This is a genomic window from Ferruginibacter profundus (assembly GCF_054783275.1).
Genome location: NZ_BAAGQW010000003.1, coordinates 1,405,459 through 1,463,129, shown reverse-complemented (window position 1 = coordinate 1,463,129; position 57,671 = coordinate 1,405,459). Strand labels below are relative to the sequence as shown.

The 57,671-nt window shown below is 38.2% G+C and carries 53 protein-coding genes, 2 tRNA genes and 1 pseudogene (2 of these 56 only partly in view); 39 read left to right on the top strand and 17 right to left on the bottom strand.

The genetic code is table 11. The features are described from left to right. From ACYVM0_RS25970 to ACYVM0_RS25935, 8 genes and pseudogenes are all read left to right on the top strand, one after another. A protein-coding gene (locus ACYVM0_RS25970) for a peptidylprolyl isomerase (protein ID WP_460562205.1) crosses the window boundary here: on the top strand, positions 1-702 show its 3' portion. The gene continues 681 nt to the left of window position 1, outside the view; 702 of the gene's 1,383 nt are visible here — the last part of the coding sequence; its start codon lies off the left edge, out of view; the stop codon is at positions 700-702. 209 nt (positions 703-911) lie between these two features. After that, positions 912-2,105: an HflX GTPase family protein gene (gene hflX / locus ACYVM0_RS25965; protein ID WP_460562203.1), complete on the top strand. Its 1,194-nt coding sequence runs from the start codon at positions 912-914 to the stop codon at positions 2,103-2,105. A 113-nt stretch (positions 2,106-2,218) separates the two neighbouring features. Further along, positions 2,219-2,581: a Rieske (2Fe-2S) protein gene (locus tag ACYVM0_RS25960; RefSeq protein ID WP_460562201.1), complete on the top strand. Its 363-nt coding sequence runs from the start codon at positions 2,219-2,221 to the stop codon at positions 2,579-2,581. 63 nt (positions 2,582-2,644) lie between these two features. Next, positions 2,645-2,718: transfer RNA gene (locus ACYVM0_RS25955), tRNA-Asn, on the top strand. A gap of 165 nt (positions 2,719-2,883) precedes the next feature. Then, positions 2,884-3,637 (top strand): annotated as a pseudogene (locus tag ACYVM0_RS25950) (SOS response-associated peptidase). Then, the gene (locus ACYVM0_RS25945; protein WP_460562200.1) at positions 3,634-3,918 is read left to right on the top strand and encodes a hypothetical protein; all 285 of its coding nucleotides are present in this window, start codon (positions 3,634-3,636) and stop codon (positions 3,916-3,918) included. Before ACYVM0_RS25950 ends, ACYVM0_RS25945 begins: the two are co-directional and overlap by 4 nt. A gap of 177 nt (positions 3,919-4,095) precedes the next feature. After that, positions 4,096-4,572 carry a Panacea domain-containing protein gene (locus ACYVM0_RS25940; RefSeq protein WP_460562198.1) on the top strand — a complete coding sequence of 159 codons (477 nt, stop codon included), beginning with the start codon at positions 4,096-4,098 and terminating at the stop codon, positions 4,570-4,572. Further along, the gene (locus tag ACYVM0_RS25935; RefSeq protein WP_460562196.1) at positions 4,556-5,017 is read left to right on the top strand and encodes a hypothetical protein; all 462 of its coding nucleotides are present in this window, start codon (positions 4,556-4,558) and stop codon (positions 5,015-5,017) included. The genes ACYVM0_RS25940 and ACYVM0_RS25935 overlap by 17 nt, the downstream gene beginning before the upstream one ends. A gap of 196 nt (positions 5,018-5,213) precedes the next feature. Here ACYVM0_RS25935 and ACYVM0_RS25930 read toward each other — a convergent pair whose 3' ends face one another. The 7 genes from ACYVM0_RS25930 to ACYVM0_RS25900 all read right to left on the bottom strand — a co-directional run bounded on the left by ACYVM0_RS25930 (position 5,214) and on the right by ACYVM0_RS25900 (position 14,561). Continuing rightward, the gene (locus ACYVM0_RS25930) at positions 5,214-8,438 is read right to left on the bottom strand and encodes a type ISP restriction/modification enzyme (protein WP_460562194.1); all 3,225 of its coding nucleotides are present in this window, start codon (positions 8,436-8,438) and stop codon (positions 5,214-5,216) included. A gap of 232 nt (positions 8,439-8,670) precedes the next feature. Further along, complete coding sequence (locus tag ACYVM0_RS25925) at positions 8,671-9,330, bottom strand: hypothetical protein (RefSeq protein WP_460562192.1); 660 nt, start codon at positions 9,328-9,330, stop codon at positions 8,671-8,673. After that, positions 9,315-10,244, bottom strand: a complete 930-nt coding sequence (locus tag ACYVM0_RS25920) for a BT4734/BF3469 family protein (RefSeq protein ID WP_460562190.1) — start codon at positions 10,242-10,244, stop codon at positions 9,315-9,317. The genes ACYVM0_RS25925 and ACYVM0_RS25920 overlap by 16 nt, the downstream gene beginning before the upstream one ends. 72 nt (positions 10,245-10,316) lie before the next feature. Continuing rightward, complete coding sequence (locus tag ACYVM0_RS25915; protein ID WP_460562188.1) at positions 10,317-11,252, bottom strand: hypothetical protein; 936 nt, start codon at positions 11,250-11,252, stop codon at positions 10,317-10,319. Between the two features lie 337 nt (positions 11,253-11,589). After that, on the bottom strand, positions 11,590-11,931 hold the full coding sequence (locus tag ACYVM0_RS25910) for a helix-turn-helix domain-containing protein (protein ID WP_460562186.1): 342 nt from the start codon (positions 11,929-11,931) through the stop codon (positions 11,590-11,592). A gap of 70 nt (positions 11,932-12,001) precedes the next feature. Beyond that, on the bottom strand, positions 12,002-13,312 hold the full coding sequence (locus tag ACYVM0_RS25905; protein ID WP_460562184.1) for a hypothetical protein: 1,311 nt from the start codon (positions 13,310-13,312) through the stop codon (positions 12,002-12,004). 31 nt (positions 13,313-13,343) lie between these two features. Beyond that, a complete protein-coding gene (locus ACYVM0_RS25900) occupies positions 13,344-14,561 on the bottom strand; it encodes a tyrosine-type recombinase/integrase (RefSeq protein ID WP_460562183.1) in 1,218 nt (405 codons plus the stop codon). Between the two features lie 793 nt (positions 14,562-15,354). Between ACYVM0_RS25900 and ACYVM0_RS25895 the strand changes: the two genes are divergently transcribed. The 13 genes from ACYVM0_RS25895 to ACYVM0_RS25835 all read left to right on the top strand — a co-directional run bounded on the left by ACYVM0_RS25895 (position 15,355) and on the right by ACYVM0_RS25835 (position 26,443). After that, positions 15,355-15,594 carry a hypothetical protein gene (locus tag ACYVM0_RS25895; RefSeq protein ID WP_460562182.1) on the top strand — a complete coding sequence of 80 codons (240 nt, stop codon included), beginning with the start codon at positions 15,355-15,357 and terminating at the stop codon, positions 15,592-15,594. Between the two features lie 7 nt (positions 15,595-15,601). Then, a complete protein-coding gene (locus ACYVM0_RS25890; protein ID WP_460562181.1) occupies positions 15,602-15,976 on the top strand; it encodes a hypothetical protein in 375 nt (124 codons plus the stop codon). 16 nt (positions 15,977-15,992) lie between these two features. Further along, positions 15,993-17,171 carry a type 1 glutamine amidotransferase family protein gene (locus ACYVM0_RS25885; protein ID WP_460562179.1) on the top strand — a complete coding sequence of 393 codons (1,179 nt, stop codon included), beginning with the start codon at positions 15,993-15,995 and terminating at the stop codon, positions 17,169-17,171. A 52-nt stretch (positions 17,172-17,223) separates the two neighbouring features. Then, positions 17,224-17,649, top strand: a complete 426-nt coding sequence (locus ACYVM0_RS25880) for a DUF2147 domain-containing protein (RefSeq protein ID WP_460562177.1) — start codon at positions 17,224-17,226, stop codon at positions 17,647-17,649. A gap of 24 nt (positions 17,650-17,673) precedes the next feature. Next, entirely contained in the window at positions 17,674-18,057 is a 384-nt protein-coding gene (locus ACYVM0_RS25875; protein ID WP_460562175.1) for a DUF6010 family protein, read from the top strand. Positions 18,058-18,115: 58 nt separating this feature from the next. Continuing rightward, on the top strand, positions 18,116-18,673 hold the full coding sequence (locus tag ACYVM0_RS25870; protein ID WP_460562173.1) for a helix-turn-helix domain-containing protein: 558 nt from the start codon (positions 18,116-18,118) through the stop codon (positions 18,671-18,673). Between the two features lie 182 nt (positions 18,674-18,855). Next, positions 18,856-19,593: a heavy-metal-associated domain-containing protein gene (locus tag ACYVM0_RS25865; RefSeq protein WP_460562171.1), complete on the top strand. Its 738-nt coding sequence runs from the start codon at positions 18,856-18,858 to the stop codon at positions 19,591-19,593. Positions 19,594-19,668: 75 nt separating this feature from the next. After that, positions 19,669-20,163 (top strand): DUF3347 domain-containing protein, encoded by a 495-nt coding sequence (locus ACYVM0_RS25860; RefSeq protein WP_460562169.1) that lies wholly within the window; start codon positions 19,669-19,671, stop codon positions 20,161-20,163. 39 nt (positions 20,164-20,202) lie between these two features. After that, positions 20,203-20,625 carry a cupredoxin domain-containing protein gene (locus tag ACYVM0_RS25855; protein WP_460562167.1) on the top strand — a complete coding sequence of 141 codons (423 nt, stop codon included), beginning with the start codon at positions 20,203-20,205 and terminating at the stop codon, positions 20,623-20,625. A gap of 17 nt (positions 20,626-20,642) precedes the next feature. Beyond that, positions 20,643-22,514 (top strand): copper resistance system multicopper oxidase, encoded by a 1,872-nt coding sequence (locus ACYVM0_RS25850; protein WP_460562165.1) that lies wholly within the window; start codon positions 20,643-20,645, stop codon positions 22,512-22,514. Between the two features lie 155 nt (positions 22,515-22,669). Then, positions 22,670-22,882, top strand: a complete 213-nt coding sequence (locus ACYVM0_RS25845) for a hypothetical protein (protein WP_460562163.1) — start codon at positions 22,670-22,672, stop codon at positions 22,880-22,882. 84 nt (positions 22,883-22,966) lie between these two features. Continuing rightward, complete coding sequence (locus ACYVM0_RS25840; RefSeq protein WP_460562161.1) at positions 22,967-23,881, top strand: GlxA family transcriptional regulator; 915 nt, start codon at positions 22,967-22,969, stop codon at positions 23,879-23,881. Positions 23,882-24,826: 945 nt separating this feature from the next. Beyond that, a complete protein-coding gene (locus tag ACYVM0_RS25835) occupies positions 24,827-26,443 on the top strand; it encodes a WG repeat-containing protein (RefSeq protein WP_460562159.1) in 1,617 nt (538 codons plus the stop codon). A 28-nt stretch (positions 26,444-26,471) separates the two neighbouring features. Here the strand turns inward: ACYVM0_RS25835 and ACYVM0_RS25830 are convergent, their stop codons facing one another. Continuing rightward, positions 26,472-27,023, bottom strand: coding sequence for a CAP domain-containing protein (locus ACYVM0_RS25830; RefSeq protein ID WP_460562157.1), 552 nt, complete (start codon positions 27,021-27,023; stop codon positions 26,472-26,474). A 291-nt stretch (positions 27,024-27,314) separates the two neighbouring features. Between ACYVM0_RS25830 and pulA the strand changes: the two genes are divergently transcribed. The 4 genes from pulA (at position 27,315) to ACYVM0_RS25810 (ending at position 32,926) form a co-directional block, all read left to right on the top strand. Beyond that, positions 27,315-29,297 carry a type I pullulanase gene (gene pulA, locus ACYVM0_RS25825; RefSeq protein WP_460562155.1) on the top strand — a complete coding sequence of 661 codons (1,983 nt, stop codon included), beginning with the start codon at positions 27,315-27,317 and terminating at the stop codon, positions 29,295-29,297. A gap of 231 nt (positions 29,298-29,528) precedes the next feature. Then, entirely contained in the window at positions 29,529-30,308 is a 780-nt protein-coding gene (locus ACYVM0_RS25820) for an inositol monophosphatase family protein (RefSeq protein ID WP_460562153.1), read from the top strand. Positions 30,309-30,404: 96 nt separating this feature from the next. Next, a complete protein-coding gene (thiL, locus tag ACYVM0_RS25815) occupies positions 30,405-31,430 on the top strand; it encodes a thiamine-phosphate kinase (RefSeq protein ID WP_460562151.1) in 1,026 nt (341 codons plus the stop codon). Between the two features lie 29 nt (positions 31,431-31,459). Next, on the top strand, positions 31,460-32,926 hold the full coding sequence (locus ACYVM0_RS25810) for a S41 family peptidase (RefSeq protein ID WP_460562149.1): 1,467 nt from the start codon (positions 31,460-31,462) through the stop codon (positions 32,924-32,926). 42 nt (positions 32,927-32,968) lie between these two features. Here ACYVM0_RS25810 and ACYVM0_RS25805 read toward each other — a convergent pair whose 3' ends face one another. The 6 genes from ACYVM0_RS25805 to ACYVM0_RS25780 all read right to left on the bottom strand — a co-directional run bounded on the left by ACYVM0_RS25805 (position 32,969) and on the right by ACYVM0_RS25780 (position 39,730). Beyond that, entirely contained in the window at positions 32,969-33,757 is a 789-nt protein-coding gene (locus ACYVM0_RS25805) for a nitrilase family protein (protein ID WP_460562147.1), read from the bottom strand. A gap of 193 nt (positions 33,758-33,950) precedes the next feature. Then, the gene (locus ACYVM0_RS25800) at positions 33,951-35,045 is read right to left on the bottom strand and encodes a pyridoxal phosphate-dependent aspartate aminotransferase family protein (RefSeq protein ID WP_460562146.1); all 1,095 of its coding nucleotides are present in this window, start codon (positions 35,043-35,045) and stop codon (positions 33,951-33,953) included. After that, complete coding sequence (locus ACYVM0_RS25795) at positions 34,975-35,874, bottom strand: hypothetical protein (RefSeq protein WP_460562144.1); 900 nt, start codon at positions 35,872-35,874, stop codon at positions 34,975-34,977. Before ACYVM0_RS25795 ends, ACYVM0_RS25800 begins: the two co-directional genes overlap by 71 nt. 311 nt (positions 35,875-36,185) lie before the next feature. Then, entirely contained in the window at positions 36,186-37,268 is a 1,083-nt protein-coding gene (locus tag ACYVM0_RS25790) for a mannose-1-phosphate guanylyltransferase (protein WP_460562142.1), read from the bottom strand. Then, positions 37,255-38,757 (bottom strand): S41 family peptidase, encoded by a 1,503-nt coding sequence (locus ACYVM0_RS25785; RefSeq protein ID WP_460562140.1) that lies wholly within the window; start codon positions 38,755-38,757, stop codon positions 37,255-37,257. Before ACYVM0_RS25785 ends, ACYVM0_RS25790 begins: the two co-directional genes overlap by 14 nt. Positions 38,758-38,764: 7 nt before the next feature. Continuing rightward, entirely contained in the window at positions 38,765-39,730 is a 966-nt protein-coding gene (locus ACYVM0_RS25780) for a KpsF/GutQ family sugar-phosphate isomerase (protein WP_460562138.1), read from the bottom strand. Positions 39,731-40,167: 437 nt separating this feature from the next. On the opposite strand from ACYVM0_RS25780, the gene recQ reads away from it, so the two are divergent. The 3 genes from recQ to ACYVM0_RS25765 all read left to right on the top strand — a co-directional run bounded on the left by recQ (position 40,168) and on the right by ACYVM0_RS25765 (position 43,518). Further along, the gene (gene recQ, locus ACYVM0_RS25775; RefSeq protein WP_460562136.1) at positions 40,168-42,456 is read left to right on the top strand and encodes a RecQ family ATP-dependent DNA helicase; all 2,289 of its coding nucleotides are present in this window, start codon (positions 40,168-40,170) and stop codon (positions 42,454-42,456) included. An 89-nt stretch (positions 42,457-42,545) separates the two neighbouring features. Beyond that, positions 42,546-42,618 (top strand) — tRNA-Phe (locus tag ACYVM0_RS25770). An 81-nt stretch (positions 42,619-42,699) separates the two neighbouring features. Next, positions 42,700-43,518 (top strand): aldo/keto reductase, encoded by an 819-nt coding sequence (locus ACYVM0_RS25765; protein ID WP_460562134.1) that lies wholly within the window; start codon positions 42,700-42,702, stop codon positions 43,516-43,518. 7 nt (positions 43,519-43,525) lie between these two features. Here ACYVM0_RS25765 and ACYVM0_RS25760 read toward each other — a convergent pair whose 3' ends face one another. From ACYVM0_RS25760 to panD, 3 genes are all read right to left on the bottom strand, one after another. Continuing rightward, positions 43,526-43,954, bottom strand: coding sequence for an ACT domain-containing protein (locus ACYVM0_RS25760; RefSeq protein WP_460562132.1), 429 nt, complete (start codon positions 43,952-43,954; stop codon positions 43,526-43,528). A 91-nt stretch (positions 43,955-44,045) separates the two neighbouring features. After that, complete coding sequence (locus ACYVM0_RS25755) at positions 44,046-46,052, bottom strand: M13 family metallopeptidase (protein WP_460562130.1); 2,007 nt, start codon at positions 46,050-46,052, stop codon at positions 44,046-44,048. Between the two features lie 145 nt (positions 46,053-46,197). Beyond that, a complete protein-coding gene (panD, locus tag ACYVM0_RS25750; RefSeq protein WP_460562128.1) occupies positions 46,198-46,542 on the bottom strand; it encodes an aspartate 1-decarboxylase in 345 nt (114 codons plus the stop codon). A 74-nt stretch (positions 46,543-46,616) separates the two neighbouring features. Here panD and ACYVM0_RS25745 point away from each other — a divergent pair, with 74 nt between their 5' ends. The 11 genes from ACYVM0_RS25745 to ACYVM0_RS25695 all read left to right on the top strand — a co-directional run. Continuing rightward, complete coding sequence (locus ACYVM0_RS25745; RefSeq protein ID WP_460562126.1) at positions 46,617-47,309, top strand: NUDIX hydrolase; 693 nt, start codon at positions 46,617-46,619, stop codon at positions 47,307-47,309. Between the two features lie 78 nt (positions 47,310-47,387). After that, positions 47,388-48,182 carry a ribose-phosphate diphosphokinase gene (locus tag ACYVM0_RS25740; protein WP_460562124.1) on the top strand — a complete coding sequence of 265 codons (795 nt, stop codon included), beginning with the start codon at positions 47,388-47,390 and terminating at the stop codon, positions 48,180-48,182. 3 nt (positions 48,183-48,185) lie between these two features. Further along, positions 48,186-49,640, top strand: a complete 1,455-nt coding sequence (locus ACYVM0_RS25735; RefSeq protein ID WP_460562122.1) for a nicotinate phosphoribosyltransferase — start codon at positions 48,186-48,188, stop codon at positions 49,638-49,640. Positions 49,641-49,665: 25 nt separating this feature from the next. Next, on the top strand, positions 49,666-50,136 hold the full coding sequence (locus tag ACYVM0_RS25730) for a macro domain-containing protein (RefSeq protein ID WP_460562120.1): 471 nt from the start codon (positions 49,666-49,668) through the stop codon (positions 50,134-50,136). Then, positions 50,137-50,508 (top strand): ADP-ribosylation/crystallin J1, encoded by a 372-nt coding sequence (locus tag ACYVM0_RS25725; RefSeq protein WP_460562118.1) that lies wholly within the window; start codon positions 50,137-50,139, stop codon positions 50,506-50,508. Further along, positions 50,505-51,044, top strand: coding sequence for an NADAR family protein (locus ACYVM0_RS25720; protein ID WP_460562116.1), 540 nt, complete (start codon positions 50,505-50,507; stop codon positions 51,042-51,044). The genes ACYVM0_RS25725 and ACYVM0_RS25720 overlap by 4 nt, the downstream gene beginning before the upstream one ends. Before the next feature lie 2 nt (positions 51,045-51,046). Continuing rightward, entirely contained in the window at positions 51,047-51,586 is a 540-nt protein-coding gene (locus ACYVM0_RS25715) for an RNA 2'-phosphotransferase (protein ID WP_460562114.1), read from the top strand. After that, a complete protein-coding gene (locus ACYVM0_RS25710) occupies positions 51,583-52,314 on the top strand; it encodes a metallophosphoesterase family protein (RefSeq protein ID WP_460562112.1) in 732 nt (243 codons plus the stop codon). The genes ACYVM0_RS25715 and ACYVM0_RS25710 overlap by 4 nt, the downstream gene beginning before the upstream one ends. Before the next feature lie 136 nt (positions 52,315-52,450). Further along, entirely contained in the window at positions 52,451-53,638 is a 1,188-nt protein-coding gene (locus ACYVM0_RS25705; protein ID WP_460562111.1) for a hypothetical protein, read from the top strand. A gap of 22 nt (positions 53,639-53,660) precedes the next feature. After that, entirely contained in the window at positions 53,661-54,233 is a 573-nt protein-coding gene (locus tag ACYVM0_RS25700; protein WP_460562109.1) for a condensin complex protein MksE, read from the top strand. After that, on the top strand, positions 54,217-57,671 hold the 5' portion of the coding sequence (locus ACYVM0_RS25695; RefSeq protein WP_460562107.1) for an ATP-binding protein. Its footprint extends 196 nt past the window's final position; the window shows 3,455 of its 3,651 coding nt (coding positions 1-3,455); the start codon lies at positions 54,217-54,219; its stop codon lies off the right edge, out of view. The genes ACYVM0_RS25700 and ACYVM0_RS25695 overlap by 17 nt, the downstream gene beginning before the upstream one ends.

The window sequence follows — 57,671 nt, the reverse complement described above, 5'->3', positions numbered from 1 at the left end:
CCGGGAAGTAAAGATAAATGCGGACAGTATGAAATTAACCGGACGCAAAAAAATCTTGATCCTACCTGGTTATCAAAAGCGTTTTCTTTAAAAGAAGGACAGATATCAACCCCTTTTAAATCAAAATTCGGGTATCATATCATACAAATGGTAAGCCGGTCCGGCGATGACGCAGTAGTAAGGCACATCCTTAAAATACCGCAGGTTACTAAAATTGAAATTAAAGAAACACAGGAAAAACTGGATTCAGTAAGATCAAAATTAATTGCCGGTACCATGCAGTTTGGCGAAGCAGTCAGTAAATACAGTAACGACGATGAAAGCAAGTTTACTGCAGGTATGAAACAAGGCCCTAACGGTGGCTTTTTAACTATTGACCAGCTGGATAAGGATATGGTAGTGATGCTTAAAGACCTGAAAGTAGGACAATACTCCCAACCAGTTGAATACACCGACGAAAGCGGAAAAAAAGGGGTTCGTATCGTGTATTTAAAATCTAAAACAGAACCACACCGCGAAAACCTGAAAGATGATTACAACAGGATTGCCACCAGGGCACTGGAAGAAAAAAAGAACGATGCACTGGATGCCTGGTTTACTAAAAAGATCCCTACCTACTTTATAATGGTGGATGATGAATACAAAAGCTGCCCTGAAATGAAAAAATGGACAGCTTCGGCAAACATGGCTATAAAAAACTAATTACACCGCATTTAAATATAAAAAGCGTTCCCTCCAACTTGTTGGAGGGAACGCTTTACTTTTGTACCTGAACCTAAATTAAAGTCACGGTTATAACGGGTATACTATTCACAGAAATAAAGCATTGTATTTGATCTGTGTAATCTGTGGCAAAAAACATCCTCCTCAGGGGATGATATTTATAAAAACCTGTAGTTAAACTATAAACATTGATAGAAAAAAAGCAATTATTTACACACGAAGAAAATGCCATTTTAGTGGGCCTGGTGTATAAGGAACAAACCGAAATACAGGTAAACGAGTACCTGGACGAACTCACTTTTCTGGCGGAGACAGCCGGAGCAACCACCGTAAAACGATTTACACAAAAACTACCACATCCTGATAGCAAAACTTTTGTGGGTAAAGGAAAGCTGGAAGAGATCAAACAATTTATATTGTTGAAAGGCAATATCAATATTGTAATATTTGATGATGAACTAACGGGTTCCCAGATTCAGAACATCGAAAAAGAACTGAATGTAAAAACCATCGACCGCAGCGACCTGATACTCGATATTTTTGCCAGTCGTGCAAAAACAGCACAGGCCAAAACACAGGTAGAACTGGCGCAGTACCAATACATTTTGCCCCGCCTTAAAGGTATGTGGAAGCACCTGGAACGCCAGGGTGGCGGTGTGGGAACAAGAGGCCCCGGTGAAACTGAAATTGAAACCGACAGGCGTATTGTAAAAGATAAAATAGGCTTATTACGCAAACGGCTGGCCGAAATAGATAAACAGTCTTTTACACAACGAAAAGACAGGGGTGAATTTATACGTGTGGCATTGGTAGGCTATACCAATGTAGGCAAATCTACCCTGATGAATTTACTGAGTAAGAGTGAAGTATTTGCCGAAAATAAATTATTTGCTACGCTGGATACCACCACCCGTAAAGTAGTATTTGAGCAAACCCCTTTTCTGCTAAGCGATACTGTGGGGTTCATCAGGAAACTGCCGCATCATTTGGTAGAGAGCTTTAAAAGCACTTTAGATGAAGTAAGGGAAGCCGACGTATTACTGCATGTGGTAGACATTTCTCATCCGCAGTACGAAGAGCAGATTGCCGTGGTAAATCACACTTTGGCCGAATTAAAAATTGCCGAAAAGCCCACCATTACCATATTTAATAAAATGGATAAGTATGAGGCAGAGGCCTTTGACCAATGGCTGGAAGCAGATGTAAAAAAAGAGATCCTCAACGATCTAAAACAGCGCTGGCAGATTGAAACCAAGGGTAACTGTGTATTTGTATCCGCCATAGAAAAAACAAATATTGACGCACTGCGGCAAACCATATTAAACACAGTAAGGGATGTATACCGTATTAGATATCCGTATAAAGCAGAATTTTTTTATTAAAATACGATCAGCCACGGATTTCACAGATTTACACGGATAAAATGCATTTATATTAATCAGTGAAAACCTGTGTAATCACCGGCAAAAACTATTTGACGAAGGCAAATTACTGAGTGGATACAAACAAAAAATACACCTGGCATAAAATAGCCGACTCTGTAGCTGAAATTAATTTTTCTGCAACAGGCCTGGCCGTGGTAGAGGTAAATAGCAGAACCATTTGCGTAGCACAGCATAAAGAGCAGCTTTTTGCCTGCACCCACAAATGCCCCCATGCCGGCGGATTTATGGCCGATGGCTATATTGATGCGCTCGGAAATATCGTTTGCCCCCTGCACCGCTATAAATTCAGTTTACAAAACGGTCGCAACACCAGTGGTGAGGGATATTTTTTAAAGACTTTTCCTGTAGAAATAAGAAATGAGGGGGTTTTTGCAGGTTTTCCGGAAAATAACCTGTTCGGTTGGCTGAAATAATTGCTTTTATTTTTTTTACAAAAGCTAAAATGCATTACTTTTGCCGTCCCTTAAAAGGCAAATTCCTCCTTAGCTCAGTTGGTTAGAGCATCTGACTGTTAATCAGAGGGTCGTTGGTTCAAGTCCAACAGGGGGAGCAAATGAAAATCAAAAGGTTACAAAAATTGTAGCCTTTTCTTTTTTTACCCCTCCGACACATTTCCGACACAACGCAAATTTTAGGTCTCATTTTTCAAACTTTTTACCCATATCCTTTAAAATATTAAAAAGCTTTTCAATACCTTAGTGCTAAATTAATTAGTATGTGCAATTTCATGGGAGTACGGGTTACAAGATTACAATTTGTAAAGCTTAAACAACTTGAAAAAGAATTAGGTACACTTGCCGCAATGAAGGAATTGGAAATTATGAAAGATGGTTTCAGGTACAGTAATTCTTTGATTATTAGGAAAGCACCGGAAAAGGAGGATATTGAAATAATAGCGGCACATTGGGAATTTATTCCAGCATGGATAAAAAACATGGATGAAGTAAAAGCAGCCAGGAAACAGGGCATACCCTGGCTTAATGCAACAAGTGAAAAGCTATTAGATAGTAAGATGTTTAGACCGGCAGCATTGAAACGCCGCTGTTTAGTTTTAGCTACCCACTTTTATGAATGGCGGCACTACCAACCAGATGGAGCAAAGAAACCAATTGCTTTCCCGTACCTAATAGAGCCTATAGACAGAACATACTTTTATTTGGCAACCGTGGACGGATAAGGAAACAGGGGAAACTATGGACACGTTTGCAATTGTTACAACCAAAGCAAATGAATTAATGGCAGCGGTACATAATACTAAAAAACGTATGCCGACTATCTTGCCGGAAGAATTGGCGTATGAGTGGATAATGGATGATTTAACAGAGGATCGAATAAAAGAGTTAGCAGCATATCAATTGCCCTCGGAACAACTTGCGGCGTATTCAATAGCTAAGGAATTTAAAATATTGGAAGACCCCACAGTAGAATATGAATATGAGGATTTACCAGCATTAGATATTGCTTTATGAATGAATGGGAATTAAATATTGAATACAATTTAAAACCTTATAAATTAAAAGCCGAATTAGAGTACCACAGCGCACAGATCATGCGAATACGAGTACATGGCATAAAATCAAGCATACTTCTTGAAAATAACTATCCCATCCTTAGACTGGCTAAGAATAAGCGAGGCATTCAATGGAAGATTAGAGAAGGCTCAATGGGAGAAGGAACAGAAAAAACTGCACGGTTATTAACTACAATAATGGAATATTTAGAAAGTCTATTGAAAAAAGATTATCCCTAGTTTTAAAAAATTCACTGAACTACGGTTACCAGCATTTTTTTTATACTAAGTTATTAAGCATAAACCTTTAACAAACAGTTTAAAAATAAATTTGATATTTAGTACGGTTTTTGTACCTTACCTTTCTCTAAGCACCTTACCTTTGCGCACCATTTAATAAAATTTTAATAAAACGTAATGTACAATCCTAACCAAATAGCAGACTATTTTCTATCAAAAATTGATGGTGAAAAGGGAGATACAATTTCGCCTTTGAAACTTCAAAAGTTAGTGTATTATGCCCAAGCTTGGCACTACACTATTTTTGACACCCCTTTATTTGATGAGAAAATTGAAGCTTGGGTAAACGGCCCCGTTGTGCCTTCTTTATATAAAAGGTTTGTTGCTACGCATACAAAACATAGTATTATAGATGTTGAAAATATGGCTCTTTCAGTCCCAGAGTTTGAGCCAAATACTAAGGTATTACTCGACGAAATTTACCGTATTTACGGTGAAAGGTCTGCGTCTTATTTAGAAAATCTTACGCATAGCGAACAACCTTGGATAAAAGCTAGGGGTATCTTACCTCCATTTGCTTCATGCAAGGATGAAATCACACTCGCATCTATGAAAGAATATTATTCTCCTTTAAGGAATGCAGCCAAAGCATAAGCAAAAGAGTTCAGTTCCTCAGGCTGGCGCTACGCTTGAAGCCACAACACAGTATATTAACAAAATTGCTGCTTTAACTGTATTTGAAGAGGATTCTGATAATGCGCCAGTATTTGTTTCTATAAGGTATCTATACCATGAATTTCAATGTTTTTCTATCTGGCATCCTGACGAAATGAAAGCATTTTGGGAATTTATACGTAAAGTTCATCAGTATACTTGGACAATGCTAAAACAGTCTGGTGGCAAAGGGGAAAATAAAGCTGGCATGGGTTTTACTCCAATACCTGTTGGCAGTTATCCTGCAAATCTTACAACTGATATTGAGCCAGATTCAAAACTTTTTGAATTAAGAGTAACACAAAGGGCGAGGGTACATTGTTTCAGAGCGAAAAGTATCTGTTATTTATATCTTTTAGATAAAGATCATAGCATATTCCCATAAAAAAAGCTACAGGGTAATCCGTAGCTCCAACTGTATACAGTCTGTAAAATTTACTTATCAAAAGTATTATTTCATTATTAAATTTCAATGGGGAAAACAACAGAATAAGGAGTTTTTCTTCTTTTCAGTTTTATGCCCCAAAGTCCGCTGCAGATTATTGTTCTGCACAGAGGCCCAACTTGCACAAAACCCCATGTTACCTGCTGGGCTTCTTTGCTTCGATGTCAATGCCGTTTATTTTTGTCATTATGTTGTCGGTCTGTGTCAAAGCAACTATAATTTTTTGATAGTGTAAAATGTCGTCAAATTCAAGTGTCCTTTCTTTTCTGTCTTTGAGCCATTTTTGTGCAGGTTGATAACCGCCAATAAAAAATGTCCACGCCACTTCGGGTACATTGTCAAAATATTGAGTGTCGTTTATAAATACTTTTCCGTTTTCGTATTTTGGTTTTGTAACTACGTTGTCTCCGTCAATAGGATATTGCGTAATGTACTTTTCAACTATTGGGCTTTCCAATAAATGTATTTGTCTAATCTCTGCACCCAAAGCAACCAACTGCCAAAATGTTTTTTCGTCTGTCGGATATGGAATTCTTGGGAAGTCTATTTTTAAAAACTCTTTATATTTTTCTCTGTAAGTTGGCGAATGTAAAACCGCATAGATGTAATCCAAAATGTCTATTGGTGCAAATGTTCCTTTTGTAGTTTCTTTTTCTATTGTAAAAGTTAAGCCTATTTTTTTTGCTATTTGGTTTACTATTTCTGTGTTTAAGTTTGGTCGTCTATCATTGTTTTGGTCAATAGTTTGTTGGGCGTTGTTTTCTGGGTAGAGGTAGAGAGGAAAGATTTGATTTGCTTCTCTACTAGTAGTGGACATAACGCAATCATTCGCGGGTAAATTTGAGATAAAACAATGGCGGAACCCTTCAATAGCTTGTTGTTTAGAATTCAATAAACATATATTATCCCTATTTAAAACGTGTTGTAATATTTCTTTTCTTGGTCTATCACAAATGGATTTATTTAGAATTGCAAACTGATTATCAAATGGTCTATAAGTTGTTAATGAAACATAGCTTTTTAAATTTTTTTCATTTTTTAGGACTGCTCTTTGATTTTTTAAAATCCAATCATTTGACTCATTAATATCGTACTTGCTCTTTAATAAACTATCATCTATGTTTCCATCTACAAAGTCATTTATTCTGTCATTTAATTTTTTTAGGTTAGTATCAACAGCAAATTTATCCCTATGAGTTTGATAGCCTAATACATTAATTTTCATTAAATCATTTAGCTTAAATCCTTTAGCATACTTTAATTGCAAATCATTATTTTTAGGAACAAAAAAATAATTGGGAGAGCTGTTTTTTATTTCATTGAAATCTATTTTTTTAAGTAAGTTATCAGAAAGAAAATCATACTTCATTTCTCTTTTTCCAAATAAATCATAATGAAAAACTTTTCCTAATTCATTTGTTTTTTTATTTCCTGTTTTTACAAAGATGTTTATTGAAACGCCTTGCATTATGTCAAACACATTTGTGTCAGTACTTCCATCTGGGCTAGTTTCTTTTTTCTTGGCATTGCCGTGCAAGTCTATCGTATAAATTTTATCGTAAGTTTTTAATAAATTCCAACGCATACCTCTAAAAGTTGGATTATCTAAATAGCCGTGGGGATTAATAAAAGCCAAAACGCCAGTTCCATTTTTTTCAATAAAATGCTGCCCGTAACGCAAAAACTTTACATAGTCATCGTTTATCCATTTTGGGTTTCTTTCTTTTAATTTTTCTTTACCTCCTGGTTCTTTTTTATAGTCTTCCATCAGCTTCATAATCCACTCGCCTTTGTTGGCACTTTCTCCGCTGTATGGTGGGTTGCCAATAACACACATTACTGGTGCATCTCTTTTTATATGGTTTGCTTCGTTGGCTTCGGTGCTAAGCCAATTTGCAAAAAGTGTTCCTGTGTCGGGGTGGCTTTCTTCAAGGCTGTTGGTAAGGTAAACTCTTAGGCGTTGACCTCCCCCAGCCCCTCCAAAGGATGGGAGCGTTGGTTTGTAACCTGTTTCAGTTAGTAACAAATCTAACTGCAAATGTGCCATTGCATAACTTGCCATTAGCAATTCAAAACCATTAAGGCGTGGCAATAAATGAGCTTCTACATACTTACTCCAAATGCCTTGCTGTCCTTCAAATTTTTTGTGAATTAGTTTTACCACTTCTGCTAAAAAAGTTCCTGTTCCTGTGGCTGGGTCAAGTATTTGCACTCGGTGTACTTCTTCTTCAACGGTTCGTACATTGTTTGTGTAACGTTTGTCGGTGGCTTGTAAGTTTACTTTTATTTTTGTTTTGCTGTTGTCTGCAAGTCCCTGTGGTAGGTTAAATTCTGTTTTTAAAATGTCGTCAACGGCTCTAACTATAAAATTTACAACTGGTGCAGGTGTGTACCAAACGCCTCTTGCTTTTCTTAATTTGGGGTCGTACTCACTTAAAAAAGTTTCATAAAAATGGATAATTGGGTCTTCCATTTTTGTTGTCTTGCCGTAGTTTTTTAAAATCTCTTCTACGTTGCAAGCCAAAAATATTTCTACCAAACTATCTACCACCCATTTAATACGGTCGTCAATATCTGGCCCTGCTATGTAGCCAAACAGTTTGCGTAAAAATGGATTTGATTTAGGAATTAATTCAGCCGCTTCTTGTCTGCTAAAAGTGGGCAAAGTTGCATCGTGCAATCGGGCTGCAAACATTCCATAAGCAATAGTTTGAGCATATACATCTGCAAAACCTTTTGGGGTAATGTCGTGAATGAGAATATTCTTAAAGGCATTCATTTGGTCTTTAAGTGTACTATCTTCTTTGTTTGCTTCGTCTGTAGTTAAAGCCTTTTCAATAATATCAGAAAGAAGGCGGGCTTTGCCCGCCATCATTTCTGCTAATTTTTTTGAGCTTTTTATGGTTTGTCCTATGTGAGAACAGAAGTCTTTTATTAGGTTTTCAAAAGTTGCAAAGTTTTGAGGTAAAGCAATTATTCCTTTGTCTGTAATTTCTGCAATAGCAATTTTGGTCACAAACTGTCCGTCTATGTAAAGATGAAAGTCTAAATAGTCGGTAAAAAATAAATTGTTTAGCGATGCTTTGTAACGGTCAAACTGTTCTTTGTTTCCTGTTTTCTTTAATCCTGCAAGGTCTTTGTCGCCAATGTCTTTGGCTTCGATAAAACCAACAGGAATATCTTTTTTGGTTAAAATATAATCGGGTGCACCACAATCTTGTCTTTTGGGTTCGTTGGTGGCTCGTATGTTGGGTACTAAACTTTCAATAAGTGTCTGCAAGTCGCCACGAAAAGTATGTTCGGTTGCATTTCCTAATTTGTATCGTTGGTTTAGGTTGTCAATGTATTGCTGTATCGTCATTTATTAATTGTCAAAATTTGTCTGGCGAATATACAAATTATAAGCGTTGTTGATATAGGTCCAGTGTGTCCAATAGCCTTGAAGGTAAAGGGCAGGTATTTGCAAAGGCTGGGAAAAAGACTTCCGTCCGACCGGCTACCTGTAGCTAAATTAATAACGCCCGATATGAGGAAAAATTGAAAAACAAAAGTTGAATTGCATGCTCGTTTAATCAAACGGACCTTCAATTAAATCAATTTGCAATCAGTTTTTTCTTAAGCGGCAACTTTATCAAGTTCTCAATTTTTTGCAAGGTAGTCGAGGGTAATTGCTCTAAATCGGTTGCAGTGATTTTTAGATTATTTATTTTTATGTAATTGGTCTGCTTAAAAGTTGGATCCAGAAGGTTATTATTTGAATTAAAGTAATCTAGGTAAACTTTACAAGCCCTTATGTCGCCCTGCACGCCTATATTAAATACCGTTGATAATACCCTGTGTATCAGTAACCGATATTTATCCGCTTCATGTTTATAGAGATCATGTTCTTTAAATTCTCGAAGGTGTTTGTAAACTGTTTCTTCACTTAACCCAGCCTCATTGGCTATTTGTGTGTTGGTGGGCATACAATTATTTTTTTGCATTAGATCCGATACACTACCTAATATCCTTAAATGATTTCTCTGCCATGTATGATTTTTTATTTGAGTGTAGAAAGTATGGTCTTTTGATAAACTATTTTCCAAATAAGTAAGGAAATCTTCGATGGCATTATCTATTGCAAGGCCATCTTTATTTTTATAAGCTGTACTTAAAACCTCAAGCTTACTATTAATTGCGGCTTGTATGACTTTTTTGTTTTCGTCAACTTTTTTCAACTTTTTTTTCATATTGTTTTCTAATTCGTTTGCCAAGGTTTTAGGACTCCGGCATTATAACAATCCTCAGCACACTTCAAAAAAAAATCTGTTTCCATTTTAAACACACTACTACCATTTATTACATGTTTTATCTTGTCCAACAAACCAGGCATATTTAAACCGCCTAAAGTGAATGCTATCTTTTGCACAGCCCTGGTGCGGCTTCCAGCCTGTAAACTGTTTAGATCATTCAGTAACTTATTTACAAGCCCATTGTTACCTTCAATTTTAGTGTTGGTGTTTTCCTTTACCTGTTCCCGTTTTTTAGATTGCTTAGTTTTAAAACGGCTTATTTTTAAAGGTTCGGGGTTATGTCGGTAAAGCATATTTGCATCATAAGAGACATATCGTAAATTTTCGGGCTTCTTTCCCTTGCTTTCATCCGGCTGTATGCCGTAACCTTTGAGAATTTCAAAACAATGATCTGCATAAGCTTCTAATTTCTCCGGCTCAGAAATCAAAGCCAAAGCGTAAAAACCCTTCCCACTACAGGACAAACCACAAAAGGCAATAAAAGGCAAATCAAATACGGCCTGTTTCAGATCCTCAATATCAAATTGCCGAATGTCCTTGTAATCAAAGTCCAATTGCATCAATCCGGACGGTTCCAATATTTCAACCTGGCCTTTTGCTTTGGACCGTAAAAGTGCTGCTGGGGTAAATGCTTGCAATTTTGCTTTAATTGACTTTGTTTTTATCTTATAATCAAGGGTCTCAATATTGAGGGAGCGAAGCTTACAAATTTCTCCTATATTAGCAGCGAATTGAGTAAACAGGATATCCCGAAAAGTTGCGGCCTTGCCGGTATTATCTGCATGACTGGTATAAAGTGAAACTTGCCTGTCTAACCACATGGCAATAGCTTTATAATGTTTGCAATTTGCAAAAGCATGTATAGGGGTTTGCAAACTTGCAAATGTGTATTAATGTTTGCAAAAACTATTTGCAAATGAATTTTGCAAACTTGCAAACGGTTGTTTTTATTGGCTTTCATCGGTTACAAGTTTATAATAAACAATTTTGTCTTTGGTTTCCTTTGATAACTTACAGGGTTCGCCATCTTGGTTGAACATTTCTTTAGCGGAACACATAATATCAGTGAGTCTACTTTCAATTGTTCTTATACTCGCTTTAAAATCTTTACAAAGTTTTTCTAATAATTCAGTCCTTGTTAAGCTGGTGCCATCACCTAAATACATTTCTATAAACTCAATTATATCTTCATTAGAGGCTTTTTGTTTCCTGTTGTTTATTACTGCTGATATATCGCTTGTATTAGCTAAAACAAGCCCTTTAGCCTCATCACTGTATTTGATATAAAAAGGTGTATGCCGTGCCGAACTTCTACATTTCAAATATTTAACCCGGATAATATCAGTATCATTTTGGCTTGCATCTTTTTCAAAACCTACCTGCATAACCGTGCTGGACTTATTCATTAACTCGGTCCCAAAATGCCCCCGTGCCTTGTCGCTTTTTGGGTTTTCATGTATTAAACAAAGGAATATTACATTGTGTTCGTTAATAGCCATATTCATAAGATCAATTAATTCCATGCTTTTATCGGTCTTATTGAAATCTTCAATACAATCCGTTGAAACATCCAGTACAATAAACAGAGGGCTTTTTGTTGTTTCCCTTATGTGGTTAAGGTATTCATTCAATGCAGTAAACCTTTCCTTTCTGTTGATCTGCAAAAGGCTTATGTACTCAAAGTTGTAAGGGTGTGCTTCCAGCGCATAGCCTGCTTTCATTTGTATTGATTGTAAAGCAAAAGGCAATTGCTCCGATAAATTCCTTTCAGTATCTACATAAACAACTGTATGCGCACTGTCAAAGTTTACCCGTTTAAATCCTAATAACTCATTTTTGCAATCATGCTGTTTTAAAAATGCAGCACAAATATTTTCAGCCAACCGGCTTTTGTGTACACCTGCCTGGCCCTGAATTACATTGATCGTATGCGGAAATATTACAGGGTTTTCACCCTGCTGCAGCACCGGCTGGGAAAACTTAATTTCTTTCGCCTTTTTTTCCTTTAACCTTTCCCTTGTTTCAAGTATTGTCTTCAGGTTATTTGATAATTCGCTAATGGTGATAGTCTCTTTTTCACCAGTGAAGACTTCTGCTTCCAAAACAGGGACCGACTTTTTTATTGATTGTCCCATAATAAAAAAGGGGTTGCTGGGTTAAATATGCCTCTATCTTTGATCTGTCTTTTATACTTGGGGTTAGTTGAATGTTTACGCATTTCTAACCTCCTTTTTTTTTACTTAAATACTGATCTGTTTCCACTGCTAATTCGGAAATTGTTTTTTTCTTACCCAGCTTCAACCATGTATCAATCTCGGATTTTAGAAATCTCAATTTTTTACCCCCTTTGTGGTGTGGGATTAAACAGGCATGGACCCACCCGTAAACAGTAGGCTTTGCAGGTTTGTCTGGCAGGTAGTTACAAAGTTCTGTGAGATCAAACCAAAAGTCTGTTTGGGTTAGTTGTTCTTGCTTTTGAAATTTTAGAATTCTCTTGAGCGAATTTTCAATAAGCGTTTCAAGTTCGGGGGCTGAAATTTGTGTAATTGTTACCGCTTGCATTTTAAATTATGTTTGATGAACACAAAGTTTTATTGCAAAATTGTATTTGTACGGTTTCTTGTACGGACAATTATCCGTACAATTTTGTTTTGGTATTTAAAAACGTTTCAATTATTTGTTTTGCATCTGTTGGAATATTGGGAAGTATCAGATCAACAACTTTTTTAAACCGTTTATCATTTGCTCTAATTTCCAACATCGGGGCAAAAAACTGCCTTGCTTTTTTGGGACTTGTATGTATATTAAAAAGGGTCGAAATTCTTTGACAGTATTTTTCTTTGCCTTCGTCAAATCCAATTTCCTCAAAACCGCTTTGATGTACGATGGAACAAAAAAGGCCAAAGGCTGGGCCCTCGATCTTTAAATAATTTTGAACTTCTCCCTTATCTTTTGCATTAATATCTTTTATATTTTCACCCAATAAATCAAATGGTTGTTTTGTAAAATTATCAATCCATTGTATTAAGTTCTTTTCAATTATTCCCCTATGTTGTGCCGGAAAGCTTTGAGGATTAAGAGAAATGTATTCAAATGTAAAATATAGCCATTTAAGAGGGTCGCCGCCTTGCTCTCTATACTCATCAAATAATAATCTAAATATCTTGATAAGTTCGGTTTCGTCTGTAAACAATTTCAAATATTTACTAAGTGAAAACCTTTCGTTTGAGTATATCGCTTCAAGTTCATATTCGTTTAATTCATACTCAGGGTTTTGCTCAATAAATTGAGCTTTTGAAAGTTTACTTTTAGTAAAGTTCCAATAAACAGGAAATTGTGAAATTTGACCATAAAATGAAATATAATCTTTCGCTTTGAGTATACCTTTTTGTTTTGCGTCCATATTACCTGAATCAAAATTCTTTGCTTTAAGAATATCGGCTATTGAAAATTTTTTCTCTGCGTTCGCTAATTCATCCTGAGTAATAAATTCACAAAATTCCCCAATTCTTTCCCATGCTAAACAAGAAATCTCATAACAATCGTCACAAAAACCTTCATTGTCAAAGACACTTTTATTTTTAAAATCGGCCTTATCAAAGTCCTCCCTTAACTGTTGACATAAACACCAATAATTCCCAATTAAAGTGCAATTAAAATAAGTAAAGTTTTCCAATTTCTTTGATTCAAGAAAGAGTTTAGAAAAAAAGCCGCTGAAACCGAAGTATTGATAATCTCCTAATGCTCCATTTGCAAAACTTTCTAATCTAAAGAATGCTTCGTTAAGTAAACTTATTACATCAGTTATCGTTAAAGGAATTAATTTTTCAGGGATAACGTTTGTTGTATCTTTTTCACAATAAGGACAATTTTTACTTTCAACTGGAATGAAACAATCACAATGCATACAGTTCTTAGTAACTGCTATTCCGTTAATTTCCATTAGCCTTTATAGTTTCCTCTAAATTACAAACCTATTTTGAAAAGGCTGTTAAAGCATTTGTTGTTTCGTGTATTTTTTCAACTTCAAATCCTGCAAGGTAGCTTTTTGTTGTTTTCATATCGCTATGCCCTAAAGCTTCACTTATAAACTCCATGCTTACGCCTGAATTTCTTAATACTGTAGCAAAACTATGCCTTGCAAAATAGGTGGTAACTTCTTTATTTATTTTAAGGGCCCCTGCAATCCGCTTCATAAACTTATTAATCGTCTTTGTTAGTTGCTGAATAATCTGCCTTTCTCTTTCTGCAGTTATTCCTTTTTGCAAGTGAGGGAAAACATAGCTTTCAGGGTTAATTGAAGGTACTCCCCAGGTTTTAATAATTGCCAATGCCTCTGACTTTAAAGAAACAACTATTTTTTCGCTGTCTTTTTTACTTCTTTTAGTCTTTGCCCTTTCGTATTTCAAAATATTACCTTCAATATTTTTACGCTTCAACAAACAAAGGTCCTTTACATTTAACCCGTTGCATAGGTAAATAAATATCCAATAATCTTTTGCCATTCCTTCGTTTGTTCCGGCGGTTGGCTGGTAATTAAATATTTTCGCTATTTCCTCAAGGGTCAAAGCCTTTTTAATATTCTTACTTGTTGGTATTGAATATTTGCCCTTGCCCTCCCCAAATGGGTAAAGACTTTTATCAATACTTGCCCTGTTGAATATTGCCCTTAAACTCCTTAAATAAATACCAACGGTTGTTTTACTCTTTTCTTTTTCCAACATCCAGTTTTCATACTGCATCAAAAATGCTTTTGTGATATCAGCATATTTCAAACCCTTTTTAAAACTCTCTATGCTTTTTTTTGCAACCTCATAACTTACAGCCGTACCGATCCTGTTTTCCTCTCTTAATTCCTTAATATACTTGTCAAATCCAAAGGCTATGCTGTCGGCTGCATCCCTGTTTTCTAAATAAATATCTTCAAACATTCCAAAAGTAAAAACGGATAAGGTCCCAACGGCTTCAATTGCTTTGCTTTCAAAAGAATGAATTTTATTATAAACTTCTTTATCTGCTTCGCTTCTCCTTTTTGCAATCATAATTCTTTCAAAATCGGGTGCCTTCAGGCTTATTCCGGTGGGGTAATACTTCTTTTTTCGTTGGCTTGTTACTCTTATTGACACGGAGCAATTCCCGTCTTTTTGGGGATGCCATTTGTCTATAAATGCGGAAACGGTGGCTATGTTCATAACGTTGTATTTTTTAGCTGTGAGGTAACTCCGACACAACTCCGACACAAAAATACAAATTAACACGAAAAAACCATTAACAAACTGATAATAATAAAAGCTTTAACAGCATTGATTTTACAGAGATAAAGGCAGCTTTGTTTGTTTTATTATTTCTTTTGTTTTTAGACAAGTTTATGACTGTTAATCAGAGGGTCGTTGGTTCAAGTCCAACAGGGGGAGCAAAAATGAACCAGTTATGTATAATGCACAACTGGTTTTTTATTTTCAATTTGCCCAAACTAATTTTTAAAGGCATTTTGATATTTCACCATTTCTCGAATTAAAAAAATCTTCTTCCCTACTTAAGAATGCTGCATTCTCCTATTTTCAGCATAAACAGGTGCAATAATCGATTTGGGTTTCCTCCTTATAAATCCGGAACGTTGGTTCGGAACTTACAGGGAATTAAAAATTCTTAAAAATAATCAACCCCCCGGCACAACTCAATCCCTCAATAAACTTCAAGCCATTTTAATTCACCGGTTACAGGCATGACTGCATTGTTTTTTGCACAGTAAGATGTGACAATACTTTTAACAAATTACTGCCTCTCCATTTTTACCCTTTCATTTAATCACTATTAGAACAATAAAAGCATTAGTAATCACACCATTTTTTTAATAGTTTATACGCCTGCATATTTTGTGATACGCTGATTTTATACTTGTCCGTTTCTGACATCATGCTGTCCGCCACACGGCTAAAACCCAGGATACCTTTGCATTCTACATAACAATCAAATAAAAATAAAATGAAAAAATATCTATTCGCAGTACAAGTCTTCGGTTTAACTGCCATGTTTCCGGTAACAGCATTTCTTGAGTTAAGCCACGGAGCAAGAAATTCTTCTGAAAATATTTCTGCAGTAGCAGAAACAACGAAACCAGGAAAATCAGTAACCGTTTTGCATGATGCGCTAAATGAAAAAGCGGCAACTGAAACAGTTAGTTTCAGACTTCAAACAATTTTACTAAAAAATATTTTAAACTGAAATAATTATGAAAAAAGTATTACTGATCAGCATTGTCTTATTTAATGCAATTGCTTCAAAGGCGCAAACAGATACTTCCAAAGTAGAGCAGTATTGCCAGGTAATTGCTACCCCAAGGTTATTAAGCAATAAAGTAACGATTGATATTGACTTTGGCGAGGAGAAAAGTTTTTGGAGAGATAACCGGCTTAAAACAGAGGAAGGAAAAATAAAAAAATTCAATACCATTATTGATGCACTTAATTATATGGGCTTTACGGGATGGACTTTTATAAATGCTTATCCTGTACGCAGGGGAGATACTGAAATTTTTCATTTCGCCTTTAAAAAACAATTTGTAAAATCTGAAATTGAAAACCAATCAGACATCAAAAAACAGTAATGCTCAAATTAATGTTATGAAAGATACTAAAACACCGCTATTGCTTTTCACCGTGCTATTATTATCCGTTTTTTTCAATGCATGCAGGCCTGTCCGCAATTTTTTCAGCAAGCCAACACCTTACAGTGGCAGCAATAATTTTACAAATAAATTACCTGCTTATGATCCTGCAAAAAAAACAGTATTCATCGTTGCTGACAACAAACTGACAGAACTTTTTGATATGCTTACACCGTTTTATTTATTTAATGCTACCCAAAAAGCAAATGTATATATCGTTGCAAAAGCCAATATTCCCATACTGATCAAAAAAGATCTTTATGTAGTGCCGCAATTAACTTTTAACCAGGCAGATGCTATGCCATTACAGGCTGACGTTATTGTGATCCCTGCGTTATCAATAAGGGATGAACACCAGGATACTACGGTTATTAACTTTATAAAAAGACATTTTACACCAGGCACCAAAATGCTGGCGATATGTGATGGTGCCTCCACCGCCGCAGCTACCGGACTTTACGACGGAAAATTAATTACCTGCCATGCATCTGATTTTGCCGGAATAAAAAAACATTTCGGTAAACCCGTTTGGGTACAAAATATGCCCGTTGTTAAAAGCGGTAATTTATTTAGTACGGCAGGAGTATCCAATGCGGTGGATGGAAGCCTTGCCGTGATAAATGAACTGTTTGGGCACGAAACAATGCTGAAGATGCTGAATGAAGTTAATTACCCCTTTCCCGAAACCAGGTCATCACATCAAAGTATAGCCCTGAGTGGAAACAACAAATTCACCGCAGCAAAGAAGATATTTTTCAGGAAAAACCGGGATATCGGTTTATTACTTGAAAATAATATCAATGAATTTGAAATGGCTGCTTTACTGGATACATACGCACGCAGTCTACCGGCTTCTTTTAAAACTTTTGTACTGCATGATTCAACCGTACAAACCAAATACGGACTAACGCTTGTAGCTACAGGAAATAAAAGCGTGAAGGGGCTGGATGAATTACATGTACTGACGCCGGATTTATTTTCTATTGAAGCCGCATTACGTTTTAAAAACACCAGGATTATCAGGTATGATAAAATGCAACAACAATACCTGGTTGATATCTGCCTACAAAGAATCGGGGTACTTTATGGTGAAAAATTTAAACAGTTTGTAAAAATAACACTGGACTACAATTAAAAATATTTACCGAAAAACATACAACAACTATTTATACTTAAAAATAACAAAGATGAAAATAGCACAACTCATTATAATTATGCTTTCATGGTCAACCGTTTCTTCCGGCCTGGTACCAATAAAAACAGTCAACCCAAACGAAATCATTGGTATATACTGGTCTCCAAAAAAAGATGCAAAAATTGAGATCTATAAAAAAGGGGATCGTTATTTTGGAAAATCTGTGTGGGTAGCCCGGCCGGGAAAAGATATTAAGAATCCCAACGAATCTTTGCAAAAAAGAGACCTGCTCGGAATTGAACTGCTTACTGGTTTTTCCTATGATGATGGCACTTACAGCGATGGAAAAATTTATGATCCCGAAAGCGGTAAAACCTACAGTTGTAAAATGACCTTATCCGGTGATAAACTAAAAGTGAGAGGATATATTGGCATATCGCTATTTGGCCGTACAGAAATATTTGAACGTGTAAAATAATTATAAACAATAAAAAATAAAATAATGATTGCAGTAATAATTGGAATTGTATCTGGCCTTCTTGTAATATTAACTATCGCTTTATTGAAACAATTACACAAGCCCACTGTTTATGGGCTGATACTTTCGGGAATTGGTTTTATTTATACCGGCTTTACCTGGACCGATCGGGTAGCATTATTGGTAGCTGCAGTGCAGGCTGTTTTCTTTCTGTTCCTGTCTTATTTTGGCATCAGGAAAAATATCGGTTTTCTGATAGCGGGCTATTTCCTGCACGGAACTTGGGACATGGCCTATGGCTTATTTCCATCTTCACACTTAATACCTCCGCATTACGATTTCTTCTGCTTATCAATAGACTTTACCATGGGTTTATATTTACTGGTATTAAAAAGGCAGCAGAAATGAAATGTAAAAAATGTTAAACAACTGGTTATTTCGTCAATAAATTTCTAAATTGCTTTGTATGAAACTTTACATTAAAAACATGGTTTGCCCACGCTGTATGAAAGCGGTGGAACAGGTTTTCAAAAACGTGGATGTAAAGCCTTTGGATATTCACCTGGGAGAAGTACTGCTGAAAGATCCGCTTACTCCTGCACAATTACAATCGGTAAACACACAATTACAGCAACTGGGTTTTGAATTATTAGACGATAATAAGAAACAACTGATAGAAAAAATAAAATCCATTGTAATTGAGCACATACATTACAGGGAGGATGAAAAATTTATTTTTTCGGAAGTAGTAGCTGCTGCATTACACAAAGATTATTCTGTACTCAGTAAATTATTCTCCGAAACAGAAGGTATCACCATCGAACAATATGTTATCCAGCAAAAAATTGAAAGAGTAAAAGAACTGCTGGTTTATAATGAAATGAACCTGAACGAAATTGCTTTTAAATTAAATTATAGTAGCGTAGCACACCTGTCTGCACAGTTTAAAAAAGTTACCGGCCTCACACCATCTCAATTTAAAGCCCAGGATATTCACCTGCGCAAATCACTGGACGGCCTTTAGCATTTCAATTAAATAATACATTTTACCCCACGTAATGTAACAGCCTCCCGGCTTGCGCAGTATAGTTTTGTGTCATCAAAAAAACAATACTCATACAATACGATATAAATCTAATCCCGAATTGTGTAATAGTAAAAGTATGGTGCCGGAGTAGCTTTGTATAAAATATTAAACAGTAGATCATGAAACACACTTATAACATTAGCGGCATGACATGTTCATCCTGCCAGGCAAAAGTAGAAAGCTTATTAACAAAAACAGAGGGCGTAACAAAAGTTACTACCGATTTACAACACAAGACAGCGGAAATTGAAATGAGTAAACATGTGGCAACTGAAACATTACAGGCTGCATTAAAAGAATATCCCAAATATCAATTATCAGAAGTAGTTGCAATGCCGGCACATATTAGTATTGACGAAACGGAAGAAAAAAGATCCTGGCTGGCAACTTACAGGCCCATATTGCTCATTTTTGCATATATAACAGTTGTTTCGGCCATTGCCGCCGGCACCGGTAACAGCTTCAATCTATGGACCGGATTACGCATCTTTATGAGCGGCTTCTTCCTGGTATTCTCCTTTTTTAAAATGCTCGATCTCAATGGTTTTGCCGACAGCTATTCCATGTACGATATTATTGCAAAAAAATTCAGGCCCTGGGGATACATCTATGCCTTTACCGAACTTTTTCTTGGGCTGATGTTTGCTATAAACTACCAGCCGGTTGTAATGAACTACGTTACGCTTGTTGTAATGTTGGTAAGTATAATCGGGGTACTGCAAAGCGTATTCAATAAACGAAAAATTAAATGTGCCTGCCTGGGTGCGGTTTTTAATTTACCCATGAGCACGGTAACTATAATAGAAGATGCATTAATGATAGCCATGAGTATAGCCATGATCATTAAAATGTGGTAAGCAAATAGCCCGATTATTGAAGGCTGTTTTAGCCGCATAATAACATCAATTTTTAAAAATATTAAATCAACTACAATGAAATCTTTATTAACCGCTGTAATTTTTGTTTTGGCAACACAATACGCAGCAACAGCACAAAAAAACATTGCCACATTTAAACCCATATTAATCGCTTATTACGATGTAAAGAATGCACTGGTAAATACCGATGCAGCAAAAGCAGCACTGGTTGCCAGTCAATTTGTAAAAGTCATTAATGGTATTGACACTAAAACCTTGCCAGCTGCCGAACTTAAATCATTTATTGCGGTACAAAATAAATTACAGCAGGCTGCAGCAAATATAGCCGCCACCAAAGACATCAATAAGCAACGAGATCTTTTTGCCGGTTTCTCAATCGATATGTATGCACTGGCAAAAGACGTAAAACTATCTGACCAGCCGGTGTACCAGGACTATTGCCCGATGAAGAAAATGTACTGGTTGTCGAATGAAAAAAATATTAAGAACCCTTACTATGGTAATGCAATGTTAACCTGCGGAAGTATAACAGCAACCATAAACCCATAAATACTAAGCCGTATTAAAATCAGCATAAACAAACACATTATGAAGCCTGTATTTATTTTAACGATCAGCTTATTATTCTCGCTCTCTTGCCATAGCCAGACAGAACCCATGACTATGAAAGGCCAGGATACCGGTAAGAGGGTAATGAAAACAGACAATGCAAAAGCAATGCCAATGGGTATGAGCATGAATATGCCGGGTAAAACGCACCTGCCTTTTTATACCAAAAAAGGTAACAGGGTAATTTATCATTTGTACATCAGCGATACCATTGTAAACTATACCGGTAAAAAAAGAAAGGCATTGGCAATTAACGGATCTATCCCGGCACCTGCATTAACTTTTACAGAAGGCGATACAGCAGAAATATATGTGCATAACAGCATGATGATGGAAACATCCATTCACTGGCACGGCCTGTTGTTGCCTAACAGGTACGATGGTGTTTCTTTTCTTACTTAACCACCGCACCAATTAAAATGGGTGATACACACTACTATACATTTCCCATTGTGCAAAACGGTACGTATTGGTATCATTCGCATACTATGATGCAACAGCAAAGTGGCTTGTATGGCGCCATTGTAATTCATAAAAAAAATGAGCCACCCGTAAAAGAATATACATTATTACTCAGCGACTGGACAAATGAAAACCCCGACCAGGTAGACCGTTCACTGCACAATGCAACAGACTGGTATGGCATCCGCAAAGGAAGTACACAGAGTTATGCAGAAGCTATAAGGCAGGGGCATTTTAAAACCAAATTCAATAACGAATGGAAAAGAATGACTGCAATGGATGTGAGTGATGTGTATTACGACCGTTTTTTAAGTAACGGAAAGGCCGAAAATGAAGCGCCGCAATTTAAGGCCGGCGATAAAGTAAAACTCAGGGTCATCAACGGCAGTTCCTCCACTTATTTCTGGTTACAATATGCAGGAAGCAAATTAACGGTAGTGGCCAACGATGGAAAGGATGTGGAACCTGTGGAAGCAGACAGGATGATCATTGCGGTGTCGGAAACTTATGATATTATGATCACCATTCCTGATAATAAAAGCTACGAGTTTTCAGCTACAGCCGAAGACAGAACCAGATCAACTTCGCTGTGGCTGGGCAGTGGCAATAAAGTAAAATTACCGCCTATGCCAAGGCTTAAATATTTTGCAGGCATGAAGATGATGAACGATATGATGAAGATGAATGGCGATATGAACGATATGGGCATGCAAATGAGTTTGCAGCAGATGGATATGAATACGGTAATGTATCCCGAAATAACAGGCGATGAAAAACCTGCTATGGATTCCATGCAGGCAATGAATATGAATGCAGGTGATATGGTGACTTTAAATTATGCCATGCTCAGGTCTCCGGTAAATACAGCATTACCATCCAATGCTCCGGTGAGGGAACTGCATTTTAATTTATCGGGTAATATGAACCGTTATGTATGGTCGGTAGATAACAAAACCGTTTCAGAAACAGATAAGATACTGATCAATAAAGGAGAAAACATACGCATCATTATGTACAACGGTACCATGATGCGCCACCCCATGCATTTGCATGGCCACTTCTTCAGGGTGATCAACGGGCAGGGTGATTATTCGCCATTGAAAAATGTACTGGATATTATGCCAATGGAAACAGACACACTTGAATTTGCTGCTACTGAAAGCGGGGATTGGTTTTTTCATTGCCATATTTTATACCACATGATGAGTGGTATGGGCAGATTATTCAGTTATGCCAATTCCCCTGTTAATCCTGAAATACCCGATCCGCAAAAAGCCATCCGGAAAATTTATGCCGATGACAGGAAGATACACAGCATGGCAAAAATTGGGTTAGAAAGCAATGGCACTGATGGAGAAATACAATTTGCCAATACCCGCTTTCAATTACAAACAGAATGGCGGGTGGGGCTGAATGCTGAAAACGGTTACGAATCAGAAAGCCACCTGGGCAGGTACATGGGTAAAATGCAATGGTGGTTCCCCTACATTGGCTGGGATTTCAGGTACCGTAAAATGAATGCGCCGGAGAAAAATATTTTCGGGCAGGTAAATGATAAAGATAACCGCAAGGCATTTTGTATTGGCCTGGAATATACTTTACCGCTTTTGGTAAAAGCAGATGCAAGGTTTGATACCGAAGGTAAACTAAGGTTGCAGTTAATGCGGGAAGATGTACCGGTATCTAAAAGACTGCGGTTTAATTTTATGGTGAATACCGATAAGGAATACATGGCAGGCTTAAGGTATGCATTTACCAAATACTTTTCAGTATCCTCTCATTACGACAGCGATATGGGGTTGGGGGCCGGAATCACCATTACCTATTGATAAAAAACGCAAAGGGATGGTGCAGAAATATATCACCGGCAGCTGCTTGTTAAAGCTTATCACCTGGCTGTTTTTGACGTACGGATGTCTTTTGCAGTAATTTTATGTAAGGTAAATTTGGCTATCGAAAAATGTTATCATTAAACCTTTTTACTATGGTAGAAATTTTTAAAACCAACGTTCGCAATAAAAAAGAGGCAAAGCAAATAGCAAACCTGCTTAAGTCCGCTTTTTCGGAGGCTCGTATAAATTTTGATTTGAGCGACTGCGACAAAATACTTCGGGTAGAGGGAATTAATGAATCCAACACACCTGTTATAGTGGCTGGTTTAAATAAGCTGGGGTTTCAATGTGAAATTTTAAATTGATAACAGGTTTGTCTTTTTCTGACACTGTATTGTCCTTTTATCCATTTCATGCCTGTATACCTTTACTACACATAAAATAGAAATATGCAAACAATAGCATTTATAATTCCACCACATGTAGAACTGCTTGATCTTGCCGGGCCGGTACAGGTTTTTGTTGAAGCCAGATTTTATGGCTTTGAAGTAAATATTGAATTTTATCACTTTAAAGATAAACCGGTAAGTACTGCCGGGCTGGGCTTTGGCAAAATACAGGACTTTACAGAAGCGAAACTAAAAGAAGGTGATTTTGTTTTTGTACCCGGTATGGATTTTGAATACGTCAACAGCATTGCTTTTAGGGCAGAAAGAGAATTTTTTAACTGGCTGAAAGAATGTTCCGATAAAAAAATTACCGTGTGCTCCATTTGCAATGGTGCCTTTGCGTTAGGGCATGCCGGTTTATTAAGAGATACTGAATGCACTACCCACTGGAGACGTGTAAAGGAATTGCAAACACAATTTCCATCTGCTAAAGTGTTGGAGGATATTCTTTTTGTAAAAAGTAATAATGTATACACAAGCGCAGGCATTAGTGCAGGTATCGACCTGGCATTAGCCATCCTTGAAGATTTAAAAGGCCCGTTATTTACCCATAAAGTAGCAAGAGGCCTGGTGGTGTATCACAGAAGAAGCGGCAGGCATAATCAGCAAAGTATTTATTTGGATTACAGAAATCATATTAATCCGCAGATACATGAAGTACAAGACTACCTTATTGATAATTTGTCTAAGGAAAATGATATTGAAACCCTGGCCTCACTGGTGGGTATGAGCGCAAGAAACCTTAGCCGGGTTTTTAAAGAAAAAACAGGTTCTACCATACTTGAATACCTCACCCTTTTAAGAAAAGAATATGCCGGTACTATGTTAAATAACCCTGAATATACCATCGAGTACATAGCATCCCGCTGTGGTTTTAAAACCGCAAGGCAATTACAAAGGATATTAAAAAAATAATACCGCATTAACAAGATTGAAAATATATAACGCACCCAAACAAAAGCCATTACTTATATGATATTATTTCATGCAAAATAAAAAGGGGCTGCATAGAAATGCTGCCCCGTTAAAATCCAATATCCTATGAAAAACCAGGTGCAAAATAATCTATAAACCCACAGCTTAAATACGTAGTAATACCTGAATTACAATAGTAGAGCTACGTGTTTTTTAAAAATTTGCCGTAATTACAGCAGCGCAATAAAGGGCGGTTTTGCTATTGTACAGGAGGTTTATTTGCGCCATCTTTGCTTCAGCAATTGATTGATAGGTTTTAATATCAATCCAGATCCGATCCTGTTCAAAGCCAAAAGTGTTTTCCAATATCCAATTAAAAAGACCATAAAAATTCAATATCAGTCAATTGCCTTTTTTCTGATATCCCAATTAAAACTGATACCACAAATCAAGAAATTAAAACTGCCGCAAGTAACCTGCGGCAGTTTTTTATTGGTAAAACATTTTCTTAAAAATGCTGCATACCGGCGGTTTATCTTTTTTAAAAAAGTGAGTAAAAAGATAGCGTTAATTTTTTTAGAAAACCCCTTCTTCATTATTTTTACGTTACGTCAATACCGTTATATGTTATTTGAAAAACAAGGGCAAAATCAAATTGCTTTTTGGGTTATGCCAATGCAGCCCGTGCATATAAGATTTACAAAGTACAGCTATTGCATACTATCCTTTTAATGGGAAAATTATACAAAATACTGCATGGTATTTATTAAGTGCCGCCGATAATTCAGGTTTCCTGTTTTAATTATCAATCAAAAAAAACAATACTCCTTTGCAGGTATTTTCTATTTTTAAAATAATCACTTTTTTGTAAAAACAAACCCGGTATAATATCGTTATCAATTTACAGCAACTGAAATAAGTTCGCTAAACAACAACAAAATAAATATGAAAAAAAACCTGTTCTACTTTATTTTTCTTTTCCTGGTTATTGGCCGGGCTTCATCGCAAAACCTGTATCCATTAGAAATTGATAAAAAATTTGGCTTTCAAAATGAAGTGGGGAAAGTTATAGTGCTACCTAAGTACGATAAAGTAAATAAATTTTCCGACGGAATGTGCGTAGTGGAATTGAATAATAAATTCGGGTATGTTGATCAGTCTGGCAAAGAAGTAATTGCATTGCAGTACGATTATGCCGGCGACTTTTTCCAAAACAGGGCAAGTGTAAAAAATAAAGATAAATATGGCTTTATTGATAAAACAGGAAAGGAAGTAATTGCATTTAAGTATGAGTACGCCGGAGATTTTCATGATGGACTTGCATTGGTAAAAAACGACAAATACGGCTTTATTGATGTTAATGGAAAACCACTTACAAAAATGGAATTTGATGAGGCCAAGTCCTTTTCGGAGGGTTTAGCTGCGGTTTATAAAGGAAAAACCATAAATGATAAATACGGATTTATAGACACCAGGGGAAAGCTGGTCATACCATACCGGTACGATTGGGTGAATTCACTTGATAATACCTCAAACATTTTTTCGGGCGGCCTTGCAAAAGTAGGCAGGGATGGTAAAAGGGGATTTATTGATAAAAGCGGTAACGAAATCATCCCCATACAATATTATGATGTAAGTATTTTTGAGGGAGGGCTGGCTACATATACAAAAGATGGAAAGGTAGGCCTTTTAAATAAATCAGGTAAAGAACTAACGGCACCGGGATACAGTGGTATTAGTTTTTTTGCCAACGGACAGGCCAAAGCCTGGATAAATATTGATTATAACTACAAATATGGCATATTAAGTAGTACGGGAAAAGAACTAACGCCGGTAAAATACCATGCTATTGACCAGGTTTCGGATCAACTGTATCGCATTGCAAGTGCAGATTGGAAATACGGACTGGTAGATGGTACAGGTAAAGAAATTGTACCCCTGCGTTACTCTTTAATCGACGACTTTATTGAAGGTATAGCTGCGGTAAAGCAAAACAATAAGTTTGGTTTTATAGATAAAACGGGCAGGCAGCTGGCCGCTCCCCAATATGATGATGTAAAAGACTTTTCGGAAAACCTGGCAGGGGTGCTGTTAAATAACAAATGGGGCTTTATTGATAAAGCAGGAAAAGAAATTGTAGCACCAAAATACGATGTGGCAACAGGTTTTGCAGACGGGCTAGCGGGTGTTGCCTTAAATAAAAAAGCAGGGTTTATAAATAAAACGGGTACAGAAATAATTGCTTTAAAATACGATGATATTTCAACATTTAAAGATGGGGTTGCCTTTGTATCACTAAACAAAAAATGGGGTGTTATTGATAAATCAGGAAAAGAAATTACTCCTGTAAAGTACGATCTTTTAGCACTGAGTTCCGAAGGCCTGTTTTTCTTTATGCAAAATAAAAAACTCGGGGTAATGGATACTACAGGTAAAGAAGTAATTGCACCACAGTTTGATAATGTCTTCCAGGAATTTATAAACGGAACTGCCCTGGTAGTAAAGGGAGAAGAAGTATTTTACATTGATAAATACGGCCAGCGTCAGCAAAGTGTGCAGTAAATTATACTTGATTAACCATAGCCACCCTTTAATACGGATACTGCCCTATCACATTGCCGGCCGGGTAATAATTGGCCACCACAATTACACTACCATTGGGGCAAACGGCCACACCCACGCCCATTTGCCGGGTATCTTTCCATATCATTTGGGTATAATGGCCGGTTTTAAAATAGTTGGCGGCGCTTATTTTGCGGTATTTGTAAAACTTCTTTTCGGCATACCAATCGTAGGAAGCCTGTATGGGAGGAAAAGCCTGTGCTGAGCTACCCCAGAAAATATTTTCCCCGTACAGCTTACCATCTTCGCCGCTTACCTCACGGTGTTTGATGCCGCAGTTATTATTAGTGGCCAGGTAATTGGCCCATTGCTGGGCATAAGCCGCAAGAGCAGTACTCCAGGTTAAAGCACCCACGCCTTGTTCAGTTCTGATGGAATTGTGGTGTGTTAAAATAAGCTCCGCATCTGCAGGTTTTATTTTGCTGCCGGTATTGGCGATACGGACGGCCTTATCCGGTGCCGAAGGTTGTGCATGTAATAAAGACGCTGAAAACAGGAATACGATCAATAAACGATACATAGGAGAGGTTTGTTACACAACTAAAGTATTACAAAAACAGCACCCGCTTTTCTTTACAGCTGTTAAATCAGATTTAATATTGGAGTTGGTCTGCAGATTGCGCAGATATCGCAGAAAAATACAATCCCCTCAGCGAAACCGGTATTTTCCGGGGCGCCTTTATTTCCGCACCATTCCGTGTAATCCGTGGCTAACCCTTTTTTGCCGCAGGTAAACCCCTTCTGCGTAATTTGTGATGTCTGCGGGTCAATTCTCATAATATGTTTTACTTTAGCCCCTCAATTGCCACCAATGAAAGTAAAGCTCCTCTTCCTGTACTTAACGGTAACCATTATGCACAGCAAAGCACAAACAAACCGCATTGACGTAGATAGTAAAGCGTATCCTGTATACACTGGTAAAGACCTTGGGTTAACCTGCTCTTCTGATAAATCCGTTTTTAAAATATGGGCACCCAATGCTACCAGGGCGCAATTAAAATTATACAGTCAACCATTGGGTGGAACGCCCACACAAACCATCGAACTGAAAAAAGCCATGCAAGGTACCTGGGCGGTTACACTAAATGGAAATTATAAAGGCAGTTATTATACCTTTTGTATACAGCAGGATGATAAATGGCTGAACGAAGTACCCGACCCTTATGCCAAAGCGGTAGGCACCAATGGCAAAAGAGCCATGGTGGTGGATTTAAAGCAAACCAACCCCACCGGCTGGGTTAACGACAAAGGCCCTCAATTAAAAAATGCTACCGATGCCATTATTTACGAGCTGCACATACGTGATGCCAGCATAGCAGCCAGCAGTGGTATTACCCACAAAGGCAAATACGCAGGCCTTACCGAAACCGGTACCAAAAACCCGGCGGGCCAAAGCACCGGGCTGGACCATTTAAAAGAACTCGGCGTAACACATATTCACTTACTCCCTTTTTTTGATTATAATTCGGTAGATGAGAACGACAGCATAAAACCACAATACAACTGGGGATACGACCCTTTAAATTACAACGCCCCCGAAGGCAGCTATGCCACCAATGCTGCTGATGGAGCAGTACGTATAAAAGAACTAAAGCAAATGGTACAGGCTTTTCATAAAAAAGGGCTGGCCCTGGTAATGGATGTGGTGTATAACCATACCGGTACTACCAACGAAAGCAATTTTAACCAGCTGGTACCGGGTTACTATTACCGGCACACGAAAAATGGAAAGCTAAGCGATGCCACCGCCTGCGGCAACGAAACCGCCAGCGAGCAACCCATGATGCGTAAGTTTATGATAGAATCGGTATTATATTGGGCTAAAGAATACCATATTGATGGCTTCCGGTTCGATCTGATGGGCGTGCATGATATTGAAACCATGAACCAGGTTAGCGCAGCACTGCACAAATTTAATCCCGGCATATTAATATATGGTGAAGGGTGGACGGCAGGCGCCAGCCCCCTGCCCGACAGCCTGCGTGCCCTGAAGCAAAACGCTGCCCAACTAAAAGGTATAGCCGTTTTTAGCGACGATATACGTGATGGCATCAAGGGCTCGGTATTTGAAGCTGCCGACCGTGGGTTTGCATCCGGCGATACCACAAAAACAGAAAGCATAAAATTTGGTATTGTTGCCGCCACTCAACACCCGCAGATAAATTACAACAAAGTAAACTATAGCAAAAAACCTTACGCCGCCAAACCGGCCAATACCATCAGCTATTCCGAGTGCCACGATAATAATACCCTTTGGGATAAGCTGGCCATAAGCACACCCGGGTCTACTATAGCCCGACGTACCGAGATGCACAAACTGGCTCTTAGCATAGTGCTTACCAGCCAGGGCATCAGCTTTTTACACGCCGGTACCGAATTCCTCCGCAGTAAAAAAGGCATTGAAAACAGTTTTAATGCCGGCGATAGTATTAATGCTATCGATTGGAATTTAAAAACCACCAACAATGCCATATACAAGTATGTGCAGGGCCTTATAGCTATGCGTAAGATACACCCCGCTTTCAGAATGACCAGCACCGCACAGGTACAAAAGAACCTGCATTTTTTTAATGCCCCTGCAGGCGTTATCGGGTACCAGCTAAATGGTGCTGCAGTGGGCGATAGCTGGAAGACTGTACAGGTTTGGTTTAATGGTACTGATAGCGAACAGGCAATACCCGCAGGTTTAATACAGGGCTTTAAAACTGCGGTGGTAAATAATTTATTTGTAAAACCCGTAGCTGTACAGGAGCTGATGATTAAACCTTATAGTTGCATTATTTTATACCGGTAATTAAATTAAAAGCATTTCTTTTTTGCACCAGGGCCTTTCTTTTTATGATACAAAATATTGGCCTTTCAACTAATCTTTGTATTTATTAAAAGACTTGCAGCTAAAAATATTCCGGGGCTTTAAAACGAGGCCTATACCGGCTGAGGTGGTGAGTTTTAAAAATTATTTTCTTTGCTTTTTCAAACATAAAATCAAAAATCCGAATTCCGAAATCGAAGTTATCTTTGCGGCATGATAAAAACTATTTTACTCAATGCTGTGGAAGCAGGCGGAAAAGAATTACTGCGATTTTTTAATGGCGAATTCAGGATCACTAATAAAGAAGGTATCAACAATCCGGTTACCGAAGCAGATCATGCTGCTGAAAAAGCAATCATTGATATTATTCAGCAAAATTACCCCGATCATTTTATTTTAAGTGAAGAGACCGGCGAGATCATTACCGGCAGCGAATACAAATGGATCATTGATCCTATTGATGGCACAATAAATTTCGCTAACGGTATTCCGATTTGCTGCGTAAGTATTGGCCTGGAAAAAAATGGTGAAATGATCATGGGTGCTGTATATGCACCGGTATTAAATGAATTATACTTTGCACAAAAAGGATTTGGCGCTTCATTAAATGATAAAAAAATTAAGGTGGGCAATAAAGCCGCTGTTATTGATAGCTGCCTGGTAACCGGTTTCCCATACACCTATTTGGATTCTCCTAACGGGCCGCTGCAAACTTTTGAAAAGCTGATCCGTAAAGGTGTTCCCGTTCGTCGTTTGGGTAGTGCGGCCATCGATTTATGTTGGGTTGCTGCAGGCCGATTTGATGGGTTTTACGAACACAAATTATCTGCCTGGGACAGTGCCGCAGGATTTTTAATGGTGCAGGAAGCCGGCGGAAGAGTTACCGATTTTGAAGGCAAACCCTACTCACCCTATCAACCACATATTTTAGCAACTAACGGATTGATACATGATGAAATGTTAGAAATCATTAACGGAAGGAAGGGATTATAAATATTGTATTTAACCAGTGTTCATCTGTGTAACCTGCCTGCCGGCAGGTCTGTGGCAAACCCTTTTTCGCCAAAGGCGAAAAACAAAATTAATTTTATGGAAGAAAGAACAGAAATAGCATCTCTTGGCGAATTTGGTTTGATAGATCATCTTACCAAAAACAATGAAATAAAAAATGCCTCCACTGTATTAAGTGTGGGTGATGACGCAGCAGTGATTGATCACTTTGGCAGGCAAACAGTAATCAGTACCGACCTGTTATTAGAAGGCATTCATTTTGATTTAAGTTATACACCGCTTAAACATTTAGGTTATAAAAGCGTGGTGGTAAATGTGAGTGATATTTATGCCATGAATGCCACACCAACACAAATTGTGATCAGCATTGGTATCAGCAATAAATTTAGTGTGGAAGCATTAGATGAATTTTACGAAGGCGTGTATGCTGCCTGTAAGGAATACGATGTGGACCTGGTGGGTGGCGATACCACTACCAGCCAGCGTGGATTTGTGATCAGCATTACCGCCATTGGAGAAGTGGCACCGGATAGTTATGTAACCAGAAGCGGTGCTAAAGTGAACGACCTGATTTGTGTAAGCGGCGATTTAGGTGGCGCATTTTTAGGGCTAACCTTATTAGAAAGAGAAAGAAGAATTTTTGAAACCACCGGTGCACAACCCGATTTAGAAAACCAGGCTTATATTGTTGGCCGTTTATTAAAACCCGAGGCAAGAAAAGATGTGATAGAGTATTTTGCAGCACAAAATATTATGCCCAGCAGCATGATGGACATCAGTGACGGATTAAGCAGCGAACTACTGCACATTTGTAAACAAAGCAATGTGGGTTGCGTTTTGTACGAAGACAAACTGCCATTGAATGAAGACAGTAAAGCTTTTGCTTACAAATTGGAATTAGACCCTACTGCATGTGCATTAAGTGGTGGCGAAGATTATGAATTGTTATTTACTGTAGCGCAGGCCGACTATGAAAAGATAAATGCCAATAACGGTTTAACCATTATTGGGTATATTACAGAAAAATCCGAAGGGCAACACATTATTACCCGTGGTGGAAACAAACATGAATTAGTTGCACAAGGGTGGAATCATTTGAAGTAATGACTTACAGATCCCCGATTATATTTTTAATGTTAATTTTTGTACTGGGCAGTTGTTCGGTTACAAAAAAAAATTACACGCCTAACAAAAAATACTCCAAACAAAAACTGCAACAGGATTTTACTTTATTGAGAAATATCCTGGAAAAAAAACACCCTTCTTTATACTGGTACACCAGCAAGGATAGCATGGATATGTATTTTGCACAATACTACAATGCTATTGAAGATAGTATGACCGAACAGCAATTTGGCTGGAAGATAATAGCACCGCTTACTGATAAGATTCATTGCGGCCATACCAGCTTTGGTATGAGTAAAGCATATAACAAGTGGGTGAGTAATAAAATTATTCCTTCTTTTCCGCTGTTTATGAAGGTATGGAATGATACCATGGTGGTAACTGGAAATTTAAACCGTAAAGATTCCATTTTAAAAAGGGGTACTTTAATTACCGGCATCAATGGTTTAAATAATGCAGCATTAGCCAAAACCATGTTTAGTTACATGACAGAAGATGGCAATGCCAATAATGTAAACTATTTAAGGCTCAGCAATAATTTTCCTTATTATCACCGTAATATTTTTGGTTTAAGCAAAGAGTATTCGGTAAACTACCTTGATGCAGCAGGTAATACACAAACGATAAAAGTACCGCTGTTTGATCCGCCAAAAGATACCAGCAAAAGAGTAAGAACAACGCCATTAGTAAAAAGATCAAAGGAAGAAAGAAAACAGCAGCAATTACAAAACATCCGTTCTCTTGCAATTGATACAGCGAGTAATACTGCCGTTATTACTTTAAACACTTTTAGCACAGGTAAACTACGTAAATTTTTCAGGCAAACATTCCGCTACATAAAAAAAGCAGGCATTACCAATACAGTGCTTGATATCAGAAGCAATGGTGGTGGTAAAATTAATTTGTCAACGTTGTTAACTAAATATGTAACGCGGCAGCCATTTAAAGTTGCTGATTCTTCTTATGCAGTAGCCAGGTCTTTGCACCCCTACTCTAAATACATTAAAAACCGTTTTATCAACAACCTTGGTTTAGTGTTTTTAACCCATAGAAAAAAAGACGGCAGGTACCATTTCGGCATGTGGGAAAGAAAACTGTATCATCCTAAACACCATAATCATTTTGATGGCGATCTGTATGTGTTGATCAACGGGCAAACGTTTTCTGCTTCGGCTTTATTCTGCAATGCGATAAAAGGTCAATCCGGAATAAAAATTATTGGTGAAGAAGCCGGTGGTGGCTGGTATGGTAACAGTGGCATCATGATTCCTGATATTACTTTACCTAATACGCATTTAAGAGTGCGACTGCCTTTATTCAGGTTAGTGCAATATAAACACGTGCCTAAAGATGGACATGGCGTGATGCCGGATATTTATATTGGCACCAGCTACGACGCCTTGATAAAAGGGTACGATAAAAAATTACAGGTGGTGATGGAAATGATAAAAAGTAAAAAGAGAACTGGAAACTAGGATTGTTGTGTAGTGTGTACAGAAATACCTGGTGGGTATTTTTTACAAAATCGTAAAATCATCCGCATCATTTAAAAAGGGAAATTTCGTTCTCACTTCGTCCAGTTTTTCTTTTGATAAAGTAATTGTATTAACATCTTCTTCGTCTGCCATATGATACAATACCTGACCCATGGGGTCAATCACTAAAGTATTTCCACTGTAGTGAATATTTTTAGCATCATCGCCTACACGATTAACACCCACCACATAACACTGGTTTTCTATTGCCCTTGCACATAATAAAGTTTTCCAGGCATGGCTGCGTCGTTCGGGCCAGTTGGCCACATAAATCAATACGTCGTACTCAGCAATGCCGTCCTCCGGCTTCTGGCGGGCCCAGACAGGAAAGCGTAAATCATAACACACCTGTAAATTTATTTTCCAGCCTTTAACTGATGCAATCAGGCGTTTGTTGCCGCTGCTGTAGTGCTGGTCTTCCTCGCCGTAAGCAAATAAATGCCTTTTATCGTAATAACCATATTGGCCATTGGGTAGCATCCAGATGAGGCGGTTATAATATTTTCCTGCCTCTTCAATCATCACACTGCCGGTTAATACAATGCCATTTTTATTACTTATCATTTTCATCCACTCTATTGTGTCGCCATCCATAGTTTCGGCAAGTTCTTTCGCCCTCATACTAAAACCGGTAGTAAACATTTCGGGCAATACCACTATTTCGGTCTTTTCTTCAATGCTGTCTATTTTTTGTTGCAGCTGTTGCAGGTTGGCCGTTTTATCTTCCCAGATTAAATTGCTTTGTATGGTAGTGATAGTGAGTGTAGACATGTAGTTAAGTCATTAGCTATTCAAATTTAAGATTTATATTCTTTCTTTAGCTAATTTAAGCCGCTTTTGACAGCTATTTTGGAACGCATATTTTTATGATGGTGATGATTTTCACCGATAAAGATCATAACTCATCTTAATCATTATAAAAATCTGCGTACCGGAACTAAGCACTGTAGGTACCATAAAAAACTTATTGAAGATGAATCAATCGATTAACCGCTTCTTCCAACGTACTTTCTTTTTTGGCAAAACAAAAACGCAACACTTTATTATCTGTGGGCACTTTATAAAAAACTGAAACGGGAATGCTGGCTACACCATACTCTTTTGTAATGCGGATAGCTAAGTCTTTTTCAGTTTCATTACTTATATCCGCATAACTGTACAATTGAAAATAGCTGCCGTGAGAAGGCAATGGTTTAAATTTTGTCTGCTGCATCAGGCCGGCAAAATAATCTCTCTTTTGCTGCAGGAAGTTGCCGAGTTGCAGGTACTTTTCTTTTTGTTGTAAAAATTCTGCCAAAGCAAACTGCACCGGGCTGTTACAACTAAAACAATTGAACTGGTGTATTTTCCTGAACTCACTCATTAATGCCGCAGGTGCCACACAATACCCGATTTTCCATCCGGTGCAATGGTAGGTTTTACCAAACGAAAAACAAACAAAACTTCTTTCTAACAGCTCCGGATAGCGCAACATACTTTCATGGCGCAAGCCATCAAAAATTAAATGCTCGTATACCTCATCGCTCAAAATAAAAATGCCGGTATCTTTTACAATAGCACTTAACTGCACCATATCATCTGCACCTAGCACACTACCTGTTGGGTTGTGCGGCGAATTAAGCATGATCATTTTTGTTTTTGAAGAAATTTTTTGTTTCACCAGCTCCCAGTCAATTTTATAATCGGGATAAGTAAGCGGAACTAAAACGGGTATGGCTCCGTTTATTTCTATCGTGGGAATGTAACTATCGTATGCCGGTTCAAAAACAATCACTTCATCGCCAGGTTGTAATACAGTAGTTAGTGCTGTAAAAATGGCGTAAGTACCGCCCGGAGTAACGGTAATTTCTGTTTCCGGGTTAACAGTAGCGGCGTATAAACCGTTTATTTTTTCAGCCAGTCTTTCTCTTAACGCCATCAATCCATTCATGTGCACATACTGGTTGTTGCCTTTCAGCATCGCCTCATTTACTAAAGCCACCAATTCCTCATCCATTAAAAAATCGGGAAAGCCCTGGCCAAGGTTGATGGCCTTGTGGTCTGCGGCTAATACGCTCATTACCGTAAAAATAGTAGTGCCAGCTTTTGGCTGCTTGCTGTTGATTATTGGTTGCAATCTGTCTTTTTCTTTTCAAAGATACGTACCAAATTAATGGAAAGAAAAATGCCAGCCTGGATAATATTTTGGTAACGGACTGGAAGAGCTGAGCGTGTGCGCCCTGTATTTCGTTTATTTTACCCATCTTAAATGAAACGGGGTTGCCAAAGATTTTATTCACCACCTGCTTATTAGTTTTATAAGCAATCCTTAATGAATCTGAGTTATACAACCACTTTTCATTTGCCCGTTGCTCAATAGTTATATCAGGCTCTCTGTCCACATCAAAATAACACCACTTACCATTAATATAACTTTGAATCACAAAATGGCCGACAGTATATAGTACCCGGCAATCAAGTTTTTTTCTTTGCAGCAACTCCATTAACACCGCACTTTGCTGGCCACAATAGCCATATGGCTTTGTTAATATATCATCGGCTGTAATTTTTGAAGAAACATAGAGTCCTGTAAATTTTTGAGCCAGTGATGCGATCCAGTTTTCATTAAGGTTTTGGGTGGCGTATTTGTGATAAAATCTCAGGCTTACAATATCATTTGCAAGAACGGCATATTCCAAACTTCCCGGAACGATATTTTTTTTGCCGGCAAGGCTATCGATATATGACTCAAGTTTTGACAAAGAATTAAGCCTGCTTAAAGAAGGGTCGAATTTTTCGTGGATATCTATTTTACCTTTATATTCATTGATATTGAAATCAATAAAATTAAGGAGTAAAAATAAAAATACAAGAGACGCTGATACAAGCAGTTGTATTTTACGGCGCATAGGTATAGATAAAAATTTTACTTAGGATTCAGGTTTAATTCAATAACTCTGCAGGATTTATATGCCGAGTCAGCTGGTTTTAAACACAGCCAGTTAGACGACAAATATATCTGACCGTTTAAAGCAGGAGATTAAAATAAAATTAAAACCGGGTTAAAATGTTTATAAATGCCGGTAGTACACGAAGAGATAAAATTCTACACAGCGTCAAATATTTTCTACACCAGGGTTGATGTATATAAATGGAAGGAGTACCCGAAAATCTTGTTGACGGGTACAAGTTAATAATTATGCTGTATGTAAAAGTGGTATTACAAAAACTTATCGCCTTTGCTGCGTTTAATTTCTGCTACGTATTCTTTAATCTCCTGTTCTTTATCTTTTTTACAGATCATTAAAACGTCTTTGGTATCCACCACAATAAAATCATCGAGGCCCTGCAGTAACACCAGTTTTTTATTATCGGCGTGTACCATATTTTTGGTGGCATCAATCACTACTACATTATCTCCGGCAACGGCGTTTTCTAAATAGTCTTTGGCAAGATTATCGTAAGCACTGCCCCAGGTGCCCAAATCGCTCCATCCAAATGATGATGGAATGATGTATACATTATCGGCTTTTTCCATGATGCCATAATCGATAGAAATATTTACGCATTGCGGATATATCCTGTCGATAGCTTCTTTTTCGCCTGCTGTATTAAAACTGGTTTTTTCTGTATCAAACAGTTCATTCAGTTCGGGTAATAACTTTTCAAACGCAGCAACAATGTTTTTTACCTGCCACACAAAGATGCCTGCATTCCATAAGAAATCGCCACTGGCCAAAAAGGTTTTTGCCAGTGCCAGGTCTGGTTTTTCGGTAAAGGTTTTTACTTTATATACATTTTCACTTACAGCATGTGGTTCATACTGTATGTAACCATAACCTGTATTGGGATGCGTTGGTTTAATACCTAAAGTTACCAGCGCTTTAATATTAGCCGTAAAATTTAAAGCCGCCAAACAAATGGTTTTAAAGTTTTCCGGCTCTAAAATAATATGATCGGCAGGCGCACAAATTAAATTGGCTTCAGGGTTTAGCTGCAGCAGTTTGTGTGAAACATAGGCCACACAAGGTGCTGTGTTTTTCCGGGAAGGTTCGCACAAGATGTTTTGCACGGGTATTTCGGGTAATTGCTTTGCTACAATATCTTTATATTGATCGGATGTTACTACATAAATATTTTCTGCCGGCACAAAATTGGCAAAGCGGTCAAACGTTCCCTGTATAAGTGTTCTGCCGATATTTAAAATATCCAGGAACTGTTTAGGAAAATCGGTGCGGCTCATGGGCCAAAACCTGCTGCCGATTCCTCCGGCCATTATTGCTACGTAGTTATTTTTGTTCATCCTGATTAAGAGATTTATTGTTTAAAATTAGGGTATCTATAATGAATGTTAACTGCCTGTCGCTATTATTTTTAAAAGACTCGTACGAATCGGGAATAAAATAATCCGGCACCAGCCCGTGACCAGTATTTTTTTCTTCCTTATTGGTATAAATAAAGTGAACGTAAGGAAAGCTGAAATTAATTTTTGAATTGGGCAACTCGTACTTTAAAGTAGTAAACCCGTTGCCGGAAAACGCCCCTCCCTGTGTTTCTTCCCCGATAATTTTGCCTCTTCCCGCATTTTTTACCAGCACTGCAAAATAAGATGCGGCTGACGCCACTTTACTGTTGGTTATAATAAATACATTGCCTTTGTAATGAAGATTATCAGGTTGCCAGGTTTCAATTAAAGAATCGGGCATAGTAAAAAAATCATTGTTAAGCCTTGCAAAAAATTCCGTTTCAATGCTCTTATTAACATCATCTTTTTTATACTCACTAAAATCTTTTTCTAAATAAGCGGTGTATGGTATGGTTTTAATTTTACAGATCGCCCTCTCAAATTCGTTAAATGGTTTTTCTGTTAAAAAAGAGTACAATAAAAAAGAATTGTATAGTTTTCCTCCTGTATTTTCTCTTAGGTCGATAATTAACGATTGTATATTCTTTTTATTTTGCAGCAATTCAAATGAATTGTAGCAAAAGTTTTCAAAGGCATTTTGTTTAAGGTTGCCCTCGTACTGAAATGTTGCCACTCTTAAATATGCATATTTTTTTTCGTTGTTGATATAAAAATCATAGTCCACCGTAACCGGATCGTAATAGTATTTATAATTAATTTCCCTGTTATTCCATTCTGATAAGCTTATTGCATTTTCTGTTACCCGTCTTTGTTTACCAAACGTGTCCAGCACATTCAGATCAAATTTTTCCTGTGCCCCGTATTTTAAAAAATACTCCATACTAAAATTATCTGCCGCCAGGTTTTCCTGTGCTTTTCGGTGAAACCCTTCTACCGAGTTGTACACCATCAGGTTTTTAATAATTTCTTTTACCGGTTCGTTATTGATACGCCTGATCTCTGTTCTTTCGGATAAGTTTTGCCTGGCCACGTTTATAAATAATTTATCTCCTATCCATTTTACAGGGTACGGAAAAAAAACAGCCCTGTTTTGTAATGTATCATATACATACCCGGCCAGGTCGGCATTGGTATGAGAACAACCAGTTTCGTTGGTAATAAAGTTGATCTTGTTATAAAAATCTTTCAACGTTACCGGATCGGTAAGTGAATTACGAATACTATCTGTGAGATTATAAAATCTTTTTTTGGAGAGGTACACATTAAGAGAAGGGTGGGCACTTTTTAATATGGCAGTAAAAATATCAAAATCTTCTGTTGCCTTTTTTAATGAGATCTTTTCGGTGGAAGGGTCGCCGGGTTTATCGTTTGCACAAGCAGCCAGTAAAAGTGCATTGATGATGATAACAGAAATCCATTTATTCATTGCAGGGCTATATTATTCCTTCTCTTATTAAATCATGCAAATGAATGATGCCTGCGTACAACCCGTTCTCAATAACCACCAGCTGGCTGATATTATAGCTTCGCAGTGCATCCAATGCTTCTGTTGCCAGCGCATCTGCAGCAATTGATTTAGGATTTTTACTCATAATGCTTGTGGCGGTAAGGTTACCAAAATCATTGGTGCTCTCCAGCATCCTTCTTAAATCCCCATCCGTAATAATACCCAAAACATTATTTGCTGCATTCACCACCACTGCGGTGCCCAGGCGTTTTTTCGTCATCTCTACAATCACTTCTTTTAGCCCTGCTTCCGGCAATACCGCAGGTTTTTCATTTTGTGATGCCAGGTCGCTTACCCGCAGGTATAATTTTTTACCCAACATGCCGCCGGGATGAAATTTTGCAAAATCTTCGCTGTTAAATCCCTTTATCTCCATCAGGCAAACTGCCAATGCATCACCCATTACCATTTGTGCAGTGGTGCTTGTGGTAGGCGCAAGATTATTAGGGCAGGCTTCCTGCTCCACTGTAGTATTTAACACAATATGGCATTGCTGTGCCAGGTAAGATTGGGTATTGCCCACCATGCCGATAATAGTGTTGCCAAAATTTTTGATCAATGATACCAGCACTTTTATCTCGGGGCTGTCGCCGCTTTTGCTGATGATGATTACCACATCATTTTGCTGAATCATGCCCAGGTCGCCGTGTATAGCATCTGCAGCATGCATGAAAAGCGCCGGTGTTCCCGTGCTGTTTAATGTAGCCACGATCTTTTGTGCCACTACAGCACTTTTGCCAATTCCACTGATCACCACCCGGCCTTTTGCAGCAGCAATATTTTCCACAGCAGCAACAAAACGGTCATCAATAAATGCGGCTAAACCACTTACCGATTGGGCTTCCAGCTCAATGGTTCTAAGTGCAGAAGGTATAATTAACTGGCTGTTCATTTTTGTGCCGCAAACCTACTCTAAATCGGGCATAATGCAAAGGTTGTTCAACCAATTTTAGATTGGCGATTGCAGATTGTAGATTTTCTTTGAATCATTGCTCATTTGTGTTGGCAGGTTTTGCATTTTCTGGCATTGGAGTTTGTAAGCCGGCAGCTCAAAAACTGTTCCTGCTTATTTGTGAAGCCAGGGATGGATAAGACCTGTAATGGTCAACCTGACCGCTGGCAGGCTGGTCTAAAATCATAAATCTATTTAACACTTGCACTTTGGATTTTTTTGAGTATCTTAAATGATTATATGTTGTTAAATATGGGCCAGGTTGTATTAATAGCTTGCTTTTACAGTTGCGGAGAGTTAACTTCGCTGCCCGTTTTAAAAAACTTGTTTACATCAAATAAAACGACACCAAGAAATAGTGTGAAAGAAAACTTGTTATGGCTACAGTAAAACCAAAATCTGCTAAACCTAAAGCCGATATAAAAAAACCGCTTAAGCAATCCGGCGAAAAAGCAGCACCTAAAAAAGATCAGTCAGACCTGACCGCAGAATTACAAAAACATTTTGGCCTAGATAGTTTCAGGGGAACCCAGGAAGAAGTGATTAAAAACCTGCTTGCCGGCAATGATACCTTTGTGATAATGCCCACAGGCGGAGGTAAAAGCTTATGCTACCAGTTACCGGCTATCATCAGCGATGGTGTGGCTATTATTGTTTCTCCCCTGATTGCTTTAATGAAAAACCAAGTTGACCTGGTAAGAAGCTATAGCAGTAAAGACCATGTGGCACATTTTTTAAACAGCACCTTAAATAAAGGCCAGCAAAAAATTGTAAAGGACGACCTCACTACCGGCAAAACAAAAATGCTGTACGTGGCGCCCGAAACAATGACCAAAGAAGAGAACGTTACTTTTTTTAAAGACCTGAAAATATCTTTTTTTGCGGTGGATGAAGCCCATTGTATTTCAGAATGGGGGCATGATTTTCGTCCCGAATACAGGAGGTTGAGGGAGATCATGGATATGATTGATGAAAAGATCCCTGTAATTGCATTAACCGCAACCGCAACACCCAAAGTGCAGAGTGATATTGTAAAAAACCTGGGGCTTCGTGATCCTAAAATTTTTATCTCTTCTTTTAACAGGCCCAATTTATATTACGAGATTCAGCCTAAAATAAATTTAGACCAGACCAATAAAAGCATTGTGCGGTTTATACACCAGCACAAAAATAAAAGCGGTATCATTTATACACTCAACCGCAAAACCACCGAAGAACTGGCCAGTATGTTAATGGCAAATGGTATTAAAGCTGTTGCCTACCACGCAGGGTTAGACGCCAAATTAAGGGCCGACCGCCAGGACCAGTTTTTAAATGAAGATGTGGATGTAATTGTAGCTACTATTGCCTTTGGAATGGGTATTGATAAACCCGATGTTCGTTTTGTTATTCACTACAACATACCCAAATCGATAGAAAATTATTACCAGGAAACAGGCCGTGGCGGACGTGATGGTATGGAAGGAAAATGTATCCTGTATTATTCGCATAAAGATGTGGCCAAGCTGGAACATTTTATGAGAGACAAACCCCTTAGCGAAAGAGAAGTAGGCGCACAACTCATCAACGAAACCGTGAGCTATGCCGAAAGCAGTGTATGCCGCAGAAAAACCTTACTGCATTATTTTGGAGAAGAGTATGATGACAGTAAAAGTTGCGGCCAATGCGATAACTGTTTAAACCCTAAAGAAAGAATTGAAGCTAAAACTGAAGCAGTGGTGGTATTAAAGATCATTAAAGCTTTGGAAGAACGCTTCCCTATTGAATATGTACAATTGATTCTTGCCGGTAAAGCAACGCCTGCGGTAAAAATGTACCGGCACGAGGAGCTGGATGTTTTTGCAAGTGGCAACGATAAAGAGCCGCATTTCTGGAACAGCCTTATACGCCAGATGTTACTGAGTGGCTTAATTGCAAAAGATATTGTAGAGTATGGCCTGTTAAAATTCACCAAAAAAGGTGAAGCATTTTTAAAGAAACCTACGTCATACAAAATTGTTCTTAATAATTTATTTGAAGATGCCAATGCCGATGATGAGGAAAGCGAACAGGCTGCAGAAGCGGCCAGTGCCGTGGATGAAAAGCTGGTGCAATTATTAAAGGACCTTAGAAAAAAAGTATCGAAGGAAAAAAACCTGCCGCCGTTTGTGATCTTTTTAGAAAGCAGCCTGGAAGATATGGCCACTATGTACCCTACCAATATGACCGAGCTGGAAAAGATAAGCGGGGTAAGCAAGGGCAAGGCCATGCGTTATGGTAAACCTTTTTTAGATGTGATCATTAAATATGTGGAAGAAAATGAAGTTATACGTCCGGATGATTTTGTGATGAAAAGCGTGGCGAATAAAAACAATAATAAGATCTTCATCATTCAGAATATCGATAAAAAAATTCCGTTGGAAACCCTGGCCAAAAACCGTGGTTTACGAATTGATGAGTTGCTGGAAGAAATGGAAACCATTGTTGCCAGCGGCACCAAGCTTAACCTGGATTATGCCATTGACGAAATGGTGGACGAATATGAACAGGATGAGATCATCGATTATTTTAAAAGCTGCGAAACATCCTCCTTACAGGTAGCGCAGGAAGAACTGGCCGACAGCAATTTTAACTGGGAACAGCTGAAACTGATGCGGATCAAGTTTTTATGCGAATACGGCAACTAATTTGAGAATTTTGATTTGAGATTGCGGATTTTTAAGGGAATACCCTTATTTTTGCTGCCCAATTCAACGTTTTATTGTTGAAAACGGAAGGTGCGGTAGCTCAGTTGGTAGAGCAAAGGACTGAAAATCCTTGTGTCGCCGGTTCAATCCCGGCCCACACCACAAAAGGCTTTAAGGTAATCCCTTGAAGCCTTTTTCTTTTATACAACCCTTGTACTACTTTTGTTGCTCCAATCACCCGTTATGATAAAACGTATCATCCCTTCTTCCGGTAAAGCACTGCCTGTTATTGGCCTGGGCACCTGGCAAACATTTGATGTTACCAGCGCTGCTTATCCCGGTTTAAAAGAAGTGCTTACAAAAATGCATGCTGCAGGAGGCACATTAATAGATAGTTCGCCCATGTATGGCCGGTCTGAAAAAGCAATAGGTGATATCTGCTCCACCATGCCTGCGGCTGATGATTTTTTTTATGCCACTAAAGTGTGGACAACCGGTTTGCAGCAAGGCATTCGGCAAATGGAAGCATCGATGCAAAAAATGCAACGAACAACAATGGATTTAATGCAGATCCATAATCTTACAGATTGGAAAACACATTTGCCACAATTGCGCCATTGGAAAGAAACAGGAAAGATCAGGTATATTGGCATTACGCATTACACCGATGCCAGCCACGAAGAACTGGAGAAAATTATTACTGCAGAAAAATTAGATTTTGTACAATTCAATTATTCCATCACGGCACGTAATGCAGAAAAAAGATTACTGGATGTTGCCGCTGCTAACGGTGTGGCCACACTTATCAACCGCCCTTTTGGCGAAGGAAAACTGTTTGGTACTGTACATGGTAAAGCGTTGCCCGCCTGGGCAAAAGAAGCCGGCATTGATAGTTGGGCTGCATTCTTTTTAAAGTACATTATTGCACATCCTGCTGTTGCCTGTGTTATTCCTGCAACAGGTAACCCGGCTCATGTAACGGACAATTTAAAAGCGGGTGAAGGAATTTTGCCCGATGATGCTACCAGGAAAAAAATGATTGACTGGTTAGCAAATATATAAGGTATGCTTATTGTAATGCTGCATTACCGTGCTTAAAGCCTGCATCCACCAGTATGCTCACGGTATCCTTCAAATCGTTTTCCATTACCAGTACCAGGTCTTTAGAAAAAGTAGATACCAGCACAATATCTATACCTGCATTGGCCAGCATTCCCGTAATGTGTGCAATAAAACCAACACAGTAAAAGGGATTACCGCAACGGATATTGATCAGTTTCCAGTTTTCTTTATTCCGTTGCAGGTAGTTGATAGCAGGCAGGTTGCTGATCTCTGTTAATACGGTAATCTCATCAACATCTCTTACCACCATTAAATGCTTTTCGGCATCTGTTACTTCTGTTACATGAGTGTATACATACGTGCCCTCGTCAATAGTAAACCAGCTGCTGTCGATTACCGGTTGCAGCTGGTGCAAATAGTTTTTTTCTGATATCATAGACAGGTTAAAATGTAAAGCTACAGCATGGCTGCTATTTTACATTACGTAAAACAAAATGATTGATGAAATTTGTCTGTGTTTTATTTTCTTACCAAACATGTACCCGCTTATCAACAGGCAACCACATTTTATCGCCTTCTTTAATACCAAATGCGTCATAAAATTCCTGCATTTGTTGTGGTGGTATCAAGGCCCTGTATTGTGCCGGCGAGTGTGGATCGGTCAATAAAAGATTAGCCGCTGTTTCGGGCAAAGCAATACCACGCCATACCTGTGCCCAGCTTAAAAAGAAACGCTGATCGGGCGTAAAGCCATCAATTTTTTTATTGCTTTTTCCCTGAGGTGTTTTTTTAAAGGCTTCATAAGCCATAGCAAGTCCGCCAAAGTCGGCCAGGTTTTCTCCCAATGTAAGTTTACCATTTACATGTAAACTATCCAGTACCACCGCCGCATCATATTGTTTGGTAACAGCATCTGCAAGCAGTTTGAATTTGTCTGCATCTTCCTTGGTCCACCAGTCACGCAGGCTGCCGTCGGCATCGCTCTGGCGGCCCTGGTCATCAAAGCCATGGGTCATTTCGTGGCCAATTACGGCAACAATACCCCCGTAATTCACGGCATCATCGGCCCCAAAATCAAAGAAAGGAAACTGCAATATGCCGGCAGGAAAAGTGATGGTATTTTGTATTGAATTGTAAGAGGCATTTACCGTAGGTGTGGTAAAATTAAATTCGTTACGGTTAATAGGTTGGCCCAGTTTGGTGATGTTGTAATTATACGCCCATTTGCCTGCGTTCCTTACATTTTGCAACAATGCATCTTTGCTTATCACCACGCCTTCATATTCTTTCCATTTATCAGGATAAGCAATTTTTTTAGTAATGGCCATCAACTTTATCAATGCCTTTGCTTTTGTTTCTTCGCTCATCCAGCTTAGCGATTTGATACGGCCGGCAAAGGTTTGCTGCAGGTTGTTCACCATTTCCAGCATACGCTGTTTGGCTTCTGGTTTAAAGTAGCGGGCTACATATAATTGACCCAGCATATCGCCGATGCTGCCATCAATAAGTGAAGCCATACGCTGCCAGCGTGGTGTAATTTCCTTTTGCCCGCTGATGGCTTTCTGGTAGTCAAAATTTGCCGTTACAAAATTATTGCTCAGGTAAGGCGCTGCATTTTTCAGCACTTCAAATTTGGCCAGTTGTTTCCAGGTATCCAGTGGCATGCCGGTAAGCAAACTATCCAATGCACGAAAGAAAGTGGGGGTGCTTACAATAATAAAATCCTGTTTAGGAATATCCAGTGCTGCAAAAATGGCCGGCACTTTTAATACAGTAAGATTGGCAGAAAATTCTTCCGGGGTAAATTTATTATAGCGCTTTTGAGGATCTCTCATTTCCACCCGGCTCAGTTGCGCTTTGGCAATGGCTGTTTCGGCCTTCAGGATATTGTCAGCATACATTGCTGCATCGGCGCTGCTTACCCCGGTAAATGTAAACAGTTTAGTGATATAGGTTTTTAATGCACCACGAATAGCCACACTGCGGGCATCATCTTTTAAATAATAATCCCTGTCTGGCAAGGTAGTACCACCCTGGCCCATACTCACCCTGTATACATTAATATCTTTGGCATCCTGGTTTACAAATGCACTGAACAAACCACCAGCTGCGCCTTCTTTACGCAGTTTAAGCTGCAGGGTAAGCAGGTCGTTGATATTAGTAATGGCATCAATGGATGCAAGGTCTTTTTGAACGGGTGTGGCGCCCAGTTTTTCCAGTTGCAGGCTATCCATGCCACTGGTATAAAAATCGCCACTCATTTGTTCGGGCCGGGTTCTGTCTTTCTTTTTTGCGGCTTCTTCCAGTAATATTTTAAGGCGTTGTGAAGCTTCCTCCCGCAGCATATCAAAACTTCCCCAACGTGTTTTGGTGCCGGGCATTACAGTATTCTTTAGCCAGCCGCCATTGGCATATTGATAAAAATTATCGGCAGGCTTTACAGAAAGATCCATGTTAGCCTTATCAATATATTTTGTTTGAGCCGTTAAAAAAAGCGGTGCTGAAACAAGCAGTAAGGATAGTATTTTTTTCATATGATGAACTGCATTTTTTTGCAGGATACAAGTTACTGGTTTTACAATTTCAGCTGCAAAAAAAATGTAGCAGCGGTAACTATACTTATAAGCGGTTTACATGTTGCTTTTATTTGCCGTTTTTATCGGGCTAATACAACAGATCCTACAACTTATTCCCTTCCTTCGGAAAAATAACAGTAGGCTTAAATTTTCTGGCTTCTTCAAAATCCATGAGTGCATAAGAGATGACAATGATGATATCTCCTGCTGCGCCTTTTCTTGCTGCCGGTCCGTTTAAGCACACCACACCACTGCCTCTCTGGCCTTTAATGATATAGGTTTCCAGGCGTTCGCCATTGTTTACATTCACTACCTGAATTTTTTCATGCTCAATCATATTGGCCGCATCCATCAGGTCTTCATCTAAAGTAAGGCTGCCTACATAGTTAAGGTTTGCTTCTGTTATCACCGCACGGTGAATTTTTGATTTTAATATTTGTATTTGCATGTTGCAAAATTAAGAACTATATAAATCAGCTGTTGTAATGGTTTTCTTTATCTTTAAAATCTTTATTACATACCATGCAGGAAAAATCATGCAATATAAAAGTAGCGGTAGATGCCATTGTGTTCGGCTATTCTAAAATTGATGGCGTATCTGTTTTATTGATCAAAAGAAAATACCCTCCGTTTAAAAACAGCTGGGCGATTCCCGGCGGCTTTGTGCTGGAAAATGAAAGCCTGGAAGAGGCGGTAAAAAGAGAGTTACTGGAAGAGACCGGCATTAAAGTAAATTATTTGGAACAGCTGTATAGTTTTGGCGAACCTGAACGTGACCCCCGGCAGCGCATTATTTCCATTGCTTATTTTGCATTGGTAAAAAGCAGTTTGTTTCAACAATTAAAAGCCAGTACCGATGCGGAAGATGCACAATGGTTCAGCATTAATAAATTACCTGCCCTTGCTTTTGATCACAAACAAATATTACAGGTGGCTATTGATCGCATACGGGCAAAAGTGCGCTACCAGCCTATCGGTTTTGAACTGCTCGACAAAAAATTTCCCTTTGCTGATCTTGAAAAATTATATACCGCTTTATTAGACCGTGCCATTGACCGGCGCAATTTTACCAAAAAAATGCTCTCTTTAGGATTATTGGAAGATACCGGGGAGCTTGCGGCATCACCCGGCGCCGGAAGACCCAGCAAAATTTACCAGTTCAATAAAAAGCAATACCAGCATTTATTGAAAGAAGGTATGCATTTTGAAATATGATGCTCTCAAAAAATAATTTGCGTAAAATTGACGCAAATTAAAAATTCTCCATATCTTTGTGTTATCAAAAAATAATGAATGATGAAAACGATCAATCTTAATACCGGCGAAGGCGTTACAATAACCATCTTTCCTGATGGACAGCCACACGTTAATGTACAAGCGGTGACAGATAACGATGAAGTAAAAGTAATTTGTTCTATTACCGATACCGGTAAGCTGTTACAGTTACTGGAAACGGCCAATGCGCTGGATAATTTATTTGCCATAAAAAAAATATTAGTGATACCCTACCTGATGGCCGCCCGTTACGACAGGCTGATGCAACAGGGCGACAGTATCGATTTAAAAGTAGTGGCCGACCTTATCAATCTTTGTGGCTTTAGTAAAGTGTATTTATACGATGTACACTCTGATGTTTCCTTATTACTTATCAAAAATGCCATTGGCATAACTAATGAGGCATTGGTAAAAGCGTATGATATGCCTGATGCGGTATTGATTTGTCCTGATGCCGGTGCCAGCAAAAAAGTAGGCAAATACTTTGGCTGGAACAGCAATATTAAAGAGATTGTTTACTGCAGCAAGAACCGTGACCTGGCAACCGGTAAAATAAGCCTGGAAATTTTAGAGCCGCAGGAATGTGCCGGCCGTAACTGTGTCATCATTGATGATATCTGTGATGGCGGTGGTACTTTTCTGGCGATAGCAGAAAAGATTAAACCTGCTCATTTAACCCTCATTGTTACACACGGTATTTTTTCCAGGGGTTTTGAAAAATTACATCAGTATTTTCAGCAGATCATCGTTTCAGACAGCTTGTATAAAACTTACGATTCTCCCATTGTTAAAACTTTAAAACATTTTGAATAACTTATGAAAACGAATCCGTTTTTATTAACCGATTATTATAAAGTAGGCCACGTATTTCAATACCCCGATAAAACAGAATTAGTATACAGTAACCTTACACCAAGAAACAGCCGTTTAAAAGATGTTGACGAAATGGTGTTCTTTGGCCTGCAGTATTTTACTAAAGAGTACCTGGTTAAATATTTTACTGATAACTTTTTTGCACAGCCCAAAGAAAAAGTAATTACAGATTATAAAAGAAGGATCAGCACATCATTAGGTGCAGGTTTACCTACGTATGAGCATTTGGAAAAATTACATGATCTCGGTTACCTGCCTATAGAAATTAAAGCATTGCCGGAAGGAAGTAAAGTGCCTATGAAAGTGCCTTGCATTACTATTGTAAATACCATGCCCGGTTTCTATTGGCTCACTAATTTTTTAGAAACCTTATTAAGCGCCATCATCTGGCAGCCTTGTACCAGTGCCACTATTGCACATGCATACCGAAAGTTGCTGAATAAATACGCTGCGGAAACAGGCATGCCAGGGGAATTTGTACAATGGCAGGGCCATGATTTCTCTTTTCGTGGTATGAGTTCTTTAGAAACAGCTATACTTAGTGGCATGGGGCACCTGTTAAGTTTTACCGGTACCGATACTATTCCTGCAATTGATGCATTGGAACAGTATTATAACGCTGACGCTGATACCGAATTGATTGGCGGCAGTGTGGCAGCAACAGAACATAGTGTAATGTGCAGCGGTAGTAAAGATGGAGAGCTGGAAACTTTCAGGCGTTTAATTACTGAAGTTTATCCTGCCGGTATTGTAAGTATTGTTAGTGATACCTGGGACCTTTGGAAAGTATGTACCGAATATTTAACGGCTTTAAAAGAAACTGTTTTACAAAGGGATGGTAAAGTGGTTATTCGCCCTGATAGTGGCAACCCGGTAAAAATTATTTGTGGTGACCCTGAAGGAAAAACCGAAGCTGAAAGAAAAGGGGTGGTGGAATTATTGTGGGATGTATTTGGCGGCACTATCACCGACAAAGGATTTAAATTGCTGGACCCTCATATCGGTGCTATTTATGGCGACAGTATTAATTTAGAAAGAGCGCAGGCTATTTGCGAAGGCTTAAAAGCAAAAGGCTTTGCCAGCCAGGTGGTGTTTGGTATTGGCAGTTATACCTATCAATACAATACCCGTGATACATTTGGTACCGCCATGAAAGCCACGTATGTTGTTGTTGATGGCGAAGGCAGGGAAATTTTTAAAAATCCTGTTACTGATGATGGTACCAAAAGATCGGCCACCGGTTTATTATGTGTAAAAAAAGAAAATAACAAATTTGTGCTGCATGATAAAGTAAGCTGGGAAAAAGAAGCACAAAGCGAATTAAAAACCGTTTTTAAAGACGGGAAAATAACAAAGGAATTTACTTTGGCGGAGATAAGGGCAACGTTGGCAGAGTAATTCCATACTCATCAAAAAAATTTAAATGAAAGGAATAATTTACATAAAAGGAGATGCTACCAGACCAGTTGGCGAAGGCAATAAAATTATTGTGCATGTTTGCAATGATATTGGGGGTTGGGGAAAAGGTTTCGTAGTGGCCATTTCTTCTAAATGGTCTGCTCCTGAAAATCAGTACAGGAACTGGTACAAAACCAAAGAAAATTTCACTTTGGGAGAAGTACAATTTGTACAAGTTGAAAATAACTTGTGGGTGGCAAATATAATTGGGCAAAGAAATATAAATAAAGATGAAAATGGAAATCCTCCCGTTAGATATGAAGCTATAGAATCTGCATTGATAAAAGTATCTGTATTTGCAAAGGAAAAAAACACATCTGTACACATGCCAAGAATTGGTTGTGGATTAGCTGGTGGTATATGGGAACTAATGGAACCAATAATTCTTAGAACACTCTCAGAAAAAAATATTGAAGTAACTGTTTATGATTTTTAAATGAAATTAATCACACTATACCGCCCCGTTGGGCAAAAAGAATTAGAGCTGATAAAAGAATCTGGTTATAAAAAATTTCCACCACGATTAGACTGGCAACCCATCTTTTACCCGGTAATGAACCAGGCTTATGCCGAACAAATTGCATTAGAATGGAATACTAAAGATGCATTTTCCGGTTATGCCGGTTATGTTACGGCTTTTGATTTACCTGAAGATTATTTGCGACAATTTGCTGTACAAAATGTGGGCGGAGAAATTCACAACGAATTGTGGGTGCCTGCTGAACAGTTGGAAGCATTCAACAACAATATTATTGGAGAAATAAGATTGGTGCAATCTTTTTTTGGAGAAAAATTTAAGCAATCATGATCTACTCACTCAACTGGTTAAAATCTCAAATAGAAAATGGTATTCAACCAGGATACCTGTTCTTCTGGGGCCGCAAACAAAAGTTGGCTGGTATAACAGATAAGTCCTGCTTCAGTCAATGGTGGCCTTCACCATTTATTGTTGATGGAATAACTTACCCCACAGCAGAGCATTGGATGATGGCACAAAAGGCTTTGTTATTTAAAGATGAGGAACAATATCAGAATATTATTTCAACAGATAGTCCCGCAAAAGCAAAAAAACTGGGGCGGCTGGTAAAAAATTTTGAGGGTGAGTTATGGGGTGCAAAAGCTTTCGCATTTGTTGTGGAAGGTAACCTCCATAAATTTTCCCAACATGAAAATTTAAAACAGTTTTTGCTGCACACCGGCAACAGAGTCATCGTTGAAGCAAGCCCGTTTGATAAGATCTGGGGTATAGGCACCAAAACACACGAAGCAGATCCTCTTAAATGGAAAGGCGTCAATCTTTTGGGCTTTGCATTAATGGAAGTAAGAGACGGTTTAAAAAAATAACAATGCAACAACAACTAAAACATATCAGCAAATTAATGAGCCTGGTACTTCGCCATAAACCCGAAGCTATTGGCTTGCAGCTGGACGATAATGGCTGGGCCAATGTAGCGGCGCTGATAGACAAAATAAATGAGCAGGGCAACAGCGTAAATTTTGATATCATCAATACCGTTGTGGATACCAACGATAAAAAACGTTTTGCTTTTAATGAAGACAAGACCATGATACGTGCCAGCCAGGGCCATAGTATTGCAGTGGAATTAAATTTAAAAGCAGTTACACCGCCTGATGTTTTATATCATGGTACAGCCAGCAGGTTTATAGAAAGTATTTTAAAAGAAGGATTGATAAAACAACAGCGTCAGCATGTTCATTTAAGTCTGTTGCAGGAAACTGCAAAAGCAGTAGGGTCAAGGCACGGCAAACCTGTAATCCTTACTATCAATGCCAAGGCAATGACAGCAGCTGGTTTTGTTTTTTATTTATCCGAAAACGGCGTATGGCTTGTTGATTCCGTACCGGTTGAATATATTACACTATGAAACGGACCTTAGTGATTGGCGATATTCATGGCGGATTAAAAGCACTACGCCAGGTTTTTGAAAAAGCCAGAGTTACCCGTGATGATAAAATCATCTTTTTAGGCGATTACGTGGATGGCTGGAGTGAATCGGCAGGTGTGATGGATTATATAATTGCTTTGAGCAACACCAACGAATGCATTTTTATAAAAGGTAATCACGATGTTTGGACCGAAGAATGGTTGCGTACCGGCGAGGCCGACAGAACCTGGTTGTTTCATGGCGGGCAGGAAACTGTAAATAGTTATACAACTGCCACCACTGAACAAAAGAAGCTGCACCTTAATTTTTTAGAGCAAATGCCATTTTATTATATTGATGAACAGAACCGACTGTTCATTCATGCTGGTTTTACTTCTATGCATGGGCCACAAAAAGAATTTCATAATTCTAATTTCAGCTGGGACAGAACACTTTGGGAAACCGCATTGGTTATGGATAAGCGAATAAAAAAAGATTCCGTTCTTTTTCCGAAACGCTTAAAACTTTTTAGTGAAATTTATATCGGCCATACCCCCACATTATATTACAATGAAGATACTCCTATGCAGGGCTGCAATGTATGGAACCTGGATACCGGCGCCGCATTTACCGGCAAACTCAGCATTATGGATATTGATACCAAACAATTCTGGCAAAGCGAAATGGTGAATAAATTATATCCGGGAGAAACGGGGAGGAATAAATAATAGATTACTTTAATTCCTTTTTTAAAATGATGATGTTATCTTTACCGAAGGTTGTTATATTTTACACCCATAAAACCTCTTCTGCAATGTTGGGGTTTTTTATTTAATACGCAGGCAATACAGAATTCAAAAAACAATGTCTTATATACTTTCGCTTAAGGAACTGATCAATACACTAACGCAGGCAAAGGATTTACTGGTGGAGATGTTTGAAAAAAGGAAGTCGTTTATGTATAAATATGATGATGCGGCCGAAGTATTATCAGAAGATAAAATAGAGATACTCATCAGCAAACATATTTTGCGCCGCAACGGGCCCTACATTGAAATTGACGACCAGTACCAGCAATTTTTTGAACAGGTTCTGGAAGTAAATGAAGAAATTAACACGGCATACATCAGCGAAAATATATTACAGGTAAAGCAACAAATTAATTTTTACCTGCAGGAAAACAATGAGCACCGCAGGTTTACTTACCTTAAACAGATAAAAGCGGCACTGCGTAAAATCGGGCGTACTACTTTACGCAATGTAATTGACCTAAACCGTAACATAGAAAACGCTTTTAAAACAGAACCTAATTACGCTATAAAAATTGCCAAGCTGGAGGCATTTGATGAAAAGCGCAGGGTAATTTATTTGTTGATAGAAAATACCGATAAACTGGTAACTGAAGATGAGCTTACTTTTTTCACCACTGCTTTAGATGAAGAGTTAAAACAAGTGGTTACATTAGTGAGGGCTCAACTTACCGAAAGCAGGCACAACTTAATTGAAACCCAAAAGCAAATTATAGAATACCTAAACCAGGTAAAATACCAAAGCAGTATTCAGGAAAAAATAAAGCAGGTAAAATATTTAAAAGACCAGTTTGAATTAAAATCAAAAACTAACCTGGCATTTTTACTGCAACAAAAAAATGATGTAACTTTTGAAAGCCGGCCAAGCTATCCTTTAAAATTATCGCTGGAATATTTACACACCGATGAGGGCAGGTTACAAATAGAAAAAGTATTTGCCAAAATAAAGCAAAGCAAAAAAACTACCATGCAGGTGGCAGAAGCGTTGGCCAGTAAAGATTTGCTACCGCAAACGGAAGATGAGATTTTTATTGATTTAGAAGAATTGAAAAGAGGCTTTGTTGCATCAGGCAGGCATTTGCACAGCTTTATTATGGAATACAAGTATCCACGACCTGTTAGTTACGAGGAAAAAATTACTATTTTTTGCCAGATGGTTTCTATTTACGAACAGGAACTTACAATAAAAGACACCTACCAAAAAGATGAAATGGTAGAATATGCCCTGGTAATGAACAAATAAAATGGTTAAACCTAATTACAACATGAACACACCCAACCGTTACACCGCCGATATTTTTGACACCCTCAGCAAAGGAAAATTTATTTGCAGCAACAGTGTGGAAAATAGCAGCAGTAAATTGTATACCGCCATAGAGGAAAATTTTGATGAACTATACAGTTATTTTTTTGCCATAGGTTTTATACTGGAACGGGGCGATGAATATTTTTATTTTTCCAGAAATGAAATTAAAGCTACGCTGGAAAGTAAAATAGAACAAGCCTACCGCTGGGTAGATGTGGTAGATTTTTTTATGACTTTTGATAATGGTTTTGCTCCCGGCTTCAGGTTTACACCGGCCGATGTGCAACAGCAGGTAAAAGTAGATGCCAGCTTAAAAGATAAATTAGAAATAATGAAGCGCCTTACGGGTGAAGGCAGTTATGCTGAACGCATCAACAACCTTATTGATAAACAATTGGTACAACCCGGCTATGCCGAACTGGAGAACGAATTAACCAACCAATACAAAGTAGTGGCATCCTACAATTACATTAAACAACTAATAGTAAGCATTCAAATACAAGAGGAAACAGCGCATGAGATTCTTAAATAAAATAATTTTTATCAACAGTGCTACCATCAGGTATGCTGAAGTGATGGTGGATGGTAATGTACATTTAATTGGAACACAAGGCGTGGGTAAAAGCACTTTACTAAGGGCTATTTTATTTTTTTATAACGCCGATACTTTAAAGCTGGGCATATCAAAAGAAAAGAAAAATTTTGCAGAATACTATTTCCCTTTTCAAAACTCTTTTTTAATTTTTGAAGTACAACGGGAAACAGGGCCATTTTGCGTAGTAGCTTTTAAAAGTCAGGGTAAAGTATGTTTCAGGTTTTTTGATAGTGCCTACAGCCGGGATTTTTTTGTAAGTAGCGAAGGGCATGCTTTTGAAAAATGGGAAGACAACAGGAAAATACTGGATGAGCAACGTATTGACCATACCCGTAAAATTGACCGCTACGAAGAGTACCGGGATATTTTATATGGCAACAATGAAGCTGGTAAAAAAGAGTTTACCAAATATGCTTTGCTGCAAAGTAAGCAATACCAGAATATTCCCCGTACTATTCAAAATGTTTTTTTAAATAGTAAACTGGAGGCAGAATTTATTAAGCAGACCATTATTATGTCGCTTAATGAAGAAGATATCAGTATCGATTTGCATAGCTATACCCACCACTTAAAAGGTTTCGAAAGCCAGTTAAACGATATTCATTTATACAAACAACCGCATATTGCCAGGCAAGCCGAAACTACGGTTAAAAATCATTTAGCCATTAAGCATTTAGAAAGTGAAAAAAATAAATTTTCGCTGCAACTGGCCTGGGCAGCGGCCCAGGTGCAACGCAACATTCCTAAACTACTGGATAAAAAAGAAAAGCAGGAAGCTGAGAAAGCTACTTTACTGGAACGCATTGATGCAGCGGAATTGCGGCATCGCAGTAAACTGGATAAAATAAAAGCAGAAATTAGTGTGTTGGAAAATGACATTAAAAAAGCAAAAGAAAAAGCTGATTATTATAGTCGCCTGCAAATTGAAACGATAATAGAAAGAGTAAATAAAAAAACCAGCCTGGAAGCCGAACTGGATAAATTAACCAAAGAGAAATTATTACTTACTACACGGTTTGCCGAAGTAACTACCAAGTACGACAGCTTGTTACAAGCACTTAACCAGGCTGCAAAAACGGTGGAGCAAAATAAAAAAGAAGAACAACTGATTGCAAAAGAGCAAAGCAACAACAATAAAGAAGAGGCCCGCCAGCTGCTGGAAAAGCTAACCGCTGAAATACGGCAGCACCACATGAAAAACATGGAGCAGGCCAGGCAAAATGTGGAACAGCAACAAAGTAGTTTGCAACAGGAAAAAATACGCAAAGCTACCACTACGCACCAACGGTTTTTTGATGCCGAATTAGAAGATGCCAAAAATACCGTTACACAATATGAAGTAGCGCTGCAACAAAATGCCAACGAACAGGAGTATTTAAAAAATAAAATAGACAACCTGCAAAAACAAGCAGAGATTGAAGAAATAGCTATAAAGCAAGCTACCGAAAGAGCACAGGAAAAATTAGAGCAAACAATTTTTTCGGCCCAAATAACTGCCGATAGCATTACACAGAACCTTGCCAGCAGCGAAGCTGCCTTATACGGGTGGCTAAATACCCACCGCCCAAACTGGGAAGATAATATTGGCAAATTATTGCCTGAAGGCATTTTATTTAATACCCGGTTATCGCCTGTGCTAAAAGATAAAGCCAATACACTTTTTGGTATTGAGCTGATGCTCGATAATGTTCCCGTACAAGTAAAAACTTTAGCGCAATATAAAGCCGAACTTAAAGCAGCGCAACTATCATTAACTACTGCTCAAACACAACTACAAAAATTACAGGCCGATGAATTAAAAAAAATAGAGCTGTTGCGTAAAAAATATCAACCGCAGGTTAAAGATGCAAAAGATAGTTTAAAGCAGGTTGACTATAAACATGACCAGGATAAGATGCTATTGCAACAAGCTCAGTTTAATAAAAAAGATTGGGAGGCAAAAGCAAAAGAAGCCAAACAAAATGCGGTTATTATTATTGATGCCGCCATAGCCGCAGCCAGTGAAGCATTAGCGCAGGCACAACAAAACCTGCTACAAATAGAAGAAGAACAAAGCAAGCAATTGAAAATAAAACAAAGGGAATACGATAAAAAAATTGCTGCTATTGAATTAGCGCTTAAACAACAACTGGAGCAAATTGAGGAGGCCATTAAACTGCAAAAAATAGCAGACAAAAAAGAAGAACAGGAATTACTAAGACAGCAAACACTGGAACTTACCGGAAAGGGCGCCGACACAAAAAGGCTGGATACCATTAACCTGCAATTACAAAATATTGCACAGGAGTTAAAATTTGTTGAAGACAACAGGGATAAGGTAACGGAGTATAAAAAAGATAAAAAAGAACTTATAGATAAAGCGGAGCAATTTAAAACACAAAAAAACACCTTAGATAAACAGTGTGGTTTTGAAGAAGAAAAGCACCGCCTGCAAAAAGAAAAAATTACTGCCGAAGTAAAAGAAACAGAAACTCTATTGTACCAGTTACAACAACAATTACTGCAACTGGAAGAAGACAGCAAGGCATTTGTTCGCTATCAGCAAACAGATGCTTACCTGAGCCTGCCTGCCGCTTATACCGAAGAAAAAGATATTTATAAAAATGACAGAACCTGTAAGGTTTTAATAGAAGAAATAAACCGTTGCTATTATACCGCTATTAAAAGATTAGATGAATTAAAAGAAGCTGCCAATAAATTTTTAGGCAACTTTTCTGTGGATAATATTTTCAAATTTAACAGCAGCCTTACAGATAAACACAGTTACCAGCAATTTGCCGAAGACCTGAACGAATTTATCAGCAACAGTAAAATTGAGGAGTACGAAAAAAGAGTAAACGAACGGTTTGCCAATGTTATAAGCCTGGTGGGTAAACAAACCAACGATTTAATGAGCAAAGCCGGTGAAATACAAAAAGTAATCACCAACATCAATAAAGATTTTGATAACAAAAATTTTGTAGGTGCTATACGAAAAATTGAATTGCGTATTGATGATAGTGCTAATAGAGTAGTACAGCTTTTAATGCAGATAAAAACCTACAATGATGAAAATGCCTTTGATATTGGTGGGCTCAATCTTTTTTCATCAGCAGATGCCGGCAGTAAAAATAAAAAAGCCGTAGAGCTTCTAAAACAACTCAGCAAAGCCATTGCTGAATACAGAAAAGAAACGATTGCTTTGTCAGATTCATTTGAATTAAAATTCAGAATTGAAGAAAATCAAAATGACACCGGCTGGGTGGAAAAACTATCTAATGTAGGTAGTGAGGGTACAGACGTACTGGTAAAAGCGATGATCAATATCATGCTGCTGAATGTTTTTAAGGAAGGTGCCAGTAAACGTTTTAAAGATTTCAGGTTGCATTGTATGAT

Bases quoted from the DNA above. Each gene is read 5' to 3' on its own strand.
- ACYVM0_RS25835 (WP_460562159.1), top strand. From the start codon at position 24,827: ATGAAAAAAAACCTGTTCTACTTTATTTTTCTTTTCCTGGTTATTGGC.
- ACYVM0_RS25855 (WP_460562167.1), top strand. From the start codon at position 20,203: ATGAAGCCTGTATTTATTTTAACGATCAGCTTATTATTCTCGCTCTCT.
- ACYVM0_RS25880 (WP_460562177.1), top strand. From the start codon at position 17,224: ATGAAAATAGCACAACTCATTATAATTATGCTTTCATGGTCAACCGTT.
- pulA (WP_460562155.1), top strand. From the start codon at position 27,315: ATGAAAGTAAAGCTCCTCTTCCTGTACTTAACGGTAACCATTATGCAC.
- ACYVM0_RS25820 (WP_460562153.1), top strand. From the start codon at position 29,529: ATGATAAAAACTATTTTACTCAATGCTGTGGAAGCAGGCGGAAAAGAA.
- ACYVM0_RS25705 (WP_460562111.1), top strand. From the start codon at position 52,451: ATGTCTTATATACTTTCGCTTAAGGAACTGATCAATACACTAACGCAG.
- ACYVM0_RS25715 (WP_460562114.1), top strand. From the start codon at position 51,047: ATGCAACAACAACTAAAACATATCAGCAAATTAATGAGCCTGGTACTT.
- ACYVM0_RS25830 (WP_460562157.1), bottom strand. From the start codon at position 27,023: ATGTATCGTTTATTGATCGTATTCCTGTTTTCAGCGTCTTTATTACAT.
- ACYVM0_RS25755 (WP_460562130.1), bottom strand. From the start codon at position 46,052: ATGAAAAAAATACTATCCTTACTGCTTGTTTCAGCACCGCTTTTTTTA.
- ACYVM0_RS25890 (WP_460562181.1), top strand. From the start codon at position 15,602: ATGAAAAAAGTATTACTGATCAGCATTGTCTTATTTAATGCAATTGCT.
- ACYVM0_RS25860 (WP_460562169.1), top strand. From the start codon at position 19,669: ATGAAATCTTTATTAACCGCTGTAATTTTTGTTTTGGCAACACAATAC.
- ACYVM0_RS25895 (WP_460562182.1), top strand. From the start codon at position 15,355: ATGAAAAAATATCTATTCGCAGTACAAGTCTTCGGTTTAACTGCCATG.
- ACYVM0_RS25740 (WP_460562124.1), top strand. From the start codon at position 47,388: ATGATGAAAACGATCAATCTTAATACCGGCGAAGGCGTTACAATAACC.
- ACYVM0_RS25765 (WP_460562134.1), top strand. From the start codon at position 42,700: ATGATAAAACGTATCATCCCTTCTTCCGGTAAAGCACTGCCTGTTATT.
- ACYVM0_RS25795 (WP_460562144.1), bottom strand. From the start codon at position 35,874: ATGCGCCGTAAAATACAACTGCTTGTATCAGCGTCTCTTGTATTTTTA.
- ACYVM0_RS25730 (WP_460562120.1), top strand. From the start codon at position 49,666: ATGAAAGGAATAATTTACATAAAAGGAGATGCTACCAGACCAGTTGGC.
- ACYVM0_RS25700 (WP_460562109.1), top strand. From the start codon at position 53,661: ATGAACACACCCAACCGTTACACCGCCGATATTTTTGACACCCTCAGC.
- ACYVM0_RS25785 (WP_460562140.1), bottom strand. From the start codon at position 38,757: ATGAATAAATGGATTTCTGTTATCATCATCAATGCACTTTTACTGGCT.
- ACYVM0_RS25760 (WP_460562132.1), bottom strand. From the start codon at position 43,954: ATGATATCAGAAAAAAACTATTTGCACCAGCTGCAACCGGTAATCGAC.
- ACYVM0_RS25875 (WP_460562175.1), top strand. From the start codon at position 17,674: ATGATTGCAGTAATAATTGGAATTGTATCTGGCCTTCTTGTAATATTA.
- ACYVM0_RS25930 (WP_460562194.1), bottom strand. From the start codon at position 8,438: ATGACGATACAGCAATACATTGACAACCTAAACCAACGATACAAATTA.
- ACYVM0_RS25790 (WP_460562142.1), bottom strand. From the start codon at position 37,268: ATGAACAAAAATAACTACGTAGCAATAATGGCCGGAGGAATCGGCAGC.
- ACYVM0_RS25940 (WP_460562198.1), top strand. From the start codon at position 4,096: ATGTACAATCCTAACCAAATAGCAGACTATTTTCTATCAAAAATTGAT.
- ACYVM0_RS25910 (WP_460562186.1), bottom strand. From the start codon at position 11,931: ATGCAAGCGGTAACAATTACACAAATTTCAGCCCCCGAACTTGAAACG.
- ACYVM0_RS25840 (WP_460562161.1), top strand. From the start codon at position 22,967: ATGCAAACAATAGCATTTATAATTCCACCACATGTAGAACTGCTTGAT.
- ACYVM0_RS25710 (WP_460562112.1), top strand. From the start codon at position 51,583: ATGAAACGGACCTTAGTGATTGGCGATATTCATGGCGGATTAAAAGCA.
- ACYVM0_RS25845 (WP_460562163.1), top strand. From the start codon at position 22,670: ATGGTAGAAATTTTTAAAACCAACGTTCGCAATAAAAAAGAGGCAAAG.
- ACYVM0_RS25850 (WP_460562165.1), top strand. From the start codon at position 20,643: ATGGGTGATACACACTACTATACATTTCCCATTGTGCAAAACGGTACG.
- ACYVM0_RS25865 (WP_460562171.1), top strand. From the start codon at position 18,856: ATGAAACACACTTATAACATTAGCGGCATGACATGTTCATCCTGCCAG.
- ACYVM0_RS25945 (WP_460562200.1), top strand. From the start codon at position 3,634: ATGAATGAATGGGAATTAAATATTGAATACAATTTAAAACCTTATAAA.
- ACYVM0_RS25805 (WP_460562147.1), bottom strand. From the start codon at position 33,757: ATGTCTACACTCACTATCACTACCATACAAAGCAATTTAATCTGGGAA.
- ACYVM0_RS25780 (WP_460562138.1), bottom strand. From the start codon at position 39,730: ATGAACAGCCAGTTAATTATACCTTCTGCACTTAGAACCATTGAGCTG.
- ACYVM0_RS25935 (WP_460562196.1), top strand. From the start codon at position 4,556: ATGCAGCCAAAGCATAAGCAAAAGAGTTCAGTTCCTCAGGCTGGCGCT.
- ACYVM0_RS25720 (WP_460562116.1), top strand. From the start codon at position 50,505: ATGATCTACTCACTCAACTGGTTAAAATCTCAAATAGAAAATGGTATT.
- ACYVM0_RS25725 (WP_460562118.1), top strand. From the start codon at position 50,137: ATGAAATTAATCACACTATACCGCCCCGTTGGGCAAAAAGAATTAGAG.
- ACYVM0_RS25900 (WP_460562183.1), bottom strand. From the start codon at position 14,561: ATGAACATAGCCACCGTTTCCGCATTTATAGACAAATGGCATCCCCAA.
- panD (WP_460562128.1), bottom strand. From the start codon at position 46,542: ATGCAAATACAAATATTAAAATCAAAAATTCACCGTGCGGTGATAACA.
- ACYVM0_RS25800 (WP_460562146.1), bottom strand. From the start codon at position 35,045: ATGAGCGTATTAGCCGCAGACCACAAGGCCATCAACCTTGGCCAGGGC.
- ACYVM0_RS25735 (WP_460562122.1), top strand. From the start codon at position 48,186: ATGAAAACGAATCCGTTTTTATTAACCGATTATTATAAAGTAGGCCAC.
- ACYVM0_RS25870 (WP_460562173.1), top strand. From the start codon at position 18,116: ATGAAACTTTACATTAAAAACATGGTTTGCCCACGCTGTATGAAAGCG.
- ACYVM0_RS25885 (WP_460562179.1), top strand. From the start codon at position 15,993: ATGAAAGATACTAAAACACCGCTATTGCTTTTCACCGTGCTATTATTA.
- thiL (WP_460562151.1), top strand. From the start codon at position 30,405: ATGGAAGAAAGAACAGAAATAGCATCTCTTGGCGAATTTGGTTTGATA.
- ACYVM0_RS25905 (WP_460562184.1), bottom strand. From the start codon at position 13,312: ATGGAAATTAACGGAATAGCAGTTACTAAGAACTGTATGCATTGTGAT.
- ACYVM0_RS25745 (WP_460562126.1), top strand. From the start codon at position 46,617: ATGCAGGAAAAATCATGCAATATAAAAGTAGCGGTAGATGCCATTGTG.
- ACYVM0_RS25810 (WP_460562149.1), top strand. From the start codon at position 31,460: ATGTTAATTTTTGTACTGGGCAGTTGTTCGGTTACAAAAAAAAATTAC.
- recQ (WP_460562136.1), top strand. From the start codon at position 40,168: ATGGCTACAGTAAAACCAAAATCTGCTAAACCTAAAGCCGATATAAAA.